Raw genomic sequence first — 54,581 nt, 5'->3', positions numbered from 1 at the left:
GCACTGCGGCGTTAAAAACAGGCTGGATTGCCAGCCCAAACTAGGCGTTCCCGTCAGACTGCTCATTTACAGCTCGTAAAGTCGGGCGCGACTCCGACCGGTCCTCGCCTGTTTTTGCGGGGCCGCCCAGGCCTTGCATTGCTCTAGCTCGCGAGACTTTGAACAGGCTCTGAGGCGAATCGCGGGCATGAAAAAGGCGACCCGAGGGTCGCCTTTTCGTTGCGTTGCGATCAGGCCATGCGGCGCAGGGCTTCGATGCGCTCTTCCAGCGGCGGGTGAGTCATCAGCAGGCCCGCCAGGCCGTTCTTCAGGCCACCGTTGATGCCGAAGGCGGTCAGGCTGTCGGGCATCTGCACCGGTACGCCCTGTTCGGCACGCAGGCGCTGCAGTGCGGCGATCATCGCGCCCTTGCCGGCCAGCCGTGCGCCGGCTTCGTCGGCCTTGTACTCACGTTTGCGCGAGAACCACATGACGATGATGCTGGCCAGGATACCCAGTACCAGCTCGGCGAAGATGGTCGCCACGAAGTAGCCAATGCCGTGGCCGTCTTCGTTCTTGAGGATCGCCTTGTCGACGAAGTTGCCGAAGATGCGGGCGAAGAACATCACGAAGGTGTTCACCACGCCTTGAATCAGCGCCAGGGTGACCATGTCGCCATTGGCCACGTGGCCGATCTCGTGGGCCAGCACGGCGCGCACTTCATCAGGGGAGAAGCGCTCGAGCAGGCCCTGGCTGACGGCGACCAACGCGTCGTTCTTGTTCCAGCCGGTGGCGAAGGCGTTGGATTCGTAGGCAGGGAAAATGCCCACTTCTGGCATCTTGATGCCGGCATCGCGCGACAGTTCTTCGACGGTCTGCAGCAGCCACTGCTCATGGCGGGTGCGCGGCTGGGTGATGATTTCGGTACCGGTGCTCATCTTCGCCATCCACTTGGACAGGAAGAGCGAGACCAGCGAGCCGGCAAAACCAAAGACGGCGCAGAAGATCAGCAGGCTGCCGTGGTTCTGGCCGGTGAAGCGATCAACACCCAGCAGTTTGAGGGTGATGCTGGCGATAACCAGTACCGCCAAGTTGGTAGCCAGGAACAACATAATGCGCATCATGGTGTGAAACGACTCCTCACGGGAAAGACAGGCTCGATACGGCGGCTATATAAGGGCTCGCCCTGTGGTGATTCAACCGAGTCACTATTTCAAACTGTGTCGCCCGGCCCGGCGGCGTGAAACGGCCGCGTGCGGGCGCCAATGCTTAGATGGGCATTTTCGCGTTTATTTCAATCGCCACGGAGAAAATCCGTCGCGATCGCGACGCCTTCGGCAGGTTGATCTCCCTCAATATGGCTGGGCAGCGCGCTGTTCGAGCAGTTGGCGAGTCAGTCGCGCAATCCGTTCACCATGTTGCTGGGCGAGCGCTTCACGCAATTGGAAGGCCAGGGTCGCCTGCACCCGATCCACCGCAGGCGGCAGTGCTTCGCCCTCGGTGATCGCCCGGGGAATGCCCCGAGACAAACGCAGGAAGCCTTTTTCGCTGAGCACCGCCTGGTCGAGCGCGTCGTAGCCGATGGTGGACTCGTAGCGCAGGTAACCTTCTTCAGCCAGCCACAGCAGCGCACCCAGGCACGCCTGATGACGTTTGCTCGGCAGGCCGAACTCATCCGGTTCTTCGCGGCCGATCAGGTCTTCCACGTACAGCGAGACCTTGCGCGGAAAGGCCTGATAGAGCATCAGCAAGCCGCTGGCGGCGTCCTTGTAGAAGTCGTCTATCTGCAGGTCCATGGGGCGTGCTCTGGAGGCGAGGGAGGCGGATGCCCGGCGGGCATCCGCGATGGCAGGGGTTACTGGCGATAGGTCTTGAGGAAGCTGCCGATGCGGCCGATCGCCTGTTCCAGGTCGTCGACGCGGGGCAGGGTGACCACGCGGAAGTGATCCGGCCACGGCCAGTTGAAGGCGGTGCCCTGAACGACCAGCAGTTTCTCGGAGAGCAGCAGGTCGAGAACGAATTTCTCGTCGTTGTGGATCGGGCAGACCTTGGGATCGATCTTCGGGAAGGCATACAGCGCGCCCATGGGCTTGACGCAGCTGACGCCGGGAATGTCGTTGAGCAGCTCCCAGGTGCGGTTACGCTGTTCCAGTAGGCGGCCCTGCGGCAACACCAGATCGTTGATGCTCTGGTAGCCACCCAGTGCGGTCTGGATCGCGTGCTGGCTTGGCACGTTGGCACACAGGCGCATGTTGGCCAGGATGTCGAGGCCCTCGATGTAGCTTTTCGCGTTGTGCTTGGGGCCGGAAATGATCACCCAGCCGGAGCGGAAACCGGCCACGCGGTAGGACTTGGACAGGCCGTTGAAGGTCAGACACAGCACGTCCGGCGCCAGGGAGGCGGTGGAGATGTGCTGGGCTTCGTCATAGAGGATCTTGTCGTAGATCTCGTCGGAGAAGATCACCAGATTGTGCTGGCGGGCCAGTTCGACGATATCCAGCAGCACTTCGCGCGAATACACGGCGCCGGTGGGGTTGTTCGGATTGATCAGCACCAGCGCCTTGGTGTTCGGGGTGATCTTGGCGCGCATGTCGGCGATGTCCGGAAACCAGCCGGCCTGCTCGTCGCACAGGTAGTGCACCGGCTTGCCGCCGGAGAGCGCCACGGCGGCGGTCCATAGCGGGTAGTCGGGCGCCGGGATCAGCACTTCGTCACCATTGTTGAGCAGGGCCTGCATGGCCATGACGATCAGTTCGGACACGCCGTTGCCCAGGTAGATGTCCTCGATGCCGACGCCTTCGATCTGCTTCTGCTGGCAGTACTGCATCACCGCCTTGCGCGCGCTGAACAGTCCCTTGGAATCGCTGTAGCCTTGCGCCGTGGGCAGGTTGCGGATCACGTCCTGGAGAATTTCCTCGGGGGCTTCGAAACCGAATGGCGCGGGGTTGCCGATGTTCAGCTTGAGGATGCGCTGGCCTTCCTCTTCCAGACGCTTGGCGTGTTTGAGCACCGGGCCGCGAATGTCGTAGCAGACGTTGGCGAGCTTGTTGGATTTGCTGACCTGCATGGTGAAGAATCCCGAATCGAAGAAAGGCGGCCTCTAAGGGGCCGAGGCGGCGGCGAGCCGTGGCGGGTTGAGGTGTCGAATCATACGTGTCAGCCTGAGTCGGGCAAAGATACAGATAGGGCTTTTTTATCCCGAGGAGGACGGCCTGTGAGCAAGCTCGAAAAACCACTGGAAACCTGGCGCGAGGAGCTGACGGACGCGCAGTTCAACGTCTGCCGTCTGGGCGGCACCGAACGGCCGTTCACCGGTGAGTACCACGACAGCAAGGTGCCGGGTGTCTATAAATGCGTGTGCTGCGGCACGCCGCTGTTCGACTCGGACGCCAAGTTCGACTCCGGTTGCGGCTGGCCGAGTTATTTCCAGCCGCTCAACGATCAGGTGATCACCGAGCTGGACGACTTCAGCCACGGCATGCACCGCATCGAAGTGCGCTGCAGCAACTGTGATGCGCACCTGGGGCATGTATTTCCCGATGGCCCGCGGCCCACCGGGCTGCGTTACTGCATCAATTCGGTATCGCTCAAGCACGTACCCCACGAGGCCTGAAGACAGATTCGCTATCAGGCTCGCCAATGGCGGGCCTGTTTTTTTATGAATTGAATTGTGTGCAATTAAATCGCTGGCTACTCTTTTCGCTTCACTCAATCAGAAGAGCCCTGACACCATGAGCCAAGACCTGCTGGCCATTCCCTGCACCACCATCACGGGCGAGCAGAAACGCCTGGGCGATTTCGGCGCCAAGGCCATTCTGGTGGTCAACACCGCCAGTCAGTGTGGCTTCACCCCGCAGTACCAGGGGCTCGAAGCACTCTGGAAGCAGTACCGCGAAAAGGGCCTGATGGTGCTGGGCTTTCCCTGCAACCAGTTCGGCAAGCAGGAACCGGGTGACGAGCAGGCCATCTCCAGTTTCTGCGAGCTGAATTTTGGAGTGAGCTTTCCACTGTTTCGCAAGGTGGAGGTCAACGGCCCGGCGGCGCACCCGTTGTTCGTGCAGCTCAAACGCGAGGCGCCAGGTTTGCTCGGCACCCAGCGGATCAAATGGAATTTCACCAAGTTCCTGATCAGCGGCGACGGTCGAGAGGTCACGCGTTACGCGCCGACCACCAAGCCTGAAGCCCTGCAGGCGGCGATCGACGCACTTACCAATGGATGACCTGAAGCTAGACCGTCAGCTGTGCTTCAAGCTCTACGCGGCGTCCCGCCAGGTGGTGCGAGCCTATAAGCCGATGCTCGATGGCCTGCAACTGACCTATCCGCAATACCTGGTGATGCTGGTGCTCTGGGAGTGGGACGAGTCGGCGCCCGCGCAGCCGACGGTCAAGGCCCTTGGCGAGCGCCTGTTGCTCGATTCCGGCACCCTGACGCCGCTGCTCAAACGGCTGCAATCGGCTGGGCTGGTGGAGCGTCGGCGTAGCGCCGCGGATGAGCGCGAAATGCACCTGTACCTCAGCGAGCAGGGGCGTGCGCTACGCAGTCGTGTGCCGATGCTGAAGCAGCAACTGCTGTGCGAGCAGGGCGTCGATACCAGGCAACTGGAACCCTTGCGCAGCCAGCTCGACGCACTGTTGCTGCGCCTGGGCGAAAGATTGTCCGAGTAGCAGAAGGCTGCTCGCCGTTCACGCGGGCAGCCACTGGTCGAGCAGGGCGAGCAACTCTTCACGGCGGAAGGGCTTGGCCAGGTAATCGTTCATGCCCGCGGCCAGGCAACGTTGGCGCTCGTCCGACAGGGCATTGGCGGTCAGTGCGATGATCGGCAGCTGCTGCCAGGTCGGGTTTTCCCGAATGCGGCGGCTGGCCTCGTAGCCATCCATGACCGGCATGTTGCAGTCCATCAGCACCAGCGCGAACGCTTCTTCCTGCAGCCTGTCCAGGGCCTGCTGGCCATTGTTGGCCAGCACCACGTCGAGCCCCTGTTTGGCCAGCATGCCCTTGGCGACCAACTGGTTGACCGGATTGTCCTCGACCAGCAGCACGCGCGCCGCTTTGCGGTCGGTGGCGATTGGCATGGCAGCACCGGCGAGGTCGTCGGATGCACGCAGCAGCGCGTGATTCAGTGCCTGCAGCAGGTGCTGTCGGGTCAGCGGCCTGGCGACCTGTTCCAGCGGCGCGAGTGCCGCGGCCTGTTCGCTATCGAGGAAGCTGCCGTAGGCGGTGACCAGGATGATCGGCGTCGCCGTTTGCTCGCGCAGCTTTTTCATGCAAGTGGGGCAATCGCTGATCAGTACGTCGGCGTCGAGCGCCTCGACACCCCCGGCGCTGTCGAGGCGGCGGTAGCTCAGGCCCCAGTTGCCGATCAGTAGCGGTAGCAGCTCGGCCAGGCCGGTTTCGGCGCCACAGATCGCCAGCACGCGTCCGCTCAGCTGCGGCGCAGGCGGCGCTGCTTCCAGGCTGGGCAGCGGCAAAATGGCACTGAAGCGGCTGCCGCTACCCGGCGTGGACTGCAGCTCCAGCGTGCCGTCCATCGCCTCGCAGAGACGGCGCGTGAGCGCCAGGCCGAGCCCGGTGCCGCCGAACTGCCGGGTTATGTTGGCGCCGGCCTGGGTGAACGGCTGGAAGATGCGCGCCTGGGCATCCTCGGCGATGCCGATGCCGGTGTCGCAGACCTCGATACGGATGCATTCGCCCTCGGCGCCGATACGAATGTCGACGCGGCCTTCGCGGGTGAATTTCAAGGCGTTGGACAACAGGTTGCTAACGATCTGCCGCACCCGCGTTGGGTCGCCGAGTACCTGGGCCGGTAGCTGTGGATCGATCAGGCAGGTCAGCTCCACACCAGCCTGGGCGTTTTGCGACAGCAGGCTGGCGGTGCCTTCCACCAGCGCGCCGAGGTCGAAGGCGATACGCTCCAGCTCCAGCTGGCCGGCCTCGAATTTCGACAGGTCGAGAATGTCGTTGAGCAGGTCGACCAGCACCTTGCCGGAGTCGTGGGCGATGGACAGCTGCTGGCGCTGTTCGCTGTTCAACGGCCCTTCGAGCGATAGGGCGAGCATGCCCAGCAGACCGTTGAGCGGAGTGCGGATCTCGTGGCTCATGTTGGCCAGGAAGATCGAGCGCGCCTGGGCCATGGCCAGGGCGTCACGGCGGGCCTGCTCCAGCTCGTCGTTGGAGCGGCTGAGACGGTTGTTGGCGGCTTTCAGCTCGACGGTCCGGGCCGAGACGATGGCTTCCAGTTCGCCCAGGTAGTCGGTAAGGCGGTCTTCGGCGGTGCGTCGTTGCTCGATCTCGGTGGCGATGCTGGCGAACTGGCGGTTGGCGACCTTGACCAACACACCGATCTCGTCGCGCTCATGACCAGGCGGACAGGGCAGCGGCGTGCGGTCGGGGGTGCGCAGGTCACGGCCGGCCAGCGCCTGAATCACCTGGGTGAGCGGCTTGGTGAGCATGAAGTAAAAGAGCACCAGCAGGATCACCGACAGCAGCAGGCTGCGGGTGAAACCGTTGACCATGGTCAGCACCGAACGCTTGAGAAAGTTGCTGCCGAACGCGTAGGTGTCGATGTCTAGTTGCAGCATGCCGAGTTGTTCGTCTGGCGCGTGATCGACCGACAGTCGGGTTTCGAAATGGCGACTGCTGCCGAACAGGAAGTCGCTGAACAGCCGGTAACGGCTCTGCATGGATGGCTGAGCGGCGCTGGCCAGTACCTCGCCATTGCTGTCGACGATGCGCGCGCCGATCACCGCGGGGGAGCGGCGCAGGCCGACGACCAGCTCCTGGGCGAGTTCGGCATCGATGTTGTAGGCAATCCGCGCGGCAGGGTTGTGGCTGATCTCCATCAGCGCACGAATCTCGCGGTTGATGGCCGCGTCTTCGCTGGCATAATCGACGCCGATCTGCACCAGGCTGAGCAATGCGCCCAGAATGAACGCGACGAGAACGGTGAGGCCGGCCTGCTTGAATGACAGTCGCTGTCTGAGTGGTATTTCCATATTGGGGCGCTGTCTCGTTCCGATCGCTGCCCAAGCATAGTCGATCTGGCCTGTTTTTCGGCACACCTGCCTCACAGACTGAATACTCGAGGAGCTGCTACGTGGATTCCCGTATTACCGATTTTCTGGCTCGCGCCGAAAGCGTGCTGACCCGCATCGAGCCGCTGTTGCCGGCTGTTCGCGAACCGCTGGAATGGACCGATACCCTGGCCGCGCGCTGGCAGCGTGAAGGCCGTTCGGGCTATCTGCAGGCGCTCAAGGTGAGCCTGGACATGAATCTCAGCGACCTGATCGGCGTCGATACCCAGCGCGAGCAACTGGCGCGTAATACCCGGCAGTTCGTGCAGGGCATGCCGGCCAACCACGCGCTGTTGTGGGGCGCGCGCGGCACCGGCAAGTCGTCGCTGGTTCGCGCGCTGCTGGCCGAGCATGCCGGCGCCGGGCTGCGCTTGATCGAGATCGAGCGTGACCACCTGGCCGATTTGCCGCGGGTGGTCGAGCAACTGATGAAGTTGCCACAGCGCTTCATCCTGTTCTGCGACGACCTGTCGTTCGAGGCGGGCGAGGGCGATTACCGGGTACTCAAGAGCGTGCTCGACGGTTCGCTGGAGCGTTCGCCGGAAAACGTACTGCTGTACGCCACGTCCAACCGTCGGCACCTGGTGCCGGAACGCGAGAGCGACAACGCCAACACCAAGATGGTCGACGGCGAGCTGCACCCGAACGAGGCCGTCGAGGACAAGATCGCACTGTCGGACCGCTTCGGCCTGTGGCTTTCCTTCTATCCCTTCACCCAGCAGCATTATCTCGACGTGGTACGCCACTGGATCGAGGTTCAGGCCGAGCAGGCCGGCCTGCAATGGCAGTGGAGCGAGGAGTTGGAAATACTCGCCGTGCGCTGGGCCACCGGGCGCGGCAATCGTAATGGCCGTTGTGCCTATCAGTTCGCCCGCCAGTGGGTCGGGCTGCAGCTACTGGAGACATCGCAATGATCGACTTGAGTCAAACCGGTTCCGGCCTGGACGGCTACGCCCTGCTGACCGCCCAGCTGGAGGCCTTGCTGTCCGGCGAGCGGGATTTCATCGCCAACGCGGCGCAGTTCAGTGCTTTCGTCTATCACGAGCTGGAGGGCCTCAATTGGGCCGGTTTCTATCTGGTAAAGGACGATGAGCTGGTGCTCGGCCCGTTCCAGGGCAAGGTGGCTTGCGTGCGCATCGCCTTCGGGCGCGGCGTGTGTGGCGCTGCGGCGGCATCGCGGCAAACCCAGCGGGTCGAGGATGTGCACGCCTTCCCTGGCCATATCGCCTGCGACAGCGCGTCCAACAGCGAGCTGGTGGTGCCGTTGCTCAAGGACGGCCGGCTGGTCGGTGTGCTGGATCTGGATAGCCCGCGAACGGGGCATTTCACCGAGGCGGATCAGCGTGGTATCGAAGGGCTGGCCGCCGTGCTGCTGCGCGCCAGTGATTGCTAGAAGAGCAGTGAGGCCTGAGAGGCGCAGGCCTCTCAGTCGTATAGCGCCTTCTTCTTCCAGTCGCCGTCGTCTTCCATCGACTTCAGCCCCTCGTCCAGCTCGCTGTTCGCATCGCCGCTAGGCGCCTGGGAGCTGACCAGCATTGCATTGACGCGTTCCAGCTGCTTCTGGAACTGCGCCAGGGTCGCCTGGTAGCGGGCGGCATCGGCCTGCTTCTGCAGAAATTGCACGCCACGCTCCAGGGCCAGCCGGGCGTGCCCGTTCTGTTGCTGCTGCAGCGCCTGCTTGGCCTGGTTGCCGTACAGGTCCACATACAGCTGCACCAGCATATGACGAATTTCCTTGGCCCACTTCTTGGCTTCGTCGACAGGTAGCTGACCGGTCTGCGCAAGCTTGCCGACCTGGCCGTGGAGCGCTTCCAGCTGGGCGCGAACCTGGGTGGCCTTGGCGTCATCGGTCACGTGATAGGGCGCGTTGCGCACTGGAATGTCCGGGCCCATGGCGATCAGCTTGCGCAGCTCCTCGACCATGGTCGCGTAGGCGCTGTCCTGTTTGTCGACTTCCAGGATGCGCTCGGCGAACTGTAGCTGCAGGCTGCACAGCAGCAGCTTGAGCTCGGGCGTCATGAACTGGCCGGCGAACTGTTCGTTGAGGTCGGCGATGCGCCGGTAGCGCTCGGCCAGGTCGGCTTTCAGGCGCGCCTTCTTGCGCTTGTTGTTTTCGGCCAGTTGATTCAGATAGGCCAGCAGCACCAACAGCGTGATACCGCCGATTATCGCCATGGTGATCACGAGCGAGGACATCGTCTAAACCTCTTCAAAGCCTTGGGGCAGGGCGCAGCGGCCCGCAAGGTGGCGCTGCCTGTCGCTATCAGTCATCTTACTCGCGTTCTGCCATCATTGCGCGGTCTGCGCGTTTCGCTTGTCGCATTAAAGCAGGCATGTTCGGCAGGCACTCTGCCGATGGTCTTGGAATCAGATTGAAGTCGTTGATTTTAAAAATTTTTATATGAGCTGTTGACGAGTGTTGAAAGGCTCCATAGAATGCGCGCCACTTCCACGGTAATGCTGAAAAGCACAGCGGGGAAGCCGGAAATTCCGGGCAATGTCCCCTTCGTCTAGTGGCCTAGGACACCGCCCTTTCACGGCGGTAACAGGGGTTCGAGTCCCCTAGGGGACGCCACTTCCAGAAGAAGTGGAGCAGCAAAGATTGCGGGAATAGCTCAGTTGGTAGAGCACGACCTTGCCAAGGTCGGGGTCGCGAGTTCGAGTCTCGTTTCCCGCTCCAGATTTCAGGTTCAGCGTGGCAGCTGAATCGTTGTAAGAAGTTCCAGGTCCCCTTCGTCTAGTGGCCTAGGACACCGCCCTTTCACGGCGGTAACAGGGGTTCGAGTCCCCTAGGGGACGCCAATTTGTTGTAAATGCGGGAATAGCTCAGTTGGTAGAGCACGACCTTGCCAAGGTCGGGGTCGCGAGTTCGAGTCTCGTTTCCCGCTCCATATAAACGAAAACGCCGCTCAATCGAGCGGCGTTTTCGTATCTGCGTTTCGGCGCAGAACAAAGCCCGTCAGCATCACTATTGCTGGCGGGCTTTTTCGTCAGTGGCGGCTGGTCGGTGCCGGCATGGCCAGCAGTTGCTTTTCCTGGTTCCAGTCGAACGGCTCGTCGTTCTCTTCGGCGTAGAAGCGGCGCTCGTCGAGCTGCTGGTACAGGTCGATCTCATCGTCCGGCATGAAGTGCAGGCAATCGCCGCCGAAGAACCACAGCAGGTCCCGCGGTACCAGGTGGGCGATCTGCGGGTAGCGCTGGAAGATCTGGCTGATCAGTTCCTGGCCCAGGTACAGGCTGCGCTCCATGTCCACGGGCAGTTCGGCGAGCAGCTCGTCGTAGCGCTCGAGAAAGTTGGCATGGCTGGCATCGAGGATCTGCTCGGCTTCACCCAGGGCAACGAGGATGGTGCGCAGGTGGTTGAGCAGGACGATGTGATGGTCGAGATGGGGATTGGCCATGTCCGGGTGATCCTGAAAGTAAAACGGGCGCCGGAGTATAAGGTCCATGGCGCCCGCTGTCGTCTCTGCCTTGCGATTACCTCACCTTGCCTTCGCTGGGCAGCAGCTCCTCCTTGCTGAAGTCGTCGACGTCGATCACCACGCGGCGGGCCTGCTCGGCGCGCTGCAACTGTTGGCCTTCCTCGGCGCTGAGCACGCCAGCGGCGACTGCCGTTTCAATCTCGTTGTGCCCGGGCACTTCACGCACTTGCCCAGCCTTGACGGCCTTGTGCAGTTTCTTCTGCAGTGGCGCAGCCTCCTGCAGCAGGTTGAAGGCGTGTTGCAGAGCACCGACCGGATCCTCGGGCGAGGTGGGGCGGAAGCAGCCTTCGAGCACGGCCTCGAGCGCCGGATTGCCAGCATTCTGGCCGATGATCGCGGCGACTTGCGCGTCGAGCTGATCGTCCGGGCCCTGGTGGCGGCGGCCGAAGGGGAATACCAGCACGCGCAAAGCGCTGCCCAGCAGGCGGTTGGGGAAGTTGCTGAGCAGCTCGTCGATGGCGGTTTCGGCCTTGCCCAGGCTCTCTTCCAGTGCCCAGTGCAGCAGTGGGCGTACGTGCTCCGGATAGTCCTGGTCGTGATAACGCTTGAGCGCCGCGGAGGCCAGATACAGATGGCTGAGTACGTCGCCCAGGCGGGCCGACAGGCGCTCGCGGCGCTTCAGTTCACCGCCCAGCAACATCATGCTGAGGTCGGCGAGCATGGCGAAGGCGGCGCTCAGGCGATTGAGGGCGCGGAAGTAAGGGCGGCTGATGCGGTCGCCCGGTACCTTGCCGAGCAGGCCCAGGCTGAGGCTCAGGATCAGCGTGCTGGCGGCGTTGCTGACGGCGAAGCCGATGTGTTGCATCAGCAGATCGTCGAATTCCAGCAATGCCTGGTCGCGGTCCTCGCGGCCGGCCAGGGCCATTTCCTTGAGCACGTAGGGATGGCAGCGGATAGCGCCTTGGCCGAAGATCATCAGGTTGCGCGAGAGGATGTTGGCGCCCTCGACGGTGATGAAGATCGGCGCGCCTTGCCAGGAGCGGCCAAGGTAGTTGCTCGGGCCCATGATGATGCCCTTGCCGCCGTGCACGTCCATGGCGTGGGTGATGCATTCACGCCCGCGCTCGGTCAGGTGATACTTGAGGATCGCCGACAGTACCGACGGTTTCTCGCCCAGGTCGACTGCGTTGGCGGTGAGGATGCGTGCGCTGTCCATCAGCCAGGCGTTGCCACCGATACGTGCCAGGGCTTCTTGAATACCTTCGAAGGCCGACAGTGGCACGTTGAACTGCTTACGTACCTGGCTGTACTGGCCGGTGACCAGGCTGGTGTACTTGGCGGCACCGGTTCCGACTGCCGGCAGCGAGATCGAGCGGCCGACCGACAGGCAGTTCATCAGCATCATCCAGCCCTTGCCGAGGTAGTCCGGCCCGCCGATCAGGTAGTCCAGCGGGATGAACACGTCCTTGCCGCTATTGGGGCCGTTCATGAAGGCGGCGCCAAGCGGCAGGTGACGGCGGCCGATATCTACGCCGGGGGTATCGGTGGGAATCAGCGCCAGGCTGATACCGAGCTCTTCCTTGTCGCCGAGCAGGTGATCTGGGTCATAGGCCTTGAAGGCCACGCCGAGCAGCGTCGCTACCGGGCCCAGGGTGATGTAGCGCTTTTCCCAGTTCAGGCGCAGGCCGACGACTTCCTCGCCATTCCACTGGCCTTTGCAGATCACTCCGCTGTCGGGCATGGCGCCGGCATCGGAACCGGCCAGTGGGCCGGTCAGGGCGAAGCAGGGGATGTCGTCGCCGCGGGCCAGGCGCGGCAGGTAATGGTTGCGCTGTTCTTCGGTGCCGTAATGCAGCAGTAGCTCGGCCGGGCCGAGGGAGTTGGGCACCATCACGGTGGAGGCCAGGTCGCCGCTGCGGGTCGCCAGCTTCATCGCCACTTGCGAGTGGGCGTAGGCCGAGAATCCCTTGCCGCCGTATTCCTTGGGAATGATCAGGGCGAAGAAGCCATGCTGCTTGATGTGTTCCCAGGCTTCTGCCGGCAGATCCATGCGCTGGCCGATTTCCCATTCGCTGACCATGGCGCATAGCTCTTCGGTAGGGCCATCGATGAATGCCTGTTCTTCGGCGGTTAGCGTGGCTTTCGGGTAGGCCAACAGCTTGTCCCAATCCGGGCGACCGCTGAACAGCTCGCCGTCCCACCAGACGGTGCCGGCTTCGATGGCATCCTTCTCGGTATTGGACATCGGCGGCAGCACTTTCTGGAACCAGGCGAACAGCGGCTTGGTGAAGTGCTTGCGGCGCAACTCCGGTAGCGCCAGCGGGATGGCGACCGCTAGCCACAGCAGCCAGAAGATCACCAGCAGCCAGCCCGGTGCGTGGCTGTAGGCACCCATGATCAACAGATAGGCGGCAACGATTGCCAGGGCGGGCAGGGGAGCCGTGCGGCGGTGGGCCAAATAGGCCGTACCGATGACCAGAACGAGCAACCAGACAGCGAGCATGCAGAATCCTCCGTGATGGCGACAGCAGAACGGCGTGTGCCGCCATAATCGTAGTCGGCCCGTGCAAAAGCTGCCGACAGGGGCGTAACAGAGCACGTCCTGAAGGATCGTGACCCGTCGCGTTCCCGATAGTGACCCCGCTGTAGGCTGGCGAGTTCGTATAACAAATTGCATCCACGGATGACCTGTTGGTCAGCCCGTGAATCACGCTGGTCGTCTGCTCCATGAACGAGGTCGATAGCCAACATCACCGTGGCCGGCTTCCTTCTTGGCGACACAGTGGTAGGGTTGTCAGCCTCTCCGTTGGCAGGACTCTGATAAGGACGGTTGGTGATGCTGAAAATTTGGGGCCGCAAGAATTCCAGCAACGTACGCAAGGCGCTGTGGTGCGCTGAAGAGGCGGGCGTCGCTTACGAGCGAGTCGAGGCCGGTGGCGCCTTTGGCGTGGTCGATCAACCCGAGTACCTGGCGCGCAATCCCAACGGCCGCGTGCCGATGATCGAAGACGACGGCCTGGTGCTGTGGGAATCCAACGCCATCGTGCGTTACCTGGCCGCGGCCTATGCGCCGGGCTCCCTTTATCCTGAGGATCCTGTCAGCCGCGCCGGTGGCGACAAGTGGATGGACTGGACGACCTCCAGCTTCGCCGGCGAGTTTCGCGATCTGTTCTGGGGCACCTTGCGTACTCCGGTCGAGCGGCGCAACGAGGCCGTGATCGAAGCGGCCCGGCAGCGCTGTATCGACATGTTGGCGCTGCCCGAAAAGGCGCTGGGCGAACAGCCTTACCTGTCCGGTGAGCGCTTCGCCATGGGCGACATTCCACTGGGCAGTTTCATCTATGCCTGGTTCGAAATGCCCATCGAGCGGCCAGCGCAGCCCAACCTGCAGGCCTGGTACGCGCGATTGCGCGAGCGCCCGGCCTACCAGCGTGCAGTGATGACCGAGCTGACCTGAGGGCGCCTCTAAAAACCACCGGCGTCGTCACCGCCTATGTTTTAGCGATGCCCATGGGCGGGCAATTGCGTTGCAATGTTTGCGCTGTACCCCCATCTAAACCCTGTCTTTTTCATGCGTGCGTATCCTTTATGAGTACTGCTCTGTCGATCCGACAGCTGACCAAAACCTACGGCAACGGCTTCACCGCCTTGCACGGTCTCGATCTCGACGTCGCCGAGGGTGACTTCTTCGCCTTGCTGGGGCCCAACGGTGCCGGCAAGTCCACCACCATCGGCATTCTTTCCACTCTGGTGAACAAGTCCAGCGGCACGGTCAACGTGTTTGGCCATGACCTCGATGCCCAGCCCGCTGCGCTCAAGCGCTGCCTCGGCGTGGTGCCTCAGGAGTTCAACTTCAACCAGTTCGAGAAGGTCTTCGATATCGTCGTGACCCAGGCGGGTTACTACGGTATTCCCGCGCGCCTGGCCAAAGAGCGCGCCGAGCAGTACCTCACCCAGCTTGGGTTGTGGGAAAAGCGCGGCGTGGCGTCACGGGAGCTCTCCGGTGGCATGAAGCGCCGGCTGATGATCGCCCGCGCGCTGGTTCATGAGCCGCGCCTGCTGATCCTCGACGAGCCGACCGCGGGCGTCGACATCGAGCTGCGCCGTTCGATGTGGAGCTTTCTCACCGACCTCAACAAGCAGGGCATCACCATCATCCTCACCACCCATTATCTGGAAGAGGCCGAGCAGCTGTGCCGCAACATCGGCATCATCGACCATGGGCGGATCGTAGAAAACACCAGCATGAAGGCGCTGCTGGGCAAGCTGCACGTCGAGACCTTCCTGCTCGATCTCAAGCACGACCTGGCAGCCGTGCCAGCTCTTGCCGGCTACCCCGCCAAGCTGGTCGACCGCCACACCCTCGAGGTGCAGGTCGACAAGAGCCAGGGCGTCACCGATCTGTTCCGCCAGTTGGCGGCGCATGACATCGAGGTGCTGAGCCTGCGTAACAAGAGCAACCGCCTGGAGGAGCTGTTCGTGTCCCTGGTCGAGAAGAACCTGTCGAAGGTGGCCGTATGATGCACGAGCAGTCCGAGTTCAGCGCCAACCTGGTGGCCTTGCGCACCATCGTCTATCGCGAAGTGCGCCGCTTCATGCGCATCTGGCCACAGACCCTGCTGCCGCCGGCGATCACCATGGTTTTGTACTTCGTGATCTTCGGCAACCTGATCGGCCGACAGATCGGCGACATGGATGGCTTCACCTACATGGAGTACATCGTGCCGGGTTTGATCATGATGTCGGTGATCACCAACGCCTACGGCAACGTGGTGTCGAGCTTCTTCGGCAGCAAGTTCCAGCGCTCGGTCGAGGAGCTGATGGTGTCGCCAGTCTCGCCGCACACCATCCTCATCGGCTACGTCACCGGTGGCGTGCTGCGCGGCCTGGCGGTCGGCATCATCGTCACGCTTCTATCGCTGTTCTTCACCCATTTGCAGGTGCATCACCTCGGGTTGACGGTGCTGGTGGTATTGCTGACGGCGACCATCTTTTCCCTGGGCGGCTTCGTCAACGCGGTGTTCGCACGCAACTTCGACGACATCTCGATCATCCCGACCTTCGTGCTGACGCCGCTGACCTACCTGGGTGGGGTGTTCTATTCGATCAGCCTGCTGCCGCCATTCTGGCAGACGGTATCGATGGCCAACCCGGTGCTGCACATGGTCAACGCCTTCCGTTACGGCATCCTTGGTGTGTCGGATATCAGCATCGGCACCGCCATCGGCTTCATGCTGGTCGCCACGGCGGTGCTCTATGTGCTGTGCGTGCGCCTGCTGGTCAGCGGGCGCGGGATGCGTCAGTAAGCGGTTTGTCGCGGCAGGCTGCGGGCGAGCCCTACAGCCAGCCGTAATGGCGGAAGCTGGCGTAGAGCCCGGCACAACCTGCGCCGATCACGCCGAGTACGGCGAAATAGCCGTACTGCCAGGTCAGCTCCGGCATGTTGTGAAAGTTCATGCCGTAGATACCGGCCACGGCGGTAGGGAAGGCCAGGATCGCTGCCCAGGCGGCGAATTTACGCTGCACCACGCTTTGCCGGGACGACTCGAGCAGCAGGCCGATCTCGATGGCATGATCGGCCATCTCGCGCAGGTTGGTCAGGTCTTCGAGCAGGCGATTGACGTGAATCGCTACGTCGCGAAAGTACGGTCGCATGTTCTTGTCGATGAAGGGGAAGTCCAGGTGCTGCAGCTCCTGGCAGATCTCCGCGAGGGGCCCGATGTTGCGGCGCAGGCGTAGCAGGTCGCGGCGCAGTTGTTGGATGCGCACCACCTCGCTGTGGGTCATGGCGCATTCGAGTACGGTCTGTTCGAGCTGCTCCAACTCGCTGTAATAGGCGTCCATCAGCGGCCGGTAATTTTCGATGATGAAGCTGATCAGCGCGTAGAGCACGAAGTCTTCGCCGTGCTCGAGCAGCAGCGGCCTGGCTTCGCAGCGCTGGCGCACCTTGGAGTAAGGCGCCGAATCGCCGTAGCGGGCACTGATCACGTAGCTCTTGCCGGCGAACAGCTGGGTTTCCACGAAGGTCAGCTCGCCGCCGACCTGCACCGGCGAATAGAGCACCAGAAACAGCGCGTCGCCGAAAATCTCCAGCTTGGGACGGGTGTGGCGCTGCAGGGCATCTTCCAGGGCCAGTTCGTGCAGGTTGAACTGGCGCTGCAGGTTGCCGAGTTCCTGGCTGCCGGGATCGTGCAGGCCGATCCACACGAAGTGCTCGGGCTTGCCGGCCCATTCCCGACCCTCGTCAAGATGAATATCGCTGACCTTGCGGCCCTTGCTGTAAACCGCTGCTGCGACCATTTCGCCCATGGTGTGCCCCACGCCAGATTGGTGCTGGCAGCTTACCTGCTTATCTCGCCGCGCTCAGCAGCCGCGTGAGCGGCTTTTTCACGGCTGGCTTACAGCGAATGCTGCTTGTCCAGCTCGATCGCCTTATCGAGGGTTTCCAGTAGCGCTGCGCGCACCTTGAGCTTGGTCTTGCGGTGCGCGTTCATGTTGATCTTCTTGAACTGCGCCGCCACGGCCTGGGCGGTCGCCAGCAGTTGCTCGACCGGCACCACCTTGTCGAGGAAGCCGGCATCGACGGCGCCTTGCGGGTCGAACATCTCGCCGTTGATCACCGAGCGATGGAAGGCGGACTTGCGCAGACGATCTCGGGCCAGTTCGATGCCGACGTGGTGCATGGTCATGCCGATCTGCACTTCGTTGAGGCCGATGGTAAAGGCGCCTTCGACGCCGATACGGTAGTCACTGGAAAGCAGCAGAAAGGCGCCCTTGGCCACCGCATGGCCGGGGCAGGCGGCGATGATCGGGTACGGATGGGCGAGCATGCGCCTGGCCAGCGTCGAGCCGGCGGCGACCAGGTCGATGGCATTCTGCGGGCCGGAGGTCATCACCTTGAGGTCATAGCCACCGGAGAGAATACCCGGCTGCCCGGTAAGGATGACGATGGCCTTGTCCTGGGTCGCTCGGTCCAGGGCCGCATTGAAGGCATCGATCATCGCCGGCGAGATCGCATTGACCTTGCCGTTGTTGAGAGTCAGCGTGGCGATGCCGTCATCGAGTTGGTAGCTGATCAGGTCGCTCATGGTCGACTCCTTGTTGTGAAATGTGCGGCTGACGTTACCCATCCGCCGTGATCCGGTAAAGCACGAAGGGTGACCGTAGAGTCAGGGTGGCGGCAGGCAAACAGGCTGTCGCTCGATCGCGCCGATGATGGAGTGGACGGATCACCACTGCCCATATTTGCAGGCTGCTTTGCCCGGCGCCTGACGCTGCTGGGTGCCTTGCTCCGTCAACGGAGCAGGCTGGCTATTGTTCCCGATGGCTTAAGCGCATGAATCTTTTGAAAAAAGTTTTGCGTTTGGGCAAACCTTCGATTACATTAGCGCGCCTCGACAGACAGCGCGTCTGGCGAGATCCGGTGAAGTGTCCGAGCGGTTGAAGGAGCACGCCTGGAAAGTGTGTATACGAGAAATCGTATCAAGGGTTCGAATCCCTTCTTCACCGCCACTTTCGCAATACCTAAAGCCCTGAAAAAGTTACTTTTTCGGGGCTTTTTGCATTCCGGGTCGGGTAGCTGTCGAAGAAGTGTCGAAAGCGCTTATTCGTAGTGGATCCAGAGCCGCAGCACCTTGACCACGTGCTCATCCTGCAGCACCTGATAAACGAGCCGGTGCTGGATGTTGATACGCCGCAAGTAGGTGCCGGACAGGTCGCCCACCAGCGTCTCGAAGGGCGGCGGGTTCTGGAAGGGGTTCACCTGTACCACATCCGGCAAGGCCTTGGCCTTGTCCTTCAAGCCTGCCGCAGCAAGCTTCCTGGCGTCTTTCTGAGCCTGTTTTGTGAATGCGAGCTGCCAAGTCACCAATCCAGTTCTTTGGCACAGTCGTCTACCGTCTCTTCCACGCCTTCCTTGATGGATTCGCGCATGCCCGGAACAGACAGCAGGTATAGCGTTTCCTGGATGGCTTGCCAGTCCTCGGCCGAGACCAGGACGGAGTTGGTGCGCTTGCCCGAGATCATGATCGGCTGATGAGATTCCGCGGACTGATCCATCAGGCGATACAGATTGGTGCGTGCTTTACTGGCGGTGAGTATTTGCATGATGCTTGGCCTCTTGGAGATGCTCGTGTCGTACGCTAATTCGTACGTGATGTTGATGAATCTCCGGCGTTTACGGGCGAGCTTGAGGGTGGCCCGATTGTCTAGGCTGATTGGCTCGTGTATCGTCCGCCGCGTTTGATGGGGCAGCCTGCTCCCGTCAGGCTTCATCGTTTCAACTCCCGCCTTCCAACAAGATCAAGAGTCAAAAAGCCATACGGTTCCGAGGCTTTGATTTCTTGGCGTCCGCGTTTCTTTCGTGGCTTTTTTACTGATGCATCAAGGTACGCGAGCATGTCATGCCGTCGTATCTGTCTGTGCAGCGTAGATTGCGCTTAACGGCAACAGCACTCTTTTCTCGATGCGCCTCCTTCGGCGTCATCGCTTCGAGGTTTTTATGTCGCAATTGCTTGGCATGGCGCTGGGGCCCTTGCTCGGTTTGTTCATCATCAGTATCGGTAACGGCTTCATATCATCGCTGACCACGCTGCGCCTGGACGCAGCCGGGGTGTCGGCGACGGTGATCGGTATCGTGTCGGCGTCCTATTTCATCGGCCTGACCCTGGGGGCGTTGTTCAATGACCGGCTGATCCTGCGCATCGGCCATATCCGCGCCTACAGCAGTTTCGCTTCGCTGACGGCGGTGAGCGTGTTGTTGCAGGGACTGTTCTTCGACCCTTGGGCCTGGTTCGTCTTCCGGCTGATCGCCGGCTGGTCGATTCTCGGGGTGTTTCTCGTCGTCGAAAGCTGGATGCTCCTGGCGGGCGACCAGAAGGTGCGTGGTCGCCTGCTGGCGTTGTACATGATGGCGCTGTACGGCTCCGGCATGCTTGGCCAGCTGCAGCTTGGCGCCATCGATGCCTGGGGCGAAACCGCGCCGTTCATGGTGGCGGGGCTCCTGGCGTCGTTGTCGGTGCTGCCCATGGGCATCATTCCGCGGGTCACGCCGCTGGTGGAAAAGGTCGAACCGCTGCTGCCCCATCAGTTGATCCGCATGACCCCAACCGGGGTGATTGGCTGCTTCGGCTCCGGCATCGCCATTGCGGCGGTCTATTCGCTGCTGCCGCTGTACCTGCAGCGCGTCGGCATGAGCGTCAGCGAGGTCGGGCAGATGATGGCCAGCGTGATTCTCGGCGCCATGCTGCTGCAATACCCGGTGGGGCGCTGGTCCGACCAGCATGATCGGCAGAGCGTGCTGATCGTGCTGAGCCTGTTCTGCCTGCTGATTTCGCTGGCGATCATGATTCTGCCGTCATCGCCGCTGCTGCTCATGGTGTTGCTGTTCCTGCTGGGGGGCGGGGTGTTCGCCGTCTACCCGGTGGCGGTCAGCCATGCCGCTGACCGGGCGCCGGCTGGCGCGCTGGTGCGCATGGTGCAGGGGCTGCTGCTGATCAATTCCCTGGGCTCGGCGATCAGCCCGCTGATGATTTCGCCGCTGATGGAGCACCACGGCGACGCCGGTTTGTTCCTGGCCTTCAGCCTGCTCAACGGTTGCCTGGTGCTGTTGTTCTTCTGGCGTCGCAAGCTGCGCCCGGCGCCGCAGCCTGTGGCACCATTCGAGCCGGCGACGCCCGCCTCGATGGTGGGTGCGGAGCTGCGGGTGACCGAGGACCTGGTCCAGGGCGCGCTCGAGCACGAGCGTATGGAGGACCTTTCCGACGTAGTGCCCGGTGTCGAGGTCGCCGAGCCGGTGGTCGATATGACGATGGACGCCCGGGAGCGCGAAGGTGGGCTTCAGGCCTGAAGGTGAAAAGCATCGAATGAGGGGCGTGCGGCCATGAAATGGGACATTTTTTGCCGCGTCGTCGATAACTACGGCGATATCGGCGTGACCTGGCGTCTGGCTCGGCAGCTGGTGGCCGAGCAGGGCGCTGAAGTGCGTCTGTGGGTCGATGATCTGGCGGCGCTGGCGCGTATCTGCCCGCAGGCCGATGCTGATTCCGATTGCCAGCTACTGAGCGGGGTCGAGGTGCGCCATTGGCCGCAGACCTGGCAGGCTGTCAAGCCAGCGGATGTGGTGATCGAAGCCTTCGCATGCGATCTGCCAGACGACTACGTGGCGGCGATGGCCGCGCGCACGCGGCCCGTGCTCTGGCTGAATCTGGAATACCTGAGTGCCGAGAGCTGGGTCGAGGGTTGCCACGGCCTGCCGTCGATGCAGGGCAGCGGCCTGCAGAAGTTTTTCTTCTTTCCAGGCTTTACCGCCGGCACGGGCGGGCTGCTGCGCGAGAGCGGGCTGCTCGCTGCGCGCGACAGGCTGCAGGGGAGCGCCGAGGCGCGCGCGCGGTTTCTCGCTTCGCTAGGCGTCAGCCCTGGCGCCAATGCCCGCTTGGTTTCCCTGTTTGCCTATGAAAACGCTGCGTTAGAGAGCTGGCTGGATGCCTTGGCGGGCGCTGATATCCCGACCCATCTGCTGGTGCCGGAGGGGCGGATTCTTGGCGACTTGCAGCATTGGGCAGGCTCGCCGCTCGAGCCGGGTCAGGTCATACGGCGCGGCGCCTTGAGCGTGCAGCTGCTGCCCTTCATGCAGCAGGAGCAGTACGACGCGTTGCTCTGGTGCTGCGACCTCAACCTGGTGCGCGGCGAGGATTCCTTCGTGCGTGCGCAATGGGCGGGCCGGCCGCTGGTCTGGCACATCTACCCGCAGCAGGACGATGCGCACCTGGAAAAGCTCGACGCTTTCATGGCCCTTTACTGCCAAGGGCTTTCAGGCGAGGCCCAGGCGGCTTTGCGCGCCGTGTGGCAGGCCTGGAACGCGGGAGAGGACATGGCGCCGGGCTGGGAGGCCTGGCTGCAATGCGCCGAGGAGCTGGCCGCCCACGCACGGGCATGGGCCAGGCGCCAGGCGGTACGTGCAGATCTTGCCGCAGCGCTGGTGCAGTTTTACCGAAATTGGCTATGATACGCGGCCTCGAATTTTGTAAATCCATTCAGATCCGGATATTCGTATGAAAACCGCACAAGAAATGAAGCCTAACAGCGTGGCCCTGATTGATGGCCAGCCATGGCTGATCCAGAAGGCCGAGTTCACCAAGTCCGGTCGTAACAGCGCCATCGTCAAGATGAAGCTGAAGAACCTGATCAACGGCTCCAAGACCGAAACCGTCTACAAAGCCGACGACAAGATGGAGCCGGTCATCCTTGAGCGCAAGGAAGTGAACCTGTCCTACATCAGTGGCGACGACTACGTGTTCATGGATCCGGAGTACAACTCTTACGAGCTGCGCGCCGAAGACCTGGAAAGCGTTCTGCCGTTCATCGAAGAAGGCATGAACGACGTCTGCGAAGCCGTGTTCTTCGAAGGCAAGGTAATCTCCGTCGACCTGCCGACCACCATCGTGCGTCAGCTGGCCTACACCGAAGGTTCCGCTCGTGGCGACACTTCCGGCAAGGTGATGAAGCCTGCCAAGCTGAACAACGGTACCGAAGTGAAGGTTGCCGACTTCTGCGAAATCGGCGACTGGATCGAGATCGATACCCGTACCGGCGAGTACAAGTCCCGCGCCAAAGCGCCGGCCTGATTCAGCTCTGCGCTGTACTGAAAAACCCGGCCTGGCGCCGGGTTTTTTATGCGCTGCGATCAGCGCTTCGTGGGGAAGGCGATCGAGCGATCAGTCGTCACGACCATCCATCATGGTGCGCTTGAGCATCACATAGACCGCCCCCGTGCCCCCGTGCTTGGCCACGCAGGAGGCAAAACCCAGCACCTGCGGATGCTGGCGCAGCCAGGTGTTCACGTGGCTCTTGATCATCGGCTTGCGGCCATCGATGCGTACCGCCTTGCCGTGGGTCACCCGCACGCAGCGGATTTCCAGCTTGGTGGCTTCGGCGAGAAACTCCCAAAGGGTGTCGCGGGCCTTCTCGACGCTCATGCCGTGCAGATCGAGGCTACCGTCGAAGGGAATCTGGCCGAGTTTGAGCTTGCGCATCTGGCCGTCCTGCACGCCGTTGCCCGCCCAGAAGAGCGCGTCTTCGGCGCCGACGTCGATGACGAACTGATCGGACAGGCCATCGACCTTGATGGTGTCGGTACGTTGCGTGGCTGCCTGGCGCAAGGTGGCCAGGCGCGCACGATCGCTCTTCGGCTTACCGGTGTCGGCGCGATCGTGCTTGATCGGCTTCACGCCTTGCAGCTGGGCTTTGAACAGGGAAAGGTCGTCGTCTTGCATGGGGCCTCCGCACGGGCGCCCAGTTTACCAAGCGGCGCAGGGCGGGTCAGTCGCGTTTCTTCATCAGCTGCGGAGACATCGCCAGGTCGGCCTTGCGCTGACGCATGCGGCGACGTGATTTGCGCCATCCCACCACGCCGCCCCAGAACAGCAACAGCCCGAGCACCAGCAGCACGCTGGCGTCGGTGGTCGAATCGTTGAGGTTGCCCAAGGCCGGCGGGCGGCCCAGCATGGTCGAGGCGCCCGCCATCATGAGCAGAATGCCGAGTACCGCGATGAGCGCCGTCAGGTAAGCGGCGAAGCGCAACCGCAAGCTGCCCGGGCGCCTGGGGCGTAGTTGGCTGGCCTTGAAACCGTCTGTTTGCTTCATGCGCTAATTCCTTGAAGGATCTTCTCGCTATGACTGGCAGTGTAGTAGCGGGTTCAAAACAATGCGGCGCAGGGCGTTTTACAGCAGAGCGTTGGCGTCCGGCACCCAGGCAGCGAAGTTGTCGGCCAGGGCGATCATTTCCACGCGATGCATGTCGGCGGCGCTGATCACCTTGCCGTCGGGGGTCGGCAGGTCGCGGGTGGCGCAGGCGGCGTCCACCACTGTGCAGCGGTAGCCGTAATCTTTGGTGGCGCGGATGGTGGTGCTGATGCTCGAGTGGGTCATGAAGCCGCAGACGATCAGATCCAGGTGGCCGAGGGATTGCAGCTTCTCGTGCAGCTCGGTGCCGGAAAAGGCGTTCGGCATGCGCTTCTCGACGACGATCTCACCGGGCAGCGGGGCCACTTCAGGCAGGTGATCGCCACGCGGGCCGCGCGGGTCGAGAAGGCCCCCGGGAATGCCCAGGTGCTTGATGTGCACGATGGCGCCGCCCTGGGCGCGCACGGCGTCCAGCAGCTTGGCGATCTCCACCAGCGCAGCATCGAGGCCGGGCAGCTTCACCACGCCGCTGCGATATTCTTCCTGTGCATCGATGACCAGCAGGGTCGCATTGCTCAGGTTGGCGGGGGCATGGCCACGGCCGGTGAGCTGATAGAACGTTTGCGGGTGGGACGACATGTACGACTCCTTGCTGGCGCGGTTAACGGTGCATATTGTCCGCCTCTACGACGCTGCTGTGAACCTCTCTGTTGGTTGTATTGCTGCCTGCGAGCGCAGTGGTGCCAGCAAAATCGTTTCAGCTTGCCAGGGTGCGGAGGCGCGCGAAGGGCTGGCAATCCTCTGTCGGGCGCTGGAATGCCTGGGCCGGCCTGCTAAACTAACGCCTTTTGCCCGGAGCCATTCTGTGACCGATGCCCGCCCAGCCCTGAACACCCGCCTGCGCACGCTGCGTGACTACATTCGTTGGGCGGTGAGCCGTTTTCAGGCCGAAGAGCTGTTCTTCGGGCACGGCACCGACAATGCCTGGGACGAAGCCCGGCAATTGGTGCTTGGCGCGCTGCACCTGCCTTGGGAACTCGCCGACGGCTATCTCGATTGCCGCCTGGAAGACGACGAGCACCAGCATCTGCAAACCCTGCTCAAGCGCCGTATCGAAGATCGGGTGCCCACCGCCTACCTGCTGGGCGAAGCCTGGTTCTGCGGTTTGCCGTTCATCGTCGACGAGCGCGTTCTGGTGCCACGCTCACCGATCGGCGAGTTGATCGAGCAGCGTTTCAGTCCCTGGCTGGCCGGCGAACCCGCGCGGATCCTCGACCTGTGCACCGGCTCGGGGTGCATCGGCATCGCCTGCGCCTATGAGTTCCTCGACGCCGAAGTAGTGCTCGGCGATCTGTCCTTCGAGGCGCTGGAAGTGGCCAATCGCAATATCGAGCGTCACGGGCTCGACGAGCGCGTCTATACCGTACAGGGCGATGGTTTCGCCGGCCTGCCGGGTCAGCGCTTCGACCTGATCGTCTCCAACCCGCCTTATGTGGACGCCGAGGATTTCGCCGACATGCCGGCCGAGTATCAGCACGAGCCGCAAATGGGCTTGGCCTGTGGCGACGATGGGCTGGACCTGGTGCGACGGATGCTCGCCGAAGCGGCCGATCATCTGACCGAGAAAGGCTTGCTGATCGTCGAGGTGGGCAACAGCCAGGTACACGTCGAGGCCTTGTATCCCGAAGTGGATTTCGCCTGGCTGGACTTCGCCCGCGGCGGCCACGGCGTGTTCATGCTCTCGGCCGAACAGTGCCGCGAGCACCAGGCGCTGTTTCGCGAGCGCTGCTGAGGCGAATCTTCTTGATCGGCCAGCTCGAAACAAAAGTCGCCTGACCGGCCGCTACGTGGCGGGAGCGGCCGTTATCCGATCCATTGTGGGAGCCGCGACCTCGCGGCGAATCGCTCAGGCACCGCCGAAATAGGCAGTCAGGCTGCAATCGTTTCGCCCCGAGGTCGGGGCTCCCACAGGTTGGTTTGAGAGTCTGCTCCTGCCTTGTAGCGGTCGAACAGCCAAGCGACAGGCTGCAGACGGTCGATATCCGCGAGTCCGCGATCAGGCCTCCCGCCCGCCACGGCGCAGCAGATAACTGTCCATGATCCAGCCGTTGGCTTCACGCGCTGCCGCGCGGGTCGTGGCGATCTGCTCGGCCACCTCGGCCAGCTTGCCGGCGATCAGGATCTCGTCCGGCGTGCCGACGTAAGCGCCCCAGTAGATGTGCAGGTCTTCGTCGATCACCTGGCGATAGCTGTCCTGGGCATCGAGCATCACCACCACGCTGTCCACGCCTTGGGGCCAGCCCTCGCGAAGGCGGCGGCCAGTGGTGATCTGCACGGCACGGCCGATCTGGTTGAGGGGAATGCGGTGACGCGCGGTGAGGGCTTGCACGCTGGTGATGCCGGGGATCACCTCGTAGGCGAGGGACCGGCCGCCAGCGATCACGCCATCGAGGATACGCATGGTGCTGTCGTACAGCGACGGGTCGCCCCAGACCAGAAAGGCGCCGGTTTCGCCCTCTTGCAGCTGGCCGAGCAACTGCTCGAACACCGCCTGCTTGTCGCGATTGAGGCTGTCGATGCTGGCGTCGTAGTTCGCCACGTCACGCTCGCGCTCCGGGTTGGTGGCTTCCAGAACGCGGTACTGGCGGCCCGGCGCGATATAGCGATCGAGGATAAGGCGGCGCAGGGCGATCAGCTTGTCCTTGGCCTCGCCCTTGTCGAGGATGAAGAACACGTCGGCGCGGTTGAGGGCCTTAATCGCCTGGGTGGTGAGATAATCGGGGTCACCGGCGCCGATACCGATGATCAGGATGTCGTTCATGCTGCGCGTCTCGTACTTGCGATGGCGCGCAGCATATCAGTTCGTCATCACGACAGACCGTAGCCTGCTGCTGAGCGAAGCGATGCGCAGGGGCGGTGTCTTAGCAGCTGCACACTTCTGGCTGCAGATCCTTGCCCTGGGTATCGCTTCGCTCGACGCCAGGCTACTGGTGGTTAGCCAGCCGCCAGGCGCAGGACATTTTCCGCCTCAAGCTCCGGCTCGGCGACGCCAGCCAGGAACTCGTCACCCCAGCGACGGATGTCGTTGTAGCTGACGATATCGAACAGCTCGCGCAGCCGGGCACGAGCTTCGGCCTTGGGCATGTTCAGCGCCAGGTAACAGGTTTGCGCCAGGTCGGCGGTGTCGTGGGGGTTGGTCAGCAGCGCACCCTTGAGCTCGGCGGCGGCACCGGCGAACTCCGACAGCGCCAGCACGCCCTGGCCGTCAGTCAGCCCCTGGGTGGCGATGAATTCCTTGGCTACCAGGTTGAGGCCGTCGCGCAGCGGGGTGATCCACATCACGTCGGCCATGGCGTACCAGGCCACCACCTCGTCGAATGGGAAACTGCGGAAGAAGAACTGCACGGGCGTCCAGCCGACCCGTGCGAAGCGGCCGTTGATGCGTCCCACCGCCTGTTCGATCTGCGATTGCAATTCGTCGTAGATGGTCATCTCGCGCGCTGCCGGTACGCAGATGCTGACCAGGGTGATCTTCTTGTGCAGCTCCGGGTTGTCGGCCAGCAGGCGCTCGTAGGCCTGCAGTTTCTCCAGGATGCCCTTGGTGTAATCCAGGCGCTCGACCGACAGGATCAGCTTGATGCCGCTCAGCTCCTCGCGCAGGTTGGCCATCTGCTCGCGGGTCTTGTCCTGGGCCAGGGCGTTGCGTACCCGGTCGATATCCAGGCCGACCGGGTGTGCGCCGAGCTTGACTACCCGGCTGCCGGTGTCCACCGCGGTGGTCATGCGCTCCAAACCAACGGCGCAGCCGTAGGTGACGAAGCGCGGCGCGCAGTTCTGCCGGCTGATGGTCTGCAGCGGCGTGACGCCACGGGCCACATCGACGAAGTTCTCCACCTGGCGCGGGATATGAAAGCCGATGTAATCGCACTGCAGCAGGCTGCCGATGATCTGCCGGCGCCACGGCAGCACGTTGAACACGTCCGCCGAAGGGAAGTAGGTGTGGTGAAAGAAGGCGATGCGCAGATCCGGGCGCAGTTCGCGCAGGTAGCCCGGCACCATCCACAGGTTGTAGTCGTGCAGCCACACCACGGCGCCTTCCGCGGCTTCCTTGGCGGTGCGCTCGGCGAAGGCGCGGTTGACCTTGAGAAACACCTGCCAGTCATCCTCGTCAAAGCGCGCGCGCTCCCAGAAGGTGTGCAGCGTCGGCCAGAAGGCTTCCTTGGAGAAGCGCTTGTAGAAGATGTCGACTTCCCGCTTGCTCAGCGCCACCCGGGCAGCGGTGAGTTTCGGGTAGCGCTCGGCATCCACGGTGGTGTGGGTTTCGAACGGCTCGTCACCGCCTTCGTCAACGGCCCAGGCGACCCAGGAACCCGGGCGAGAGTCGCCGAAGAAACTCATCAGGGTCGGGATGATGCCGTTGGGCGAAGTGGGGCGGCGGCGCTGCACCTTGCCGTCCGCGCCGCGATGTTCCTCGTAGGGCAGGCGGTGATAGACCATCACCAGCTCGGCGCGACCCGGCTTGGTGGCGGTGCGTTTCTCCGCGGCGATGCCGTGCTCGCCAAGAAAGCCGAAATGCACGAAGGCCTGCAGAATGCCGCCGCAGCCGGGGCGGTCCGCATGCAGGATCCACGACTGATGCTCGGTGGCCTTGATCAGGTTGGGCTCGGATTCGCCCACGCAAACGCCCTTGTAGGTGCCGTCGAGCATGTTCAGGTCATTCAGGGTGTCGCCGCAGGCCAGCACCTCGCCGTCATCGAGCCCCAACCAGTCGACCAGCGCCTTGAGGCTGGTGCCCTTGTTGACGCCCTTGGGCAGAAAGTCGAGGTAGCGATCCGCGGAATACAGCAGATCGCAACCTAGCGTTTCTGCGACCTGAGCCAAGGCCGGATCGGCGGCCTGCTCGGGCGTGCAGAAGTACGAGCAGCGGCGCGCCTGAGGCACGTCCTGGCGTTCCAGGCCGAAGCCTTCCAGTGCCTGGGCGACCTGGCTTTCGCCGGGCCAGTGGGCGTCGACCCGGCCCTGTAGCTGCTGGATCGGTTGCAGGCTGTCGCCATGCACGAAGGTGGCGCCGACGTCGGCGATGATGAAGTCCGGTTGCGGCAGGGTGGGGTCGGCGAGCAGCGGCAGGACCGCTTCGAGGCTGCGCCCGGTGACGTAAGCCAGCTGGATTTCCGGGTGGGCGGCGATGGTTTGGTAGAGGCTCAGGCGATCCTCGGGATCACCGGCCAGAAAGGTTCCATCGAGATCGGTAGCAAGTAGCATGGGCTGTCTCCCTGTCAAAGCGCCGGCATCGACCGGCGAGCAAAACGGGCACCTTGTTGGCGCCTCTGTTATGTAGGCGTGCGTGTGCCTACGACGAAGTGGTGACGGGCTCCCGCTCGTCACCGGTGTGATCGTTGTCCGAATCGACGTCATCCGCAGACGGCGGGGCATCGGGCATCAGCTCCAGCACGGTGTGGCTGGTGCGCAGCATCGGCACGAAGTGCGCCTGTTCACCGGCGACCAGGTCGCTGACGTGACGCAGGCGATAGAAGGTGTAGGCCGCCAGCAAGCCCAGGGTGGCGGCGAAGTACAGCGGCAATGCCGCCGCGCCGCTGTATTGCATGAGCAGGCCGGCGAGCAGCGGGCCGCATACCGAGCCGATGCCGTTGACCATCAGCAGGCTGCTGGAGCCGGAAAGGATTTCGTCGCTGTGCAACTGGTCGATCAGCTGCGCCACGGCGATGGGGTAAGTGGCGAAAGACAGCCCGCCGAACAGGAACATCAATCCCAGCAACGGGCGGCCAGCGGGCAGCAAGCTCATCACCAGGGCGACGATGACCGCCGCGCTTACCACCCAGAACAGCACCCAGCGCCGGTCGTGGGTATCGGAAAAGCGCCCGATCGGCCATTGCAGCAGCGCGCCACCGAGAATGGTCGCGCTCATCATCAGGCCGACCCCGGCGGCGTCGAAGCCGTTGAGGCTGGCATACACCGGCGCCATGCCCCAGAACGCACCCAGTGCCAGGCCGGAAAGGCCGGCCGCGGCAATCGACAGCGGCGCGATGCCGACGATGGCACCCAGGTTGGTGTGCAGGGTATCGGGCACGTTGGGCTGCGCCTGGCGGGTCAGGGTGATGGGCATAAGCGCTGCGCTGATCAGCATCGCCGCCAGGGCGAACAGCAGGAAGTCAGCCGGGTCGGCCAGGTTCAGCAGTTGCTGGGCGGCCGCCAGGGCGCCTAGGTTGACCGCCATGTACACGGCGAACATCTGCCCGCGCTTGTCGTTGGGAACCTGGGCGTTGAGCCAGCTCTCGATGACCATGTACAGGCTGACCAACGCCAGGCCGTAGAGCACCCTCAGGCCGAGCCACACCCAGGGGTCGACGATCAGCACGTGGAGCAGGGCGGTGATGGCGGCCAGGGCGGCGCAGAAGGAGAAGGCACGGATATGCCCAACGCGACGCACCAGCGGAATCGCCAGCCAGGTGCCGAGCAGGAAACCGACGAAGTACCCGGACATGATCAGGCCGAGCATTCCGGTGGAGTAGCCTTCGGCGACGCCACGCAGAGTCAGTAGGGTGTTGAGCAGACCGTTGCCGAGGAGGAGTAACGCGACCCCACCCAGCAACGAGCTGATAGGGGCAATCAAGGACCACATGGCGAACAACCCTAGGGAACTATGCCGGTGATGGCAAGCAGGAAGCGCGCCAGTGATCTCTGAGGTTGTTTTATATCTATATGATATTTAAGGTTTATTTTTTCCGACGAACGGTCTTTCGGTTTTTCGGAGCAGTGAAAGGCACCAGCTCGGTGCGTACGCGAGCGAATTTTTCCCGTTTACGGGGCATCTCACTTGCGCCCTTCGGCCACCCTCGCCAGCTCGTCAGTGCGTGCTGCCATGACGAAATCGTTGCGGTGCAGGCCCTTGATCGAATGGCTCCACCAAGTGACGGTGACCTTGCCCCATTCGGTGAGTAGGGACGGGTGGTGGTTCTCGCTCTCGGCGATTTCGCACACCGCATTGGTGAAGGCCAGCGCATGCTTGAAGGTGCGAAAGGCATAGGCGCGCTCGAGCTGCATCACGCCGTCGCGAACCTCGATGTTCCAGTCCGGGATTTCCTTGATCAGCTGTGCCAGTTCGGCCTCGCTGACTTTGGGCGCATCGGCGCTGCAGGCTTCGCAAGTGGCTTTGGACAGTGCGGTCATGGGGTTTCCTCGAGTTCACAGGTGGTAGATGAGCATCTGGCGGCGGCGCCTCGCCCGGGCTTGGCTGGCGCAGAAGTGCCGCCGCGCAGCAGATCGTGAGCAGGTTGTCAGGCCGCCTTGGGCGGAAATTTCGGTGCATGCAGACCGAGCACCATGGCCTCGTGCACCAGGCTCATGATGTCCTGTTGCGCCAGGGCGAACAGCCGTTGCAGATCCGGCAGCACGAAGTACAGCGGCTGCAGGATGTCGATGCGATAGGGCGTGCGCATCGCCTCCAAGGGGTCGAACGGCTGGTGCTCCGGCTCGCCGGATAGACAATACACCGCTTCTCTGGGCGAGGAGAGAATGCCGCCGCCGTAGATGCGTCGGCCGGCCGGGGTATCGACCAGACCGAACTCGATGGTCATCCAGTACAGGCGTGCCAGGAATACCCGTTCCTGCGGGCTGGCGGCCAGCCCCAGGCGCCCGTAGGTATGGGTGAATTCGGCGAACCAGGGATTGGTCAGCAGCGGGCAGTGGCCGAAGATCTCGTGAAAGATATCCGGCTCCTGCAGGTAGTCCAGATCCTCCACCGTGCGGATGAAGGTGGCCACCGGAAACTGCTTGTTGGCGAGCAGTTCGAAGAAGCGCTGAAAGGGAATCAGCGCCGGCACCTGGGCGACCTGCCAGCCGGTGGCGGCCTGCAGCACGCGGTTGATGTCCGGCAGTTGGGGAATCCGGTCACGGGGCAGGGCGAGCTTGTCGATGCCGTCAAGATACTCCTGGCAGGCGCGGGGCTCGATCACCTTGAGTTGGCGTTCGATGAGGGTCTGCCAGGTGCGATGCTCGACCTCGCTGTAGTCAATGAAGCCGTTCGCGTCAGGCTGCCTGGCAACGTACTGGCTGGCTTTCATCTTGGTGATCTCCCTGCACATCCGTTCTGGTCGTGGCTGGCCTGAGCATGCCCCACGCACGCGTGCCTTGCGCGGCTGCGCGCGACCGGCGCGAGCGGGTGGATGGCGGTTTTCGTAAAGAAAGCATTACGTCACGCGGGAAAGCCTGTTCCTGGCTTGGCAGCTTCCTCTAGACTGGCAAGAAACCTTGACGAAAATAACAAGAGCGGCCGTCATGCGTATCAAGATCCATTGCCAGAACCGTGTGGGCATCCTGCGTGACATCCTCGAACTGCTGGTCGACTACGGCATCAACGTCGCCCGTGGCGAGGTTGGCGGTGAACAGGGCAACGCCATCTACCTGCATTGCCCCAACCTGATCAATCTGCAATTCCAGGCCCTGCGCGCCAAGTTCGAGGCCATCACCGGTGTGTTCGGCGTCAAGCGTGTGGGGTTGATGCCCAGTGAGCGCAGGCACTTGGAACTAAACGCGCTGCTCGGCGCCCTGGAATTCCCGGTGCTGTCCGTCGACATGGGCGGCAGCATCGTCGCCGCCAATCGGGCCGCAGCAGCGCTGCTCGGCGTGCGCGTGGACGAGGTGCCGGGCATCGCGCTGTCGCGCTACGTCGAGGATTTCGATTTGCCGGAGCTGGTGCGGGCCAATCGCTCGCGCATCAACGGGCTACGGGTGAAAGTCTGCGGCGATGTGTTTCTCGCCGATATCGCGCCGCTGCAGAGCGAGCACGAAGACAGCGAAGCCATGGCCGGCGCAGTGCTGACCCTGCACCGCGCCGACCGCGTTGGCGAGCGTATCTATCAGGTGCGCAAGCAGGAGCTGCGTGGCTTCGACAGCATCTTCCAGAGCTCCAGGATGATGGCGGCCGTGGTGCGCGAGGCGAGGCGCATGGCGCCGCTGGATGCACCGCTGCTGATCGAAGGCGAAACCGGAACCGGCAAGGAGTTGCTGGCCCGCGCCTGCCACCTGGCCAGCCCGCGCGGACAGTCGCCATTTATGGCCCTGAATTGCGCGGGTTTGCCGGAGTCGATGGCCGAGACCGAGCTGTTCGGCTACGGCCCCGGCGCCTTCGAGGGCGCCCGCGCCGAAGGCAAGCTGGGCCTGCTGGAGCTGACCGCAGGCGGCACACTGTTTCTCGATGGCGTCGGCGAAATGAGCCCGCGTCTGCAGGCCAAGCTGTTGCGCTTCCTGCAGGATGGCTGCTTCCGGCGAGTCGGCAGCGACGAGGAGGTCTACCTGGATGTGCGGGTCACCTGCGCCACCCAGGTCGACCTTTCCGAGCTGTGCGTTCGCGGCGAATTCCGGGAAGACCTTTACCACCGGCTCAACGTGCTGAGCCTGCACATCCCGCCGCTGCGTGAATGCCTGGATGGCCTGCAGCCTCTGGCCGAGCATTTTCTCGACCGCGCCAGCCGACAGATCGGCTGCCCCCTACCGGGCCTGGCGCCCGCCGCGCTGGAGAAGCTCGGCCGTTACCATTGGCCGGGCAACGTCAGGCAGCTGGAGAACGTGCTGTTCCAGGCGGTGTCACTGTGCGAGGGCGCGGTGGTCAAGCCTGAGCATATTCGCCTGCCGGGTTACGGCGCGGCGCAGCCGCTGGGCGACTTCTCGCTGGAGGGCGGGCTGGACGCCATCGTCGGGCGTTTCGAGAAAGCCGTGCTGGAGCGCCTGCACGGCGAATTCCCGAGCAGCCGCCTGCTCGGCAAGCGCCTGGGTGTGTCCCACACCACCATCGCCAACAAGCTGCGCGAACATGGGGTGGGCAAGGAGTAGAAAGAAGAGAAACGAGCCCGGTGGTACGGGCTCGTGTGGCGGGCCTTAGCGAGCGCTGACGGGCCGCGCGCGGGGGCCGGGCAGAATGCCGTTGACCGGGTTGCTGCTCAGCAGGCGGGCACTGGTGATGCCGGCGATTTCATGGCCGCGATCGTTCAGGCTGTTCATCACCTGATTGACCAGCGCGGTGATCAGGATGCCGGCCAAGCCGCCGCCGCTGTTCTGCTGCTGCTCGGCGCTGCTGGCCCGGGCGATGCCTTTCCACAGCTCCTTGCCGGTGCGCAGGTCGACCAGGGTGGCGCTGGCGGCCACCGCCACCTCGCTGCTGATCACTTTGTAGCTGCTGCCGTACTCGGTCACGTCGATGTACAGCACGGTGTCGGCACCGAAGATCTCGTAGAGCTTCTGCGGCGGGACTTCGCGAATTTCTTCGGCGTTGGCCATGCCGTTCTGCTTGAAGGTCTCGTTGACCACCGCCACCGGCAGCACGTAGTAGCCGGCCTCGCTCAGGGGCGCGGTGATCAGCGAGTACATGCTGAAGGTGGCCTTGATGTCCGGCGATTTGTTGACCGGCGGCAGCACCAGTATGGACGCCGGGCTGCTTTCCTTGAAAGCGCTGTAGTCGTAGGGCTGCTGGGTGGCGCAACCGGCCAGCAGGGCGAGCGCGGCCAGTGCCGCGAGGGTTCTGAGAGAGGTCAGTAGAGGCATGTCGGTCACTTGGCCATATTGCGCATCAGAAAGTCCATGTACTGCGCGGACTCGGGGAACAGGGCTTTCTCGGTTTCGAATTGCTGGCGTACCTGATCGGGCTTGCCGATCTCCGCGTAGAGCATGCCGAGGTGGGCGTGGAAGCCCGGTGGCAGGGTGCGGTCAGCGGCGCGCGCCTTCTGTGCGCTGGCTTCCAGCGCGGCGATCTGCTCCTCGGTGCCGGTGGTGTTCTCGAAGCGCTGGTAGACCTGCTGCTGGTAGCCCTCCCAGTAGTAGAGGGATTTGGGTTGCTGCGCGCAGCCGCCCAGTAGGGCGGCGGCCAATACGGTGGTGAGCAGAAGTGGAGATTTCATCGTTCGCCCCTCGCTCACTTGACCGGGCGCCAGGCGCCGCTGTCGACGCCGCTGACCAGCTTGTTGACGGCCTCGCGAATCGCCAGGTCGAGCACTTTGCCGTTGAGGGTGGAGTCGTAGCTGGCGGTGCCGCCGAAGCCGATGATCTCGCGGTTCGACAGGGCGTATTCGCCGGCGCCCTGGCTGGAATACACCACTTCGGAGGTGGCGACATCGACGATGTTGAGATTCACCTTGGCGTAGGCGATCTGCTGTTTGCCGCGGCCTAGGATGCCGAACAGCTGGTGGTCACCGACTTCCTTGCGGCCGAACTCGGTCACGTCACCGGTGACCACGAAGTTGGCGCCCTTGATCTGCTGAGCCTGCTTGGAGAAGCCCGACTCCTGCTGCAGTTCGCTGAGGTTGTCGCGATCCAGCACGTTGAAGCGATTGGACTGCTGCAGGTGGGTGATCAGAATGGTCTTGGCTTGCCCGCCAAGGCGGTCGACGCTGTCGCTGAAGATGCCGCGCAGGTAGCTGGAGCGGTTATCGAACTTGCCGACGGCGATTGGGCTGCGCGGGCCGCTGTACTGGCTGGTAGCGGTGTTGACCTTGGCGACTTCCAGCGTGCGCGAGCTTTCGGTGGCGCAGCCGGTGAGCAGCACGAGCATGCCGGCGAGGCCAGCGGTAATGATCTTGTTCATACGAATCTCGTTTGCAGAGTGGGCAGGCAAGCCTGTAACGGGCAGGAGTTGTCGGCCGGACACTTTCACGAGGGATGACGCATGGGGCGGACTTGCGGCGGCGGCGCGGGGCGCTTGAAGAGTCGATCCATGACGCTGACCCTGGAAGGGGCGCGGGTTGCTTCCTGCGGCGGCGATTCTAGAGGTCAGCCCGGCGTTTTGCCAGCAACGCCGCTCACCAGTGTGATGAGATTCGCTTCGTGGCGCCTTGCCAGGTCAGCCGGACTCGGTCTGCGGCAGCAAGGTTGCGATTAACGCCCGCACGCTGCCCGGCAGCGCCTCCAGATCGCGTACCAGCATGCTGCGTTCGCGCACGGCCCAAGGCTCGTCGAGTTCGATGGTGTGCAGTTTCATGGTGCGACGGTGCCGGCTGGCGGCGGACTCGGGGATGATGCCGATGCCGACGTTGGCCTCGACCATGCGGCAGATGGCTTCGAAGCTGGACATCTGAATGCGCAGCGACAGGGTGCCGCCCAAGGTCTCGACATGCTCGCGCAAAAAGGTCAGCAGGGTGCTGCCGTCGTGCAGGCCGATGTGCTGGTACTGCAGAGTATCGCGCAGGCTGACGCGTTCCCGGCCGGCCAGCGGGTGGCCGGCCGGCACTACCAGCACCAGGCGATCGGTGCTGAAGTGCAGCACCTGCAGGCCGGCCGCTTCCACCGGGCCTGCGATGATGCCCAGGTCGGCGCCGCCGTCGATCACGCCACGCACGATATCGCGGCTCAGGCGCTCCTGAAGGTCCACCGTCACGCCGGGGCGTTCGGCAAGGAACCCAGCCAGCACCTCGGGTAGGAATTCTGTCACTGCCGTGGTGTTGGCGAAGATGCGGATATGCCCGGCCGAATCGCTGCCGTATTCGGTGAACTCGCTTTTCAGGTAATCGACCTGGCGCATGATCAGTCGCGCGTGCTGCAGCAGACGCTGGCCGGCCGGCGTCAGCTCGACGCCGCGGCTGTCGCGGTACAGCAGGCGAGTATCCAGCTGGCCTTCCAGCGCCTTGATGCGCGCGCTGGCCGCCGCTGGCGACAGGGAGGCACGGCGTGCGCCCTGGGTCAGGCTTGGCGATTCGGCGATATGGATGAAGAGGCGCAAGTCTGGCAGGTCGAAGTGCATGGCGGCTCTAGGGCGAGTTGGAAAATGGCGTTCAGCATAGCCGAACGCCGGCTTAAATAAATGCGGATTCTCGGAACGTTCATCGGATTGCATGCTGCCTGCACTCCAAGAACAGCCGGGATCGACCATGAGTGACTCTGCCTTCGCCGCCTGGATCGGCCGCACCGAAGAAGCCCACGATCAATTGAGCCGCAACCTGGTCAAGCGCATCGCCGCGACCCTGGGCGAGGACACCCCCGCCCATGGCGAGGCGCTACCGCCGCTCTGGCATTGGGCATTCTTCCAGGAGCCCATCGCCGAGAGCGGCCTGGGCGGCGACGGGCACCCGGCACGCGGCGGCTTCCTGCCACCGGCGGATAACCGCAATCGCATGTGGGCCGGTGGGCGCGTCGAGTTCATCGCGCCCCTGCGGGTCGGCGGCGAGGCCACCCGGGTCTCGACCATCAAACACATCGAGGAAAAGCACGGGCGCACCGGCGCACTGCTGTTCGTCACCGTGCAGCACGACTACCTGCAGGACGGCGAACTGGCGATCCGCGAGGAACAGGACATCGTCTACCGCGAGCCGAGCCCGCCCAAGGGCGGTGCCGGCGAAGCGCTGCCAGTCGGTGACTGGCGCGAAGGCGTGGTGCCGAGCCCGACGCTGCTGTTTCGCTACAGCGCGGTGACCTTCAACGGCCATCGCATCCATTACGACTGGCCCTACGTCACCGAAACCGAAGGTTACGCCGGCCTGGTCGTGCATGGCCCGCTGATCGCCACCCTCAACCTGCGCGCGTTCTGCCGCGCCCAGCCCCAGGCGCGGCTGCGCCGTTTCGCCTACCGCGGCCTGCGCCCGCTGGTTGCGCCCGACCCCTTCGAGGTGGCCGGGCGAGTCGATGAGCCGGGCAGGGCGCAGTTGTGGGCGGGTAATGCCGCGGGCATGGCCCAGCAGGCCGAAGTGGAATTCGAATGATTGAGCCGAGGGTGGATCACGCTTCACCGATCCACCGCTATCGGCCGCGAAAACAACAAGAATCGAGGAATTGAGATGACCCCGCAGCAGAGCGAAGAACTGAATTTCATCCGCGAAGGCGTACGTGGCCTGTGCGCCGAATTCCCGGCCGAATACTGGCGCAAGATCGACGAGGAGAAGGGCTTTCCCGAGGCCTTCGTCAGCGCCATGACCGAAGCCGGCTGGCTATCGGCGATGATCCCGGAAGCATACGGCGGCTCCGGCCTGGGTCTGGCCGAGGCATCGGTGATCCTCGAGGAAGTGAACCGCTGCGGTGGTAACTCCGGCACCATCCACGGGCAGATGTACAACATGTTCACCCTGCTGCGTAACGGCAGCGACGCGCAGAAAAGCTACTACCTGCCGAAGCTGGCCAGCGGCGAGCTGCGCCTGCAGTCCATGGGCGTGACCGAGCCGACCACCGGCACCGACACCACCAAGATCAAGACCACCGCCGTGCGCCAGGGCGACAAGTACGTGATCAACGGCCAGAAGGTGTGGATCTCGCGCATCCAGCACTCCGACCTGATGATCCTGCTAGCGCGCACCACGCCGCTCGCCGAGGTGAAGAAGAAATCCGAAGGCATGTCGATCTTCCTGGTCGACCTGCGCGAGGCCATCGGCAACGGCCTGACCGTGCAGCCGATCGCCAACATGGTCAACCACGAGACCAACGAGCTGTTCTTCGACAACCTGGAAATTCCCGCCAGCAGCCTGATCGGCGAAGAGGGCAAGGGCTTTCGCTATATCCTCGATGGCCTCAACGCCGAGCGTACGCTGATCGCTGCCGAATGCATCGGCGATGGTCGCTGGTTCATCGAGAAGGCCAGTGCCTACGCCCGTGATCGCGTGGTGTTCGGCCGCCCGATTGGCCAGAACCAGGGCGTGCAGTTCCCTATCGCCAAGGCCCATATCGAAGTGGAGGCCGCCGACCTGATGCGCTGGCGCGCTTGCGAGCAGTACGACCGCGGCGAGAACGCCGGGGCCAGCGCCAACATGGCCAAGTACCTGGCGGCGGAAGCTTCCTGGGCGGCGGCCAACGCCTGCCTGCAGACCCACGGCGGCTTCGGATTTGCCAACGAATACGACGTCGAGCGCAAGTTCCGCGAGACCCGCCTGTACCAGGTGGCGCCGATCTCCACCAACCTGATCATGTCCTACGTGGCTGAGCATTTGCTCGAGCTGCCGCGCAGCTTTTGAGGAGCCTGTCATGAGCCATACCCAAGCCTTGGCAAGTTTCCTCGCCGAGTTGCGTTACGACGATCTGCCTGACTACGTGCTCGATCGCACCGAAGACCTGTTCCTCGACTGGCTCGGCTCGGCCCTGGCCAGTGAAGGTGCGCGACCGATCCCGCTGTTCGAGGCCTACGCTCAGAAGATGGGCCCGGCCGATGGCCCAGCGCGCATCCTGGTCAACGGGCGCGGCACCTCGGCGTACTTCGCCGCGCTGGTCAACGGCGCGTCGTCGCACCTGGTGGAGCAGGACGACCTGCATAACAGCTCGGTGCTGCACCCGGCCACCGTGGTGTTCCCCGCGGCCCTGGCGGCTGCGCAGGATCTCGGCAAGTCCGGCCGCGAGCTGTTGCTGGCCTCGGTGACCGGTTACGAGGCGGGCATCCGCATCGGCGAATTCCTTGGCCGCTCGCACTACCGCATCTTCCACACCACGGCGACGGTCGGCACCCTGGCCGCCGCCGTGGCCGTGGGCAAGTTGCTGAACTTCGACCAGAAGCAGTTCGTGCATCTGCTCGGCAATGCCGGCACCCAGGCCGCCGGGCTGTGGGAGTTCCTGCGCGACGCCGCCGACTCCAAGCAACTGCACACCGCCAAGGCTGCCGCCGATGGCCTGCTGGCCGCGTATTTCACTGAGCAGGGCCTGACCGGCGCGCAGAATATTCTCGAGGGCGAGCAGGGCATGGCCGCCGGCATGTCCAGCGACGCCGATCCGAGTAAGCTGTCGGATCGCCTCGGCAGCCGCTGGGCGCTGGTCGAAACCTCGTTCAAGTTCCACGCCTCCTGCCGTCATACCCATCCAGCCGCCGATGCGCTGCTCGATCTCATGCAGCGCGAAGGCCTGCGCCATGGCGATATCGCCAAGGTCATCACCCATGTGCACCAGGGCGCCATCGACGTGCTCGGTCGCGTGGTGGTACCGCAGACCGTGCACCAGGCCAAGTTTTCCATGGGCACCGTGCTCGGCCTGATCGCCGTGCATGGCAAGGCGCAGCTTACCGAGTTCGAGAACCTGTCGCTCACCGATGACGATGTCGCCGAGTTTCGCGACAAGGTCAGCATGCGCCTCGACCCCGAGGTGGACGGCGCCTATCCGGCGCGCTGGCTGGGGCGCGTCGAGGTGGTCACCACCGACGGTCGCACCCTGCATGGCGCCATCGACGAGCCCAAGGGCGATCCGGGCAACACCCTCAGCCACACGGAGCTGGAAGACAAGTTCCGCCGCCTGCTGGCCTTCGCCGGCAAACGCGGCAGCGATGAGGCGGGCGAGCTGATCGCCAGGGTCTGGCGCCTGCGTGAGACCGACGACCTGAGCAACCTGGCCTGACCGAGGACGCGCATATGAACAACGCACAACAACCCCGGCCACTGGACGGCATCACCGTGGTCAGCCTGGAACATGCCATTGCCGCGCCGTTCTGCACCCGCCAGCTCGCCGACATGGGCGCTCGGGTGATCAAGGTCGAGCGGCCGGGCAGCGGCGACTTCGCTCGCGGCTACGACGAGCGCGTCAACGGCCTGGCCTCCCACTTCGTATGGACCAACCGCTCCAAGGAAAGCCTGACCCTGGACCTCAAGCAGGACGACGCCGGCGATGTGCTCGACAGCCTGCTGGCCAAGGCCGATGTACTGGTGCAGAACCTTGCGCCGGGTGCGGCGGCACGCATGGGGCTGTCGTTCGACAAGCTGCACGCGCGGTTTCCGAAGCTGATCGTCTGTGACATCTCCGGCTACGGTGAGGGCGGCAGCTACGAGAAGAAGAAGGCCTATGACCTGCTGATCCAGAGCGAGGGCGGTTTCCTGTCGGTGACTGGCGGCGCGGGTGACGACCAACTGGCCAAGGCCGGTTGCTCCATCGCCGATATCGCCGCCGGTATGTATGCCTATAGCAATATCCTTTCGGCCCTGCTGCTGCGCGGCAAGACCGGGTTGGGCAGCCGCATCGACGTGAGCATGCTCGAGAGCCTGGTCGAGTGGATGGGTTATCCCCTGTACTACGCGTACGACGGTGCCACGCCGCCGCCGCGTGCCGGGGCCGCCCACTCGACCATCTATCCCTACGGCCCGTTTCCCGCCGGTGATGGCGGCACGGTGATGCTTGGCCTGCAGAACGAGCGCGAATGGCAGGCGTTCTGCGAGCGGGTGCTGTTGCAGCCCGAGCTGGCAGGCGACGAGCGTTTTTCAGCCAATTTCAAACGCTCGGCCAACCGCGAGGTGCTGCGCGGCATCATCGTCGAGACCTTCGCGGGGCTGAGTGCCGAGCAAGTCATCGAGCGGCTGGAACAGGCGCAGATCGCCAATGCCCACGTCAATGACATGGCCGGCGTCTGGGCCCATCCGCAGTTGAAGGCCCGCGACCGCTGGCGCCAGGTCGACAGCCCTGCCGGCAGCTTGCCCGCGCTGCTGCCGCCGGGCAGCAACAGCGCCTTCGCCCCACGCATGGACCCCGTGCCCGCGCTCGGCGAGCACACCGACGCCTTGCTCGCCGAGCTGGGTTATGGCGAGGCGCAGATAGCAGGATTGAAGGTGAGCGGGGCGGTTTGACGTTGGTCGGTATCTAGAGAAGGCGGCCTTTCGTAGGGTGGACCGGGGCGCGTAGCCGACGCTTCACCTACGCGGCCCGACCCGTCCACCGCTCTGCGCTCGTAATGGTGGACAAAAAGAGCGTTGTCCACCCTACGCAGGGAGCGTCCGCTTCTACCTTACAACCGCCGCTATCGCCCAGCATTGCCCTATGTTCATTCACATTCACGTCAGGGGTCCGCTTCCATGACCACACAAATCATTCGTACCGCGCTGTTCGTTCCTGCCTCACGACCCGAGCGCATCCCCAAGGCTCTGGCCAGCAGCGCCGACGTGGTCATCGTCGACCTCGAAGATGCAGTACAGGAAAGCCTCAAGGTCGAAGCGCGGGACAACCTCGGGCGCTTTCTGGCGGGCAACCCGGAAGCGCGCCTGCTGGTGCGTATCAACTCACCCGAACACGCAGGGCATGCCGCCGACATCGCACTGTGCCAGCGCCATGGCGGGGTGATCGGCGTGTTGCTGCCCAAGGTGGAAAGTGCCGCGCAAGTGGCGCGCGTCGCCGCGGTCGGCAAGCCGGTCTGGCCGATCATCGAAAGCGCGCGCGGCCTGCACGAATTACCGGCCATCGCCGCGGCATCGGGCGTCGAACGCTTGTCCTTCGGCGGCCTGGATCTGGGCCTGGATCTCGGCCTGAACAGCGGCACGGCGGCGGCCGAGCGCCTGCTCGACCAGGCCCGCTACGCGATCTTGTTGCACAGCCGCCTGGCCAATCTGGCGGCGCCGCTCGATAGCGTGTTTCCGGCGATTCAGGATCAGGCCGGCCTTGACCGCGCCAGCCGGGACGCCCGCGACATGGGCTTCGGCGGCCTGCTGTGCATCCACCCCAGCCAGGTCGCAGTGGTGCATCAGGCCCTGGCGCCCTCGGCCGAAGAGCTGGATTGGGCGCGCCGGGTGCTGCAGGCCGGAGAGGGTGGCGACGGGGTGTTCGTGGTCGACGGTCAGATGGTCGACGCGCCAGTGGTCGGGCGCGCCCGGCGCATCGTCGCGCGGGCCGGCGGCGCGGGTTGATCCCGCGGGCGGCGTTCGGCACTGCCGAACGCGGCTTTGCACAATCACGAATTCCGCGCCGACCGCGGCGCGTTGTAAACAGGCAACAGGCTCGTTCACTACCTACTTACAAAAACAAAATGAGGTATACCCATGCTCAAGCTTTCTCTCAAGGCGCTGGTCTGCGCCGTTTCGCTGTCCGTTGTCGGTGGGCTGCACGCCGCTGCGCAAGCACCGATCAGCATCAAGTTCGCCCACGTGGTCGCCGAACACACGCCCAAGGGGCAGGGCGCGCTGATGTTCAAGAAGCTGGCCGAAGAGCGCTTGCCGGGACGCGTCAAGGTCGAGGTCTACCCGAACTCCTCGCTGTTCGGCGATGGCAAGGAGATGGAGGCGCTGCTGCTCGGTGACGTGCAGTTACTGGCGCCATCGTTGGCCAAGTTCGAGCATTACGCCAAGCCGATCCAGATCTATGACCTGCCGTTCCTGTTCGACAACATGGAGGCGGTCGACCGCTTCCAGGCCAGTGAGCAGGGCAAGGCGCTGCTGACCAGCATGGAAGGCAAGGGCATCACCGGCCTGGCCTACTGGCACAATGGCCTCAAGCAGCTTTCCTCGAACAAGGCGATGCACGAGCCCAAGGATGCCCGCGGCCTGAAGTTCCGGGTGCAGGCCTCGGCGGTGCTCGACGAGCAGTTCAAGGTGCTGCGCGCCGCGCCGCGCAAGATGAGCTTCGCCGAGGTCTATCAGGGCCTGCAGACCGGTGTGGTCAACGGTACCGAGAATACCTGGTCGAACTACTTCAGCCAGAAGGTCCATGAGGTGCAGCCGTTCTTCACCGAATCCAACCACGGCCTGATCGATTACATGGTGATCACCAACACCAAGTTCTGGAATGGCCTGCCGGAAGACGTGCGCAGCGAGCTGGACAAGATCATGGTCGAGGTTACCGCCGAGGTGAACCGTCAGGCCGATGATCTGAACAAGGAAGCCCGCGCGGCCATCGTCAAGGCCGGCACCAGCGAGATCATCGAGCTGACCCCTGCGGAGCGCGAGAAGTGGCGCGAAGCCATGCGCCCGGTCTGGAAGAAGTTCGAGGGCGAGATCGGCGCCGACCTGATCAAGGCGGCCGAGGCGTCCAATCAGGCGCAGTGATCACTAGTTGAATCGCGCACAACAAAGGCCGCTTCCCTCGGGAGGCGGCCTTTGTTTTGATGGCGACGTTAACCACAAGCGAGGAGAGCGGATGAAGGTCAGCCAGGCTTTGCGTGAGCGTCGCAGCGTGCGCGCCTTTCTCGACCGGCCGGTGCCGCCGGCTTTGCTGTGCGAGCTGCTGGAACAGGCTGCGCGAGCGCCTTCCAGCGGCAACCTGCAGCCTTGGCGTATCCATGTGCTGCAAGGCGATGCGCTGGCGCGTTTCGTCGAGCATATCGCTCAGCGATTGGCGAATGACCCAGAGCCCGATCCGGCGGACTACGCGGTGTATCCGCAGCCCTTGCAGGAGCCTTACCGCACCTCGCGCTTCGAGGTGGGCGAGCAGATGTATGCGCTGCTGGGCATCGGCCGCGACGACAAACCCGCGCGCCTGGCCTGGTTCGCCCGCAACTTCCGCTTCTTCGAGGCGCCCTGTGCGTTGTTCTTTTCCGTGGACCGTTGCATGGGACCGGGGCAGTGGGCCGATCTGGGCATGTACCAGCAGAGCCTGATGCTGCTGCTCAAGGAGCACGGCCTGGACAGCTGCCCGCAAGCCTGCTGGACACGCTATCACCAGAGCGTCGAGGCGTTTCTACAGATCCCGGCCGAGCACATGCTGCACTGCGCCATCGCCGTGGGCTATGCCGACCCCGAGGCGCCGGTCAATCAACTGATCAGCGAACGCTTTCCCCTGGAAGCGTTCTGCACTTTCGTGGAGTGAGTGGGGGCGGCTGCGCCATCGCTTGATCAAAGCGCCGCTGTCCCGGGCGTTGCTTCGCTCGACGCCGGGCTACATGGACGTAGTCTGGGTTGAGCCCGCGAAACCCGGGAGCGATCTAGCGCCCAACAACCTCACCGATTAAATCCCCTGAACCCAGCCAGCTCTAGCCAGTCCTTTCAGAACCTCTGAATATTTCAAAGTATTTCTGAAATTGATAACAAGTATTACGAAATGTAATTGGGTTGATCGCTGCCTGGGCAGTAATCTGCAGGGCATTCACTGCCTGGGCAGGTAATTCCTCATGCCGCATTTCGACCGCGAACGTTTTTCGCTGCAGCACTCACCCGGCCACCTGATCGCGCTGACCAATCAGCTCAAGGACCGCTTGCTGGAGCGCCACCTGGTGGACCACGACGTGACGGCCGCGCAGTTCAAGGTGGTGCTGCTGATCAGCCAGAGCCGCGCGAGTACACCGGCCGACCTGGTGCGCCTGCTCAGCCTCGACAGTGGGGCGATGACCCGCATGCTCGACCGCCTGGAGCAGAAGGGCCTGCTGACCCGTGAGCGCAGCGTCGAGGATCGCCGCCAGGTGCGCCTCACCCTTACCGAAGCCGGCATTGCTCTGGGCGTGCGGGTGCCGCAGATCGCCGCCGACGCCACCAACGAGCTGACCGGCTGCCTGACCCGCGCCGAGCTCGACGAACTACAACGCCTGATGAAGAAGATGCTGATGGCCGCCGACGCCTTGCCGCAGCTGCCAGGAGAATGATGAACACCATGCCGTTGCGTACTTCCCTGTCCCTGATTTTCAGCGCCCTGTTGCTGGCGGCCTGTGCCTCGCAAGACGGCCTGCACACTGAGGGCCACACCCTCGACGCCGCCAGCCTGCAAGGGCAGACCTTCACCGGCAACCTGTCGCCGGCTGCCTGGCCGGCGAGCGACTGGTGGAACCGCCTGGGCGATCCGCAGCTCGATGCGCTGATCGCTGAAGCCCTGCGCAGCAACCCCGATCTGCAGGTCGCCGATGCCCGCGCCCGCCAGGCCAACGCCGCGGTGTTGGCCGCCGATGCGCAGCGCCAGCCGACCCTGGATGCCAACGCCGGCGTGACCCGCTCACGCCTGGCACGGGTCGACGACCCCAGCGGGCAGGGCAGGCGCTACAGCACCCTGCGCGACCTGTCGCTGGAGGGCGGCTACCACTTCGACCTGTGGGGCGGTGATCGTGCTGCCTGGGAAGCGGCCATGGGCCGTGCCCGCGCCAGCGAGGTGGATCGCCAGGGTGCCCGCCTGACCCTGGCCGCCGAGGTGACCCGCGCCTATAACGATCTCGGCCTGGCCTACGCCACCCAGGGCCTCGCCGAGCAGGACCTCAAGCGCAGTCGCGACATGCTCGACCTGGCCCGCAGCCGGGTCGATGCCGGCCTCGACAGCGAATACCAATTGCAGCAGACGCAAAGCCTGGAGGCCGCCGCCGAAGCCAGCCTGACCGCTGCGACCCAGGCGGTCGACAGCGCACGCATTCGCCTGGCGGTGATGCTCGGCCAGGGTCCGGATCGCGGCGCCACGCTGCCACGCCCTCAACTGATCGCTCCGGCGGCAGTGAGCCTGCCGGCCAACGTGCCCGCCGAGCTGCTCGGCCGTCGCCCGGATCTGGTCGCTGCGCGCTGGCGCGTCGAAGCCGCCACCCGCGACATCGACGCCAGCAAGGCCGATTTCTACCCCAACCTCAACCTGAGCGTGGCGGCGGGCAGCAAGTCGCTGCTTGGTGATGCGGTGTTCGGTGGCGCCAGCCGCTTCTTCAGCGTCGGCCCGGCGCTGAGCCTGCCGATCTTCGACGGTGGTGCGCGCCGCGCTGCCTTGGCCGGGCGCAACGCCGACTACGACGTAGCCGTGGCCCAGTACAACCAGACCCTTGTCGGCGCCCTGGGCGATATCGGCGACGGCATCAGCCGCATCCGCTCCCTGGAGCAGCAGATCGAGCAGCAGCAGCGGGCCCGCGATATCGCCCGCAGTTCCTACGACATCGCCATGCAGCGCTACGCCGATGGCATCGGCAATTACCTCGATGCGCTGAGCGTCGAGCAGCAACTGCTGCAGAGCGAACGGCAACTGGCCAATCTGCGTGCCGAGCGTATCGACGCCTCGGTGCTGCTGATGCAGGCCCTCGGTGGTGGCTTCGAAACCGCCGCTCCGTCATCCACTTCCGCACGCTGAGTACTTGTCATGACCGACTCTCAAGCCACTCCTGCCGCCGCCAACCCCAAGCGCAAACGCCTGCTGATAGGCCTCGCGGTCATCGTCGTGCTGTGCAGCGCGGCCATCTTCGCCTACCACGAACTCTACGGGCGCTTTTACGAAGAGACCGACGACGCCTACGTAGGCGGCAACCTGGTGCAAATCACCCCGCAGATCACCGGCACCGTCACGCGCATCGCCGTGGACGACGGCGACTATGTCGAGGCCGGCCAGCCCTTGGTCTGGCTCGACCCCGCCGATACCGAAGTGGCCCAGCAGAGCGCGGAGGCCAACCTGGCGCGCACTGTGCGCCAGGTGCGCGGTTTGTACAGCAACGTCGACAGTTACAAGGCCCAGGTGGCCTCGCGCAAGATCGACGTGCAGCGTGCCAAGGCCGACTACCAGCGCCGCGTGACCCTGGCGAGCAAGGGTGCGATCTCCCGTGAAGAGCTGGCCCACGCCCAGGACACCCTGAACAGCGCACAGAGCGCCCTGACCTCGGCCCAGCAGCAACTCGACACCAACCAGGCACTGGTCGACGACACCGTGATCGCCTCTCATCCGGACGTGAAGAGCGCCGCCGCGCAACTGCGCCAGGCCTTCCTCAACAACGCCCGCAGCACCTTGGTGGCACCGGTCAGCGGCTACGTGGCGCGCCGCTCGGTGCAGGTCGGCAGCCGTATCCAACCCGGCACCGCACTGATGGCCGTAGTGCCGCTGCACGAGGTGTGGATCGACGCCAACTTCAAGGAAACCCAGCTGCGCGAGATGCGCATCGGCCAGCCGGTGACCGTCGAGGCCGACCTGTACGGCGACGACGTGACCTACCAGGGCCACGTGGAAAGCCTCGGCGTCGGCACCGGCAGCGCCTTCTCGCTGCTGCCGGCGCAGAACGCCAGCGGCAACTGGATCAAGATCGTGCAGCGCCTGCCGGTGCGCATCCGCCTGGACGACGAGGCGCTGGACAAGCACCCGCTGCGCATCGGCCTGTCCACCACGGTCACCGTCGACCTGCATGACCAGAGCGGCGCCCAACTGACCAACCAAATGCCCAAGGAGGCGCGCTTCAGCACTGCGGTGTACGACGCCCCGCTGGGCCAGGCCGACGTGCTGATCGAGCGCATCATCCACGACAACGGCCCGCAGAGCACCAACGCCACGCCGGCGAAGCAGGGCTGACATGAGCGACGCCAATTTCCGCCCGGCCAGCATGCTGCTGGCCACCATCGGCATCTCCCTGGCGACCTTCATGCAGGTGCTCGACACCACCATCGCCAACGTCGCCCTGCCGACCATCTCCGGCAACTTGGGCGTCAGTTCGGAGCAGGGCACCTGGGTGATTACCTCGTTCGCGGTGTGCAACGCCATCGCCTTGCCGCTGACCGGCTGGCTGGCGCGGCGCTTCGGCGAGGTGAAGCTGTTCCTCGCTGCGGTGGTGCTGTTCGTGATCACCTCGTTCCTGTGCGGCATCGCCCGCTCGATGCCCGAGCTGGTGGTATTCCGTGCCCTGCAGGGGCTGGTCGCCGGCCCGCTGTACCCGATGGCGCAGACCTTGCTCCTGGCGATCTTTCCCAGTGCCAAACGAGGCATGGCCCTGGCGTTGCTGGCGATGGTCACGGTGGTGGCGCCGATCATCGGGCCGATCGCCGGTGGCTGGATCACCGACAGCTACAGTTGGCCGTGGATCTTCTTCATCAACGTACCGATCGGCATCCTCGCCACCCTGGTGGTCTGGACGCAGATGCGCAACCGCCCGGAAACCACCGAGCACCAGCCCATCGACTACGTCGGGCTGATGCTGTTGGTGCTCGGCGTCGGCGTGCTGCAGGTGGTGCTCGACAAGGGCAACGACCTGGACTGGTTCGAGTCGACCTTCATCCAGATCGGTACCGCGATCTCGGTGGTGTCGCTGGTGGCCCTGGTGATCTGGGAACTGACCGACAAACACCCGATCATCAACCTGCGCCTGTTCATGTACCGCAACTTCACCTTCGGCACCCTGGCCCTGGTGCTCGGCTACTCGGGCTTCTTCGGCATCAACCTGCTGCTGCCCCAATGGCTGCAAACCCAGCTGGGCTACACGCCGATCTGGGCCGGGCTGGCGGCGGCGCCGATCGGCATCCTGCCGTTGTTCCTGTCGCCACTGGTGGGCAAATACGCGCACAAGTTCGACCTGCGCCTGTTGGCCGGCGGCTCGTTCCTGGTGATCGGCGCCTCGTGCTTCATGCGCGCCTCGTTCAACACCGAGGTGGATTACCGGCACATCGCCGAGGTGCAGGTGTTCATGGGCCTGGGGATCGCGCTGTTCTTCATGCCGACCACCAGCATCCTGCTCTCCAGCCTGCCACCCAAGGACATCGCCGACGGCTCGGGCCTGGCCACCTTCCTGCGCGTACTGGGCGGCAGCTTCGCTTCGTCGCTGACCACCTGGATCTGGCACCGCCGGGAGATCTACCACCACGCCCAGTTGACCGAGCACGTCACGGCCTATGACCCGGCCACCCACCAGTACCTGGAACAGCTCGGCGGCGCCTCGCAATCGGCCTACATACAGATCGACCGGGTGGTGGAAAGCCAGGCCTACATGCTCTCCACGGTGGACTACTTCACCCTGATGGGCTGGCTGTTCTTCGGCCTGATCCTGATCATCTACCTGGCCAAACCACCGTTCTCGGCCAAGGGCGCTGCAGAGTCGGGTGGTGGGCACTAATGACTGACTGCTTGCAGGCGTCGTGGTGAGCATGACCGGGTAGCCCGGGCTGAACGACGTGATACCCGGGGCTGGTTTCCTGGGTATCGCTGCGCTCAACCGCAGGCTACGGATTGATCGTGGCTTGCCTGGGATCACGGCTCTGTATCAACGATTCGCCACGAGGTCGCGGCTCCTACACGATCGCAAGCACCCTGGCGCCAGTGTAGGAGCGCCGCCCCGGCGCGAAAGCGATGCCAGCCATCGCGCGACTACCGGGTGGTGCCACTCTCTACCGATTCACTCATCCATTTCGGCTTCGGATAACGACGGTCCGACTTGCCGGCCTTGAGGATGGCACCGGGCACGTCGTGGCCGATCAGCTCGGGCAGGGTGGCGGCGGCTTCGAGCAGGGCATCGAGGTTCACCCCCGTCTCCAGACCCATGCGCTGGAGCATGTGTACCAGGTCCTCGGTGCAGATATTGCCGCTGGCGCCGGGCGCATAGGGGCAGCCGCCGAGGCCGCCGAGGGAGGCGTCGAAGCGGTCGATGCCGGCGTTCAGGGCTGCCAGGGCATTGGCCAGGCCCATGCCGCGGGTGTTATGAAAATGTGCGGTAAATACCGCTTCGGGCCAGCGCTGCAGCGCCGTGCGGCAGATGCGTTCGACCTGGGCCGGGTCGGCCATGCCGGTGGTGTCGCAGAGGGTCACGCCCTGCACGCCGATCTCCAGCAGGCGCTGGGTCAGCTCATGCACCCGCGCCTCGGGCACTTCACCCTCGAACGGGCAGCCGAAGGTGGTCGACAGCGAGGCGTTGATGAACACCCCACTGCCGCGGGTGACCTCGATGATTTCGCGAAACTGGGCGAGCGACTGCTCCGGCGTCATGCGCAGGTTGGCCAGACCATGGGTGTCGCTGGCCGACATCACCAGGTTGATCTCGTCCACTTCGCAAGACAGCGCCCGCTCGCAGCCACGCACGTTAGGCACCAGCACGGTGTATTCCACGCCTGCCACGCGCTGGATGCCGCGCATCACTTCTTCGGCATCGCGCAGATTGGGGATGGCCTTGGGCGATGTGAAGGAGGTGACTTCGATCTTCGCCAGGCCGGTTTGCGACAGCCTGTCGATCAGGGCGATCTTGGCGTCGGTGGGCACGAAGGCCGCTTCGATCTGGAAGCCGTCGCGGGTGGCGACGTCCTGGATGTAGAGGCGTTTGGTCATGGGAAGGTCCTGATTGTGTCGGGTGCGTAGCCCGGGTCGAGCGCAGCGACACCCGGGAGCAGTTCCTACGGTCTGTCGCAAGCGCAAGAGGCGGTGGACAAGCTTCGCGTTGGCTACGCGCCCCGGTCCACCCTACGAGTCTGGCTAGTACTAGATAATCCCGCGCTCGCGCAGACCAGCGACCTGTTCGGCGCTCAGGCCAAGTCCGGCGAGGATGTCGTCGTTGTGCTCGCCGAGCTGCGGGCCGCCAACGCCAATGCGCCCCGGCGTGCGGCTGAGTTTGGGTAGTACGCCTGGCACCTTGAGCGGGCCGACGGGCGTCTGCACCGTCTCGATCATCTGCCGTGCCAGGTAGTGGGGGTCCTGCACGATATCAGCGGCGGTGTAGGGATAGCCGGCCGGTACGCGGGCGCCCTTGAGCGCTTCGATCACCTCGTCGCGGCCGCGCCCGGCCGTCCATTCGCCAATGGCGGTGTCGATCAGCTCGGCATGCTGGCTGCGCCCGTCGTTCTGCGCCAGGCGCGGGTCGTTGCCCAGATCGTCACGGCCAATCAGGGTCATCAGGCGTTTGTAGATACTGTCGCCATTGCCGGCGATCAGCACGTAGCTGCCATCGTTGCACGGGTAGGAGTTGGACGGCGTGATGCCGGGCAGGGCGCTGCCGGCTGGCTCACGGATATAGCCGAATGCGTCGTATTCGGGCACCAGGCTTTCCATCATGGCGAACACCGACTCGTACAGCGCCACGTCGATTTCCTGGCCTTCGCCGCTGCGGCCCCGCTCCTGCAGGGCCAGCAACACGCCGATCACGCCATACAGCGAGGACAGCGAATCGCCGATGCTCACCCCGACGCGCACCGGCGCTTGCCCGGCATAGCCGGAGAGATGGCGCAGGCCGCCCATGGCTTCGCCGATCACCCCGAAACCGGGCAGGTCGCGGTAGGGCCCGGTTTGTCCGTAGCCGGAGATGCGCAGCATGATCAGTCGCGGGTTGATCGCCTTCAACGCGTCATAACCCAGGCCCCAGCCTTCCAGCGTGCCGGGGCGAAAATTCTCCACCAGAATGTCGGCCTCGGCCACCAACTGGCGGACGATGTCCTGGGCTTCGGCCTGCTTCAAGTCGAGGGTCAGAGAGCGCTTGTTGCGCGACTGCACATGCCACCACAGCGAGGTGCCGTCCTTGATCTTGCGCCACTTGCGCAGCGGGTCGCCGACGCCAGGCGGCTCGATCTTGATCACGTCGGCGCCGAACTCGCCGAGCAGCTTGCTGGCGAAGGGGCCGGCGATGAGCTGGCCCATTTCGATGACCTTGAGGCCGGCCAGGGCCATGGGTGCAACGGTTGTGTTGACAGGCATGTGCGGTTTCCCGATGACTTGGGTTCGATGGCGCCGAGCATCGCCCACCACGCGGCTTGCCGCAATCAGTCAATCGTCAAGTCTGGCTTCGTGCGACGCGAAGGCATATGGTGCCGCCATCGGTTCGCAGCCTGTACCGCGGGCCAGCCTCTTTCGCCAACCACGAAGCGGAGCCCGCCATGCGCGTGGATTTCACCACCCTCAAGTTATTCGTCGCCATCGCCGATGAGCGCAGCCTGACCCGCGCCGCCGAGCGTGAGCATCTGGCGCTGGCGGCGGTGAGCAAGCGCATCAGCGACCTGGAAGCGCACCTGCGTACGCCCTTGCTGTATCGCCAGCCCAAGGGCGTGGCGCTGACGCCGGCCGGCGATGCGCTGCTGCACCATGCGCGCAACCTGCTGGACAACATCCAGCACATGCAGGCCGACCTCAGCGAGTTCAGTGAAGGCATCAACGGCCATGTGCGCATCCACGCCAATACCTCGGCGGTGATCGCCTTTCTGCCCGAGGATCTGGCAGCCTTCAGCGCCCAGCACCCGCAGATTCGCATCGACCTGGAAGAGCGCGTCAGCAGCGAAATCATCCACGCGGTGCGCGAAGGGCTGACCGATATCGGTATCTTCGCCGGCCACGTACAGGCCGCTGGCGTGCAGGTGTTTCCCTACCGTCATGACCGCCTGGTGCTGGTGGTGCCGAGCGAGCATCCGCTGGCGGCCCGCGAGCGGGTGACGTTGTCGGAAACCGTCGGCTACGACTTCATCGGCCTGCAGAAGGAGGCCTCGCTGCACAGCCTGCTCAGCGAAGCCGCGCAGCAGGCGGGTGTGCACCTGCGGGTACGCATCCAGGTGCGCAGCTTCGAGGCCATCTGCCGGATGATCCATACCGGGCTGGGCATCGGCGTGCTGCCCGAGCAGGCGGTGCGTACCTACCTGCCGAGCATGGCGGTGCGCGCGGTGGCGATCGAGGATGACTGGGCGGTACGCGAGCTGAACATCTGCGTGCGCCAGTACGACAGCCTGTCGCTGATCGCCCGGCAGATGGTCGATCACCTTGCCTTCGGCAATGGCGAAGGCAGGCTTGGCCAATCAAGAATTTAGTCGGCCTTGGGGCTCAAGTAGAGTTCGTCGCGAACAAAGGCATCCGGTGGGCCAGGCCTGCCGTACCAATAACAACAGGAGATCGCCTCATGTCGCGCTTATTCTGCCGCAGCCTGTCCTGCGTGCTGCTGTCCACCGCCATGGCCTTCGGCGCCGCCGTTCAGGCCGAGGAAATCGTCATCAAGTTCGCCCATGTCGCCTCCGACCAGACGCCCAAGGGGCAGGGCGCGCGCATGCTGCAGAAGCTGGTCAAGGAGCGCCTGGCCGGCAAGGCGCGGGTGGATGTCTACCCGAATTCCTCGCTGTTCGGCGATGGCAAGGAGATGGAAGCGCTGCTGCTTGGCGACGTTCAGTTGCTGGCGCCGGCTCCGGTGAAGCTGGAGAAGTACCAGCCGCGGGTGCAGATCTTCGACCTGATGTTCCTGTTCGACAACTCGGCGGCCTCGCAACGGTTCGAGCAATCGCCGAAGGGCCAGGAGCTGCTGCACAGCCTGGAGAACAACGGCATTCTCGGCCTGGCCTACTGGCTCAACGGCATGCGCCAGTTCACTGCCAACAAGCCTTTGCACGTGCCAGGTGATGCGCGCGGCCTGAAGTTCCGCGTGCAACCTTCCGACCTGCAGGCCGCGCAGATCAGCGCACTGCGCGCGGTGCCGCGCAAGATGGCCTTCGCCGAGATCTACCAGGGCCTGCAGACCGGGGTGATCAATGCCTCCGACAATCCCTGGTCGAACATCTACAGCCAGCGCCACTACGAAGTGCAGCAGTACATGATCGAATCCAACCATGCGGTCGGCAATTACATGCTGATCACCAACGCCAAGTTCTGGAACGGCCTGCCCGAGGACGTGCGTGGCGAGCTCAAGACCATCATCGACGAAGTCACCGCCGAGGTGAATCGCCAGGCCCTGGCGCTCAACGAGAAGGACAAGCAGCAGATCCTCGCCGGCGGCAAGCATGAGCTGATCGTGCTGACCGACGAAGAACGCGCGCAATGGCGCGAGGTGATGCGGCCGATCTGGAAGGAGTACGAGGGCAAGATCGGCAGCGACCTGATCGAGGCGGCCCAGGCCGCCAACGCTGCGGGGCAGTAGGGTTTCGATGCGGGTGACATCCATCGATCATGGATGTCGCCTGCGCGGCCTGACCCTTTCTGCGTGCTCGTAGGAGGGGGCAGATTCATGCCTGGCTAGGCACGTCGCGGCTGAAGCCACTCCTACCAATAGCCTGCACGCTGCCTCCAGCCCTTTACCTGCAGCCTATTCACCCAGGCCGAAGGCCGCGTTTACCAATCGTGAATATTCGCCTCGCCAGGCCGGGGTTAGAGTCGGCTTGCCAAAACAATTACAACAACCCTCCCTGGGAGACCGCTGATGAATGCGTTGCAGCGCCTGTGGAATCGCCTCGAGGAAGCCGCCGTGGCGTTCCTGCTCGCGGCGATGACCCTGGTCACCTTCTCGTATGTGGTGTTCAACAACCTCTACGGTGTTTTCTACGCCCTGGGCGATGCGCTGCCGTTCGGTAGCGATGCCATGTTCGCCATCGGCGACGGCATTCTCTACGTTGCCCAGGAAATGACCTGGAGCGTGGCCCTGACCAAGGCCATGTTCGGCTGGCTGATCTTCGTCGGCCTGGCCTGGGGCGTGCGCATCGGTGCGCACATCGGCGTCGACCTCTTGGTGCGCTTGTTCAAACCCTCGCTGCAGAAGGCCGTGGCGATTCTCGCGCTGCTCATTTGCCTGGCCTATTGCGCGCTGATGGCCTACTCCAGCGAGCAGTGGGTCGCGGTGCTGTTCAACATCGGCACCGGCGCCGAGGATCTGGACCGCTTTGGCGTGCAGCAGTGGCACATCGTGATGATCGTGCCCATCGGCTTCACCCTGATGTTCCTGCGCTTCGCCCAGGTGCTGGTGCGCGTGATCCAGAACAAGCAGATCGGTTTCGGCGGCCATGGCGAGCTCGATGACGCCATCAAACTCGCCGAAGAGACGGAGACCAAACGATGACCATCGCCTTTCTGTTCATCGCCCTGTTCGTGCTGATGTTCATCGGCATTCCGGTGGCGATTTCCCTGGGTTTGTCCGGGGCCATGACCATCCTGTTCTTCAGCAACGACTCGGTGCGTTCGCTGGCGATCAAGTTGTTCGAGACCAGCGAACACTACACGCTGCTGGCCATTCCGTTCTTCCTGCTGTCCGGCGCGTTCATGACCACGGGCGGTGTGGCCCGCCGGCTGATCGATTTCGCCAACGCCTGCGTCGGCCATATCAAGGGCGGCCTGGCGATTGCCGCGATCCTGGCGTGCATGCTGTTCGCTGCGCTGTGCGGCTCGTCGCCGGCCACGGTGGCGGCGGTCGGCTCGATCGTT

52 protein-coding genes, 5 tRNA genes and 1 pseudogene are annotated in these 54,581 nt (G+C 63.9%); 33 read left to right on the top strand and 25 right to left on the bottom strand.

Annotation, left to right across the window (positions count from 1 at the left end; all coding sequences use genetic code 11):
• Positions 1 to 230: 230 nt before the first annotated feature.
• The 3 genes from htpX to BVH06_RS20030 form a co-directional block, all read right to left on the bottom strand.
• The gene (htpX, locus tag BVH06_RS20040; RefSeq protein ID WP_075932467.1) at positions 231 to 1,103 is read right to left on the bottom strand and encodes a protease HtpX; all 873 of its coding nucleotides are present in this window, start codon (positions 1,101 to 1,103) and stop codon (positions 231 to 233) included.
• A gap of 228 nt (positions 1,104 to 1,331) precedes the next feature.
• Positions 1,332 to 1,775 carry a hypothetical protein gene (locus tag BVH06_RS20035; RefSeq protein ID WP_075935258.1) on the bottom strand — a complete coding sequence of 148 codons (444 nt, stop codon included), beginning with the start codon at positions 1,773 to 1,775 and terminating at the stop codon, positions 1,332 to 1,334.
• Positions 1,776 to 1,834: 59 nt separating this feature from the next.
• Positions 1,835 to 3,046: a pyridoxal phosphate-dependent aminotransferase gene (locus BVH06_RS20030; RefSeq protein ID WP_075932464.1), complete on the bottom strand. Its 1,212-nt coding sequence runs from the start codon at positions 3,044 to 3,046 to the stop codon at positions 1,835 to 1,837.
• Positions 3,047 to 3,193: 147 nt separating this feature from the next.
• Here BVH06_RS20030 and msrB point away from each other — a divergent pair, with 147 nt between their 5' ends.
• The 3 genes from msrB (at position 3,194) to BVH06_RS20015 (ending at position 4,644) form a co-directional block, all read left to right on the top strand.
• On the top strand, positions 3,194 to 3,592 hold the full coding sequence (msrB, locus tag BVH06_RS20025; protein WP_075932463.1) for a peptide-methionine (R)-S-oxide reductase MsrB: 399 nt from the start codon (positions 3,194 to 3,196) through the stop codon (positions 3,590 to 3,592).
• Between the two features lie 118 nt (positions 3,593 to 3,710).
• Entirely contained in the window at positions 3,711 to 4,199 is a 489-nt protein-coding gene (locus tag BVH06_RS20020) for a glutathione peroxidase (protein ID WP_075932462.1), read from the top strand.
• Positions 4,192 to 4,644, top strand: coding sequence for a MarR family winged helix-turn-helix transcriptional regulator (locus tag BVH06_RS20015; RefSeq protein ID WP_075935257.1), 453 nt, complete (start codon positions 4,192 to 4,194; stop codon positions 4,642 to 4,644). The genes BVH06_RS20020 and BVH06_RS20015 overlap by 8 nt, the downstream gene beginning before the upstream one ends.
• An 18-nt stretch (positions 4,645 to 4,662) precedes the next feature.
• Here BVH06_RS20015 and BVH06_RS20010 read toward each other — a convergent pair whose 3' ends face one another.
• Positions 4,663 to 6,972, bottom strand: coding sequence for a response regulator (locus tag BVH06_RS20010; RefSeq protein ID WP_075935256.1), 2,310 nt, complete (start codon positions 6,970 to 6,972; stop codon positions 4,663 to 4,665).
• Positions 6,973 to 7,073: 101 nt separating this feature from the next.
• Here BVH06_RS20010 and BVH06_RS20005 point away from each other — a divergent pair, with 101 nt between their 5' ends.
• Both BVH06_RS20005 and BVH06_RS20000 read left to right on the top strand, forming a co-directional pair.
• Positions 7,074 to 7,964: an ATP-binding protein gene (locus tag BVH06_RS20005; protein WP_075935255.1), complete on the top strand. Its 891-nt coding sequence runs from the start codon at positions 7,074 to 7,076 to the stop codon at positions 7,962 to 7,964.
• Positions 7,961 to 8,443, top strand: a complete 483-nt coding sequence (locus tag BVH06_RS20000; RefSeq protein WP_075935254.1) for a GAF domain-containing protein — start codon at positions 7,961 to 7,963, stop codon at positions 8,441 to 8,443. The genes BVH06_RS20005 and BVH06_RS20000 overlap by 4 nt, the downstream gene beginning before the upstream one ends.
• Positions 8,444 to 8,475: 32 nt before the next feature.
• On the opposite strand, the gene BVH06_RS19995 is transcribed toward BVH06_RS20000, so the two are convergent.
• A complete protein-coding gene (locus BVH06_RS19995) occupies positions 8,476 to 9,246 on the bottom strand; it encodes a hypothetical protein (protein ID WP_075932457.1) in 771 nt (256 codons plus the stop codon).
• Between the two features lie 303 nt (positions 9,247 to 9,549).
• Here BVH06_RS19995 and BVH06_RS19990 point away from each other — a divergent pair.
• The 4 genes from BVH06_RS19990 to BVH06_RS19975 all read left to right on the top strand — a co-directional run bounded on the left by BVH06_RS19990 (position 9,550) and on the right by BVH06_RS19975 (position 9,941).
• Positions 9,550 to 9,625: transfer RNA gene (locus BVH06_RS19990), tRNA-Glu, on the top strand.
• A 29-nt stretch (positions 9,626 to 9,654) separates the two neighbouring features.
• Positions 9,655 to 9,730, top strand: a tRNA-Gly gene (locus BVH06_RS19985).
• Between the two features lie 46 nt (positions 9,731 to 9,776).
• A tRNA-Glu gene (locus BVH06_RS19980) sits at positions 9,777 to 9,852 on the top strand.
• A gap of 13 nt (positions 9,853 to 9,865) precedes the next feature.
• Positions 9,866 to 9,941: transfer RNA gene (locus tag BVH06_RS19975), tRNA-Gly, on the top strand.
• A 99-nt stretch (positions 9,942 to 10,040) separates the two neighbouring features.
• On the opposite strand, the gene BVH06_RS19970 is transcribed toward BVH06_RS19975, so the two are convergent.
• Positions 10,041 to 10,451, bottom strand: a complete 411-nt coding sequence (locus BVH06_RS19970) for a PA2817 family protein (protein ID WP_075932456.1) — start codon at positions 10,449 to 10,451, stop codon at positions 10,041 to 10,043.
• A gap of 76 nt (positions 10,452 to 10,527) precedes the next feature.
• Entirely contained in the window at positions 10,528 to 12,975 is a 2,448-nt protein-coding gene (locus BVH06_RS19965; protein WP_075935253.1) for an acyl-CoA dehydrogenase, read from the bottom strand.
• 333 nt (positions 12,976 to 13,308) lie between these two features.
• Here BVH06_RS19965 and BVH06_RS19960 point away from each other — a divergent pair, with 333 nt between their 5' ends.
• From BVH06_RS19960 to BVH06_RS19950, 3 genes are all read left to right on the top strand, one after another.
• Entirely contained in the window at positions 13,309 to 13,929 is a 621-nt protein-coding gene (locus tag BVH06_RS19960; RefSeq protein ID WP_075935252.1) for a glutathione S-transferase family protein, read from the top strand.
• 131 nt (positions 13,930 to 14,060) lie between these two features.
• Complete coding sequence (locus BVH06_RS19955) at positions 14,061 to 14,993, top strand: ABC transporter ATP-binding protein (protein WP_075932453.1); 933 nt, start codon at positions 14,061 to 14,063, stop codon at positions 14,991 to 14,993.
• On the top strand, positions 14,993 to 15,778 hold the full coding sequence (locus BVH06_RS19950) for an ABC transporter permease (RefSeq protein WP_139315692.1): 786 nt from the start codon (positions 14,993 to 14,995) through the stop codon (positions 15,776 to 15,778). Before BVH06_RS19955 ends, BVH06_RS19950 begins: the two co-directional genes overlap by 1 nt.
• Positions 15,779 to 15,809: 31 nt before the next feature.
• Here the strand turns inward: BVH06_RS19950 and BVH06_RS19945 are convergent, their stop codons facing one another.
• Both BVH06_RS19945 and BVH06_RS19940 read right to left on the bottom strand, forming a co-directional pair.
• Positions 15,810 to 16,781 (bottom strand): magnesium and cobalt transport protein CorA, encoded by a 972-nt coding sequence (locus BVH06_RS19945; protein WP_075935251.1) that lies wholly within the window; start codon positions 16,779 to 16,781, stop codon positions 15,810 to 15,812.
• 89 nt (positions 16,782 to 16,870) lie between these two features.
• Positions 16,871 to 17,560 carry a crotonase/enoyl-CoA hydratase family protein gene (locus BVH06_RS19940; protein WP_075935250.1) on the bottom strand — a complete coding sequence of 230 codons (690 nt, stop codon included), beginning with the start codon at positions 17,558 to 17,560 and terminating at the stop codon, positions 16,871 to 16,873.
• A gap of 334 nt (positions 17,561 to 17,894) precedes the next feature.
• Between BVH06_RS19940 and BVH06_RS19935 the strand changes: the two genes are divergently transcribed.
• A tRNA-Ser gene (locus BVH06_RS19935) sits at positions 17,895 to 17,984 on the top strand.
• Positions 17,985 to 18,075: 91 nt separating this feature from the next.
• Here BVH06_RS19935 and BVH06_RS19930 read toward each other — a convergent pair.
• Both BVH06_RS19930 and BVH06_RS19925 read right to left on the bottom strand, forming a co-directional pair.
• Complete coding sequence (locus BVH06_RS19930; protein WP_075935249.1) at positions 18,076 to 18,339, bottom strand: Txe/YoeB family addiction module toxin; 264 nt, start codon at positions 18,337 to 18,339, stop codon at positions 18,076 to 18,078.
• Positions 18,336 to 18,578 (bottom strand): type II toxin-antitoxin system Phd/YefM family antitoxin, encoded by a 243-nt coding sequence (locus BVH06_RS19925; protein ID WP_075935248.1) that lies wholly within the window; start codon positions 18,576 to 18,578, stop codon positions 18,336 to 18,338. The genes BVH06_RS19930 and BVH06_RS19925 overlap by 4 nt, the downstream gene beginning before the upstream one ends.
• 394 nt (positions 18,579 to 18,972) lie before the next feature.
• Between BVH06_RS19925 and BVH06_RS19920 the strand changes: the two genes are divergently transcribed.
• From BVH06_RS19920 to efp, 3 genes are read left to right on the top strand one after another with little or no spacing between them, the layout of a single operon-like run.
• Entirely contained in the window at positions 18,973 to 20,319 is a 1,347-nt protein-coding gene (locus BVH06_RS19920) for an MFS transporter (RefSeq protein ID WP_075935247.1), read from the top strand.
• Between the two features lie 33 nt (positions 20,320 to 20,352).
• A complete protein-coding gene (gene earP, locus BVH06_RS19915) occupies positions 20,353 to 21,477 on the top strand; it encodes an elongation factor P maturation arginine rhamnosyltransferase EarP (protein ID WP_075935246.1) in 1,125 nt (374 codons plus the stop codon).
• Positions 21,478 to 21,523: 46 nt separating this feature from the next.
• Positions 21,524 to 22,096, top strand: coding sequence for an elongation factor P (efp, locus tag BVH06_RS19910; RefSeq protein ID WP_013791768.1), 573 nt, complete (start codon positions 21,524 to 21,526; stop codon positions 22,094 to 22,096).
• Positions 22,097 to 22,186: 90 nt separating this feature from the next.
• Here the strand turns inward: efp and BVH06_RS19905 are convergent, their stop codons facing one another.
• From BVH06_RS19905 to BVH06_RS19895, 3 genes are all read right to left on the bottom strand, one after another.
• Positions 22,187 to 22,744, bottom strand: a complete 558-nt coding sequence (locus BVH06_RS19905) for a Smr/MutS family protein (protein ID WP_075935245.1) — start codon at positions 22,742 to 22,744, stop codon at positions 22,187 to 22,189.
• 46 nt (positions 22,745 to 22,790) lie between these two features.
• Complete coding sequence (locus tag BVH06_RS19900) at positions 22,791 to 23,114, bottom strand: hypothetical protein (RefSeq protein ID WP_075932446.1); 324 nt, start codon at positions 23,112 to 23,114, stop codon at positions 22,791 to 22,793.
• A 78-nt stretch (positions 23,115 to 23,192) separates the two neighbouring features.
• Positions 23,193 to 23,792, bottom strand: a complete 600-nt coding sequence (locus BVH06_RS19895) for a cysteine hydrolase family protein (protein WP_075935244.1) — start codon at positions 23,790 to 23,792, stop codon at positions 23,193 to 23,195.
• 247 nt (positions 23,793 to 24,039) lie between these two features.
• Between BVH06_RS19895 and prmB the strand changes: the two genes are divergently transcribed.
• The gene (gene prmB / locus BVH06_RS19890; protein WP_075935262.1) at positions 24,040 to 24,945 is read left to right on the top strand and encodes a 50S ribosomal protein L3 N(5)-glutamine methyltransferase; all 906 of its coding nucleotides are present in this window, start codon (positions 24,040 to 24,042) and stop codon (positions 24,943 to 24,945) included.
• Between the two features lie 264 nt (positions 24,946 to 25,209).
• Here the strand turns inward: prmB and cobF are convergent, their stop codons facing one another.
• The 5 genes from cobF to phhA form a co-directional block, all read right to left on the bottom strand.
• Positions 25,210 to 25,974, bottom strand: a complete 765-nt coding sequence (gene cobF / locus BVH06_RS19885) for a precorrin-6A synthase (deacetylating) (protein ID WP_075935243.1) — start codon at positions 25,972 to 25,974, stop codon at positions 25,210 to 25,212.
• Positions 25,975 to 26,147: 173 nt separating this feature from the next.
• Entirely contained in the window at positions 26,148 to 28,415 is a 2,268-nt protein-coding gene (gene ggpS, locus BVH06_RS19880) for a glucosylglycerol-phosphate synthase (RefSeq protein ID WP_075935242.1), read from the bottom strand.
• An 88-nt stretch (positions 28,416 to 28,503) separates the two neighbouring features.
• Complete coding sequence (locus tag BVH06_RS19875; RefSeq protein ID WP_075935241.1) at positions 28,504 to 29,793, bottom strand: MFS transporter; 1,290 nt, start codon at positions 29,791 to 29,793, stop codon at positions 28,504 to 28,506.
• Positions 29,794 to 29,984: 191 nt separating this feature from the next.
• Positions 29,985 to 30,341, bottom strand: coding sequence for a 4a-hydroxytetrahydrobiopterin dehydratase (locus BVH06_RS19870; protein ID WP_075935240.1), 357 nt, complete (start codon positions 30,339 to 30,341; stop codon positions 29,985 to 29,987).
• Positions 30,342 to 30,448: 107 nt separating this feature from the next.
• On the bottom strand, positions 30,449 to 31,255 hold the full coding sequence (phhA, locus tag BVH06_RS19865) for a phenylalanine 4-monooxygenase (RefSeq protein WP_256562822.1): 807 nt from the start codon (positions 31,253 to 31,255) through the stop codon (positions 30,449 to 30,451).
• A 193-nt stretch (positions 31,256 to 31,448) separates the two neighbouring features.
• Between phhA and BVH06_RS19860 the strand changes: the two genes are divergently transcribed.
• Complete coding sequence (locus BVH06_RS19860; protein ID WP_075935239.1) at positions 31,449 to 33,002, top strand: sigma-54-dependent transcriptional regulator; 1,554 nt, start codon at positions 31,449 to 31,451, stop codon at positions 33,000 to 33,002.
• A 45-nt stretch (positions 33,003 to 33,047) separates the two neighbouring features.
• Here the strand turns inward: BVH06_RS19860 and BVH06_RS19855 are convergent, their stop codons facing one another.
• From BVH06_RS19855 to BVH06_RS19840, 4 genes are all read right to left on the bottom strand, one after another.
• Entirely contained in the window at positions 33,048 to 33,710 is a 663-nt protein-coding gene (locus BVH06_RS19855) for a DUF799 domain-containing protein (protein ID WP_075935261.1), read from the bottom strand.
• A gap of 5 nt (positions 33,711 to 33,715) precedes the next feature.
• The gene (locus BVH06_RS19850; protein ID WP_027906510.1) at positions 33,716 to 34,063 is read right to left on the bottom strand and encodes a DUF4810 domain-containing protein; all 348 of its coding nucleotides are present in this window, start codon (positions 34,061 to 34,063) and stop codon (positions 33,716 to 33,718) included.
• Positions 34,064 to 34,077: 14 nt separating this feature from the next.
• Positions 34,078 to 34,746, bottom strand: a complete 669-nt coding sequence (locus BVH06_RS19845; RefSeq protein ID WP_075932438.1) for a CsgG/HfaB family protein — start codon at positions 34,744 to 34,746, stop codon at positions 34,078 to 34,080.
• A gap of 255 nt (positions 34,747 to 35,001) precedes the next feature.
• Positions 35,002 to 35,898, bottom strand: a complete 897-nt coding sequence (locus BVH06_RS19840) for a LysR substrate-binding domain-containing protein (protein ID WP_075935238.1) — start codon at positions 35,896 to 35,898, stop codon at positions 35,002 to 35,004.
• A 127-nt stretch (positions 35,899 to 36,025) separates the two neighbouring features.
• Between BVH06_RS19840 and BVH06_RS19835 the strand changes: the two genes are divergently transcribed.
• The 11 genes from BVH06_RS19835 to BVH06_RS19785 all read left to right on the top strand — a co-directional run bounded on the left by BVH06_RS19835 (position 36,026) and on the right by BVH06_RS19785 (position 48,558).
• Entirely contained in the window at positions 36,026 to 36,853 is an 828-nt protein-coding gene (locus BVH06_RS19835; protein WP_075935237.1) for a MaoC family dehydratase N-terminal domain-containing protein, read from the top strand.
• Positions 36,854 to 36,928: 75 nt separating this feature from the next.
• Positions 36,929 to 38,092: an acyl-CoA dehydrogenase family protein gene (locus BVH06_RS19830; protein WP_075935236.1), complete on the top strand. Its 1,164-nt coding sequence runs from the start codon at positions 36,929 to 36,931 to the stop codon at positions 38,090 to 38,092.
• A 10-nt stretch (positions 38,093 to 38,102) separates the two neighbouring features.
• Positions 38,103 to 39,452: an MmgE/PrpD family protein gene (locus BVH06_RS19825; RefSeq protein WP_075935235.1), complete on the top strand. Its 1,350-nt coding sequence runs from the start codon at positions 38,103 to 38,105 to the stop codon at positions 39,450 to 39,452.
• Between the two features lie 14 nt (positions 39,453 to 39,466).
• On the top strand, positions 39,467 to 40,669 hold the full coding sequence (locus BVH06_RS19820) for a CaiB/BaiF CoA-transferase family protein (RefSeq protein ID WP_075935234.1): 1,203 nt from the start codon (positions 39,467 to 39,469) through the stop codon (positions 40,667 to 40,669).
• A 225-nt stretch (positions 40,670 to 40,894) separates the two neighbouring features.
• Entirely contained in the window at positions 40,895 to 41,719 is an 825-nt protein-coding gene (locus tag BVH06_RS19815) for a CoA ester lyase (RefSeq protein WP_075935233.1), read from the top strand.
• A 132-nt stretch (positions 41,720 to 41,851) separates the two neighbouring features.
• On the top strand, positions 41,852 to 42,853 hold the full coding sequence (locus BVH06_RS19810; RefSeq protein WP_075932431.1) for a TRAP transporter substrate-binding protein: 1,002 nt from the start codon (positions 41,852 to 41,854) through the stop codon (positions 42,851 to 42,853).
• Positions 42,854 to 42,944: 91 nt separating this feature from the next.
• A complete protein-coding gene (locus BVH06_RS19805; protein ID WP_075935232.1) occupies positions 42,945 to 43,613 on the top strand; it encodes a nitroreductase family protein in 669 nt (222 codons plus the stop codon).
• Positions 43,614 to 43,914: 301 nt separating this feature from the next.
• Positions 43,915 to 44,382, top strand: a complete 468-nt coding sequence (locus BVH06_RS19800) for a MarR family winged helix-turn-helix transcriptional regulator (protein WP_075932429.1) — start codon at positions 43,915 to 43,917, stop codon at positions 44,380 to 44,382.
• Positions 44,382 to 45,827 carry an efflux transporter outer membrane subunit gene (locus BVH06_RS19795; protein WP_139315691.1) on the top strand — a complete coding sequence of 482 codons (1,446 nt, stop codon included), beginning with the start codon at positions 44,382 to 44,384 and terminating at the stop codon, positions 45,825 to 45,827. The genes BVH06_RS19800 and BVH06_RS19795 overlap by 1 nt, the downstream gene beginning before the upstream one ends.
• 9 nt (positions 45,828 to 45,836) lie before the next feature.
• Positions 45,837 to 47,027 (top strand): efflux RND transporter periplasmic adaptor subunit, encoded by a 1,191-nt coding sequence (locus tag BVH06_RS19790; RefSeq protein WP_075935231.1) that lies wholly within the window; start codon positions 45,837 to 45,839, stop codon positions 47,025 to 47,027.
• Position 47,028: 1 nt separating this feature from the next.
• Positions 47,029 to 48,558 carry a DHA2 family efflux MFS transporter permease subunit gene (locus tag BVH06_RS19785; protein WP_075935230.1) on the top strand — a complete coding sequence of 510 codons (1,530 nt, stop codon included), beginning with the start codon at positions 47,029 to 47,031 and terminating at the stop codon, positions 48,556 to 48,558.
• A gap of 251 nt (positions 48,559 to 48,809) precedes the next feature.
• Here the strand turns inward: BVH06_RS19785 and BVH06_RS19780 are convergent, their stop codons facing one another.
• Positions 48,810 to 49,760 carry a hydroxymethylglutaryl-CoA lyase gene (locus tag BVH06_RS19780; protein ID WP_075932426.1) on the bottom strand — a complete coding sequence of 317 codons (951 nt, stop codon included), beginning with the start codon at positions 49,758 to 49,760 and terminating at the stop codon, positions 48,810 to 48,812.
• Positions 49,761 to 49,910: 150 nt separating this feature from the next.
• Positions 49,911 to 51,116, bottom strand: coding sequence for a CaiB/BaiF CoA-transferase family protein (locus tag BVH06_RS19775; RefSeq protein ID WP_075935229.1), 1,206 nt, complete (start codon positions 51,114 to 51,116; stop codon positions 49,911 to 49,913).
• A gap of 179 nt (positions 51,117 to 51,295) precedes the next feature.
• Between BVH06_RS19775 and BVH06_RS19770 the strand changes: the two genes are divergently transcribed.
• From BVH06_RS19770 to dctM, 4 genes and pseudogenes are all read left to right on the top strand, one after another.
• Positions 51,296 to 52,213, top strand: a complete 918-nt coding sequence (locus BVH06_RS19770; RefSeq protein ID WP_075935259.1) for a LysR family transcriptional regulator — start codon at positions 51,296 to 51,298, stop codon at positions 52,211 to 52,213.
• An 89-nt stretch (positions 52,214 to 52,302) separates the two neighbouring features.
• Positions 52,303 to 53,307 (top strand): DctP family TRAP transporter solute-binding subunit, encoded by a 1,005-nt coding sequence (locus BVH06_RS19765; RefSeq protein ID WP_075935228.1) that lies wholly within the window; start codon positions 52,303 to 52,305, stop codon positions 53,305 to 53,307.
• 279 nt (positions 53,308 to 53,586) lie between these two features.
• A complete protein-coding gene (locus BVH06_RS19760) occupies positions 53,587 to 54,219 on the top strand; it encodes a TRAP transporter small permease (protein WP_075935227.1) in 633 nt (210 codons plus the stop codon).
• Positions 54,216 to 54,581 (top strand): annotated as a pseudogene (gene dctM, locus BVH06_RS19755) (C4-dicarboxylate TRAP transporter large permease protein DctM); the annotation flags it as partial. The gene BVH06_RS19760 and the pseudogene dctM, both read left to right, overlap by 4 nt.

The sequence above is a fragment of the Pseudomonas sp. PA27(2017) genome (genome assembly GCF_001945445.1).
Taxonomy (GTDB): domain Bacteria; phylum Pseudomonadota; class Gammaproteobacteria; order Pseudomonadales; family Pseudomonadaceae; genus Aquipseudomonas.
This window is presented reverse-complemented; position numbering and strand designations above follow the sequence as displayed.

Coding starts and splice junctions, on each gene's coding strand:
- htpX (WP_075932467.1), bottom strand. CDS start 1,103: ATGATGCGCATTATGTTGTTCCTGGCTACCAACTTGGCGGTACTGGTT.
- BVH06_RS20035 (WP_075935258.1), bottom strand. CDS start 1,775: ATGGACCTGCAGATAGACGACTTCTACAAGGACGCCGCCAGCGGCTTG.
- BVH06_RS20030 (WP_075932464.1), bottom strand. CDS start 3,046: ATGCAGGTCAGCAAATCCAACAAGCTCGCCAACGTCTGCTACGACATT.
- BVH06_RS20020 (WP_075932462.1), top strand. CDS start 3,711: ATGAGCCAAGACCTGCTGGCCATTCCCTGCACCACCATCACGGGCGAG.
- BVH06_RS20015 (WP_075935257.1), top strand. CDS start 4,192: ATGGATGACCTGAAGCTAGACCGTCAGCTGTGCTTCAAGCTCTACGCG.
- BVH06_RS20010 (WP_075935256.1), bottom strand. CDS start 6,972: ATGGAAATACCACTCAGACAGCGACTGTCATTCAAGCAGGCCGGCCTC.
- BVH06_RS20000 (WP_075935254.1), top strand. CDS start 7,961: ATGATCGACTTGAGTCAAACCGGTTCCGGCCTGGACGGCTACGCCCTG.
- BVH06_RS19995 (WP_075932457.1), bottom strand. CDS start 9,246: ATGTCCTCGCTCGTGATCACCATGGCGATAATCGGCGGTATCACGCTG.
- BVH06_RS19970 (WP_075932456.1), bottom strand. CDS start 10,451: ATGGCCAATCCCCATCTCGACCATCACATCGTCCTGCTCAACCACCTG.
- BVH06_RS19965 (WP_075935253.1), bottom strand. CDS start 12,975: ATGCTCGCTGTCTGGTTGCTCGTTCTGGTCATCGGTACGGCCTATTTG.
- BVH06_RS19960 (WP_075935252.1), top strand. CDS start 13,309: ATGCTGAAAATTTGGGGCCGCAAGAATTCCAGCAACGTACGCAAGGCG.
- BVH06_RS19955 (WP_075932453.1), top strand. CDS start 14,061: ATGAGTACTGCTCTGTCGATCCGACAGCTGACCAAAACCTACGGCAAC.
- BVH06_RS19950 (WP_139315692.1), top strand. CDS start 14,993: ATGCACGAGCAGTCCGAGTTCAGCGCCAACCTGGTGGCCTTGCGCACC.
- BVH06_RS19945 (WP_075935251.1), bottom strand. CDS start 16,781: ATGGGCGAAATGGTCGCAGCAGCGGTTTACAGCAAGGGCCGCAAGGTC.
- BVH06_RS19940 (WP_075935250.1), bottom strand. CDS start 17,560: ATGAGCGACCTGATCAGCTACCAACTCGATGACGGCATCGCCACGCTG.
- BVH06_RS19925 (WP_075935248.1), bottom strand. CDS start 18,578: ATGCAAATACTCACCGCCAGTAAAGCACGCACCAATCTGTATCGCCTG.
- BVH06_RS19920 (WP_075935247.1), top strand. CDS start 18,973: ATGTCGCAATTGCTTGGCATGGCGCTGGGGCCCTTGCTCGGTTTGTTC.
- earP (WP_075935246.1), top strand. CDS start 20,353: ATGAAATGGGACATTTTTTGCCGCGTCGTCGATAACTACGGCGATATC.
- efp (WP_013791768.1), top strand. CDS start 21,524: ATGAAAACCGCACAAGAAATGAAGCCTAACAGCGTGGCCCTGATTGAT.
- BVH06_RS19905 (WP_075935245.1), bottom strand. CDS start 22,744: ATGCAAGACGACGACCTTTCCCTGTTCAAAGCCCAGCTGCAAGGCGTG.
- BVH06_RS19900 (WP_075932446.1), bottom strand. CDS start 23,114: ATGAAGCAAACAGACGGTTTCAAGGCCAGCCAACTACGCCCCAGGCGC.
- BVH06_RS19895 (WP_075935244.1), bottom strand. CDS start 23,792: ATGTCGTCCCACCCGCAAACGTTCTATCAGCTCACCGGCCGTGGCCAT.
- cobF (WP_075935243.1), bottom strand. CDS start 25,974: ATGAACGACATCCTGATCATCGGTATCGGCGCCGGTGACCCCGATTAT.
- ggpS (WP_075935242.1), bottom strand. CDS start 28,415: ATGCTACTTGCTACCGATCTCGATGGAACCTTTCTGGCCGGTGATCCC.
- BVH06_RS19875 (WP_075935241.1), bottom strand. CDS start 29,793: ATGTGGTCCTTGATTGCCCCTATCAGCTCGTTGCTGGGTGGGGTCGCG.
- BVH06_RS19870 (WP_075935240.1), bottom strand. CDS start 30,341: ATGACCGCACTGTCCAAAGCCACTTGCGAAGCCTGCAGCGCCGATGCG.
- phhA (WP_256562822.1), bottom strand. CDS start 31,255: ATGTGCAGGGAGATCACCAAGATGAAAGCCAGCCAGTACGTTGCCAGG.
- BVH06_RS19860 (WP_075935239.1), top strand. CDS start 31,449: ATGCGTATCAAGATCCATTGCCAGAACCGTGTGGGCATCCTGCGTGAC.
- BVH06_RS19855 (WP_075935261.1), bottom strand. CDS start 33,710: ATGCCTCTACTGACCTCTCTCAGAACCCTCGCGGCACTGGCCGCGCTC.
- BVH06_RS19850 (WP_027906510.1), bottom strand. CDS start 34,063: ATGAAATCTCCACTTCTGCTCACCACCGTATTGGCCGCCGCCCTACTG.
- BVH06_RS19845 (WP_075932438.1), bottom strand. CDS start 34,746: ATGAACAAGATCATTACCGCTGGCCTCGCCGGCATGCTCGTGCTGCTC.
- BVH06_RS19840 (WP_075935238.1), bottom strand. CDS start 35,898: ATGCACTTCGACCTGCCAGACTTGCGCCTCTTCATCCATATCGCCGAA.
- BVH06_RS19835 (WP_075935237.1), top strand. CDS start 36,026: ATGAGTGACTCTGCCTTCGCCGCCTGGATCGGCCGCACCGAAGAAGCC.
- BVH06_RS19830 (WP_075935236.1), top strand. CDS start 36,929: ATGACCCCGCAGCAGAGCGAAGAACTGAATTTCATCCGCGAAGGCGTA.
- BVH06_RS19825 (WP_075935235.1), top strand. CDS start 38,103: ATGAGCCATACCCAAGCCTTGGCAAGTTTCCTCGCCGAGTTGCGTTAC.
- BVH06_RS19820 (WP_075935234.1), top strand. CDS start 39,467: ATGAACAACGCACAACAACCCCGGCCACTGGACGGCATCACCGTGGTC.
- BVH06_RS19815 (WP_075935233.1), top strand. CDS start 40,895: ATGACCACACAAATCATTCGTACCGCGCTGTTCGTTCCTGCCTCACGA.
- BVH06_RS19810 (WP_075932431.1), top strand. CDS start 41,852: ATGCTCAAGCTTTCTCTCAAGGCGCTGGTCTGCGCCGTTTCGCTGTCC.
- BVH06_RS19805 (WP_075935232.1), top strand. CDS start 42,945: ATGAAGGTCAGCCAGGCTTTGCGTGAGCGTCGCAGCGTGCGCGCCTTT.
- BVH06_RS19800 (WP_075932429.1), top strand. CDS start 43,915: ATGCCGCATTTCGACCGCGAACGTTTTTCGCTGCAGCACTCACCCGGC.
- BVH06_RS19795 (WP_139315691.1), top strand. CDS start 44,382: ATGAACACCATGCCGTTGCGTACTTCCCTGTCCCTGATTTTCAGCGCC.
- BVH06_RS19790 (WP_075935231.1), top strand. CDS start 45,837: ATGACCGACTCTCAAGCCACTCCTGCCGCCGCCAACCCCAAGCGCAAA.
- BVH06_RS19785 (WP_075935230.1), top strand. CDS start 47,029: ATGAGCGACGCCAATTTCCGCCCGGCCAGCATGCTGCTGGCCACCATC.
- BVH06_RS19780 (WP_075932426.1), bottom strand. CDS start 49,760: ATGACCAAACGCCTCTACATCCAGGACGTCGCCACCCGCGACGGCTTC.
- BVH06_RS19775 (WP_075935229.1), bottom strand. CDS start 51,116: ATGCCTGTCAACACAACCGTTGCACCCATGGCCCTGGCCGGCCTCAAG.
- BVH06_RS19770 (WP_075935259.1), top strand. CDS start 51,296: ATGCGCGTGGATTTCACCACCCTCAAGTTATTCGTCGCCATCGCCGAT.
- BVH06_RS19765 (WP_075935228.1), top strand. CDS start 52,303: ATGTCGCGCTTATTCTGCCGCAGCCTGTCCTGCGTGCTGCTGTCCACC.
- BVH06_RS19760 (WP_075935227.1), top strand. CDS start 53,587: ATGAATGCGTTGCAGCGCCTGTGGAATCGCCTCGAGGAAGCCGCCGTG.